We start from the raw sequence: 56,593 nt of genomic DNA on the forward strand, positions 1-56,593 counted from the left end.
CGGCGTACGGACCGTTCTGGTCCTGACAACCGAAGTCCCGCAGCCCGTAGCTGCTGTCGTCGACGCACTTGCCCGTGGCGACGCTCTGCAGCACGACCGAGCCGTTGGGCTCCAGGAACATCGTGAACTGCTGGAAGGCGGCGTACGGACCGTTCTGGTCCTGACAACCGAAGTCCCGCAGCCCGTAGCTGCTGTCGTCGACGCACTTGCCCGTGGCGACGCTCTGCAGCACGTCGGTGCCGTTGGGCTGTCCCATGATGCGGAACTGCTGGAACCCGGCGTACGGACCGTTCTGGTCCTGGCAACCGAAGTCCCGCAGCCCGTAGTTGCTGTCGTCGATGCACTTGCCCGTGGCGACGCTCGTCAGCACCCACGTGCCGTTGGCGGCGTAGGGCTGCATCTGGTGGCCGACGGCCTTCGCCGACACCGTGCTGGCGCTCGCGCTGCTGACGCCCAGGCCGAGCGAGCCGATCAGGGCGACTCCGCCGACGGCGGCGACTGTCAACTTACGCATTTCGCGACCTTCCTTGTCCGATTTTCGGAGACCGACGCACATTCGCGGGAGGTCCTCCGTCGCACGTCAACCATGGTTGCCGAGCGTGCGGCGGGGCTCCATGGCGTTCGCTTTGCGTTTCGCCGCACCCCGCCTGCTCCCCTCCCGGCAGCTGAGGCACGACACATGACGAACCATCACCACAGAGGAGATGCTCGGCTGTGCGGGGCTCGCGCGCGAGCTCGCGGCGGACCGGCAGTCAGCGCCCGGGGCCCCTGACGGTGACGTGATGCCCATTTGCGAGACTCACCGGGTGACCACCTCGAATGACGCTGCTCGCGCGACCCTGCTCCGCCGGGGCTTCGCCCTGGAATACACGACGCTGGCCTGGAACGTGGTCGGCATCGTGGTCCTCGGTGTGGCCGCGATCTCCGCCCGCTCGGTCGCCCTGGCCGGATTCGGCCTCGACTCGCTGATCGAGATCGGCGCCTCCACCGTCGTGGTCTGGGAGTTGAGCGGCACCGGGGAGGAGAGGCAACGTCGCGCGCTTCGCCTGATCGGGATCGGCTTCTCCCTCCTGGCCGCCTACCTGCTGGTGCAGTCCACCCTCGTGCTCGTCGCCGGCTTCCACCCGCACCACTCAGCGCTCGGCATCGTGTGGACCGCGGTGACGGCCGCCGTGATGTTCGCGCTGGCCGCCGGCAAGGCCCGAACCGGCGCCGCCTTGGACAACCCGGTGCTCAAGACCGAGGGCAGAGTGACCCTGATCGACGGGCTGCTCGCCGCAGCGGTCCTGGTGGGCCTCGTGCTGAACAGCACGCTCGGCTGGTGGTGGGCCGACCCGCTCGCCGGCTACGTCCTGGTCTACTACGCCGCCCGCGAGACGAACGAGATCTTCTTCGCCCAGCACTGACCACCGGCTCCCGCAGGGGCAACTGCGGGCTGCCGTCTTGCCGAAGCGGTCAGACGCTGTGGAACGGGAGTCCGGCGTCGGTGACCAGGTCCTCGGAGTCGTCCGGCGGCAGCAGCGTGCCGGTCCCGTCGGTGACCGGCACGATGCCGAGCGCCAGCAACTCCTCCATCGCGGCGCTCCCGGCCAGGTCCCGGACCTGCAACTGGTAGCGGGCGGTGGTGCGGTAGGTACCGCCGGAGTCGTCGGAGGTCTTCTGCAGAAAGCCGGAGTCGACGAGGAAGGAGACGGCCTTGCCCACGATGCCGATGGTCGACCCGGCGAGGCGTCGGGCGTCCTTGGTCGCACCCGTCGCGCTGCGGCGGGCGTAGACCCGCCAGGCCGCCTCCAGGCCGGGCGCGTCGCTGACCGGGTCGGTGTTGTCCCCGGCGACGTCGGCCTGCTCCTCCAGGCGGCGGCAGGCCTGCCGGACGAAGGCGTCCACGCCGTTGACGGTGATCCGGCCGAGGTAGCCGTCGTCGGCGAGGTCCTCAGGGCGCGGGAACGCGAGCGCGGCGACGGCGAGGTGCGCCAGCCCGTGCAGGAAGCGGTCGGTGGCCTCGGACGCGGCGCGGCGCGAGTAGTCGCCCATCCGCACGGCGAAGACGCTGTCCTCGGCGGCTGCGACGGCCATGCCCGCCCGAGCGGAGACCTCCAGCACAATCAGGCCGAGCCCGGCCGCGACCGCGTCGGCGAGCCGCGCGAAGGCCGGGTCGTCCCGGTAACGCCGGATCAGCTCGGCGTACTCGGTGTCCCGGGACGGCAGCAGCTTCGGCTGCACGCCCAAGGAGACGAGCCGCGCGGCGTCGGCGACGTCGGCGGGGGTGATCGGTGCGGGACGGGAAGGACCTTCGGTGGAAGGCGCGTAGTAGATTTCGTCAGTCATCACTTCGGTCCTTCAAGGTATGCAGATGAAGCCGTTGCAACTCCCTCAGGGGCGCGGGGATCCGCGCGACAAGCCACCCCATGTGGTGAGTCATTGAACGTGCCGGGCCATCCGCCCAGGGTGGTTGATCGCGCGGTTCCCCGCGCCCCCAGGTACGGCATCAGCTCGCCTCCGTACGGTCCGCCGCCATGCCCACGGCATCCAGCAGCGCGCTGCCGACGATCAGGTCGGCTCCGCCGAACTCCTCGTCCTGCAGGCGCGTCCCGTCGTCGACGGCGAAGAGCAGCCGCTCCTCGCCCTGGCGGTACGCCGTGCCGACGGAGGGGCTTGCCGCGTGGACGGCCAGGAGGGTGACCAGGTACGGGAGTTCCGGGTCCGCCCGGCGCGCCTCGGCCAACAGGCCGGAGAGCCGACGGGGGGCGTCCGGGGGAAGGTCGAGCAGGGCGAGGGCGTGCTCCAACTGCTCGTCGGAGAAACGGCTGTCGTCCGGCGTGGAGATCAGGTCGGGCTCCGGGAGCTCCGCCCCCAGATGCTCGCGCTCGACCGGCGGGGTCAGCAGGACGTCGATCAGGTCGGTGAGGCGCACCGCGCCGGGCGTGCGCAGCCCCATGCCCTTGCGGAAGAACGCCGTGGTGACCGCCGAGGCCTGGTCCAGTGGCAGCGGGAGCACGGGGGCGAGCAACTGGCCATAGAGGTCGAGCCCGCTGCGCACGGTGAGCGTGGCGAAGGCCTGGCGGTCCTGCTCGGCGCGGAAGAGCGGACCGGCCTCCAGCAGGCGGGTCTGCAACTGGGTGTGCCGGCGGATGCAGTCCTTGACGATGTCGACCAGCTCGGCCGCACGCCGCCGGTGCTCGGGGTCCTCCGCCTCGTCGCGTGCCCTGCGGATATTGGTGAGGATCGCGTTCTCGTGGCGGTAGCGGTCGGCGATGTGCTCCAGCGCCTCGGCGATGAGGTCGGGGACGGTCTCCATCCAGTCGACCGCCCGGACGTTGCGGCGGGTCGCCTCCAGTGCGCGACGCAGCAACTCGCTGAACTGGACCGTGCGGTAGCGGGCCTGCTCGGCGGCCAGCTGCGCGTCGGCCAGGCGCCCGCGCCGGATCAGCACCTCCAGCTTGACCTCGGCGGCGATCTGCGCGGAGGTGACGTCGGTGTCCAGCGCGCCGACCAGGACGTTGACGGCCTCGTCGGTGGTGCGGAGGTAGACCCCGCCGTCGGTGCCAGGGACCTCCTCGATCAGCTTGAAGTCGTAGTCCCGGCGGATGTACGTGCCGTCGGACGCGAAGGTGCCGTAGACGGCGCGGAAGCCGCGGTCGACGCTGCCGACGTTGATCAGCGACTCGAGCACCCATTTGGCGACCCGCTCGTGCTCCCGCCAGGGGCGCTCGGGGGCCTGCGCGGCGACGCGCGGCTGGAGCCGGGCCAGGACCTCGTCCCGGTCGGCGCCGGTGTCGAAGTCCATGTGCAGGGTGACCAGGTCGATCGCGGAGAGCCCGACCTCGGCCATGCCGTAGACCGCGTACTCGCCGGCCAGGTTGGCCTTGCGGCTGTCGAGGTCGTGCAGCGGCGCGGTGCACGCCAAGGCGCGCAGCCGACGGGCGAGGCCCTCGTCGGCCGCCGGGCCCGGCGCTGGGCGTGCTGCTTCGGCGGTGGTGGTCACGGGGGCCTAGCGTAGAGGCTCGGACGGACAACGTCCCAAACGGCACGGATCATCCCGGTCTGTTCCGCATCATCACGAACGCGGTGGCGTGACCGACTTCCTCGCACTCTTCCTCACGCAGGCCCCCGTGTCCCGGATTTCCGTAGGGTCGTCCTAGTCTCCCCCGGCCGAGGCAGTGGCCAGTTCCGAGTCGGCGGTGACGGCCGCGGCCGTCTGCGCCTGCCCGAGGGCGAGCCAGCCGAGGCCGGCGAGTGCGCCGCCGACCAGCGGGAAGACGAGGAAGACCCAGAGCTGACTCAGCGCCCAACCGTGCTGGAAGATCGCCGTTGCCAGTGAACGCACCGGGTTCACCGAGGTGTTGCTGACCGGGATGGTCACCAGGTGCACCAGCACCAGCCCGACGCCCGCGACCAGTCCGCCCATCGGCACCGGGAAACCCTTGGCCGTCGTGCCGAGCACGACCACGGCGAAGACCGCGGTGGCAACGATCTCGGCCAGGATGACCGCACCGAGGTTGTAGTGGTCCGGCGAGTGGATGCCGTAACCGTTCGAGGCGAAACCGGCCTCGCTCACGGAGACGACGGTCGGTTTGCCGTCGACGCCTACCGCTGTGAAGCCGGGGCGGCCCTGGGCTACGGCCCAGATCAGCAGGGCACCGAAGAGGCCGCCGACGATCTGACCGCCGAGGTAGTACGGCACCAGTCGGCCGGGCGTCTTGCGGACCACGGCCATGGCCGCCGTGATCGCCGGATTGATGTGGCAGCCGGAGATCGGCCCGATCAGGTATGCGGCGACCGCCAGGCTGATGCCGAAGGCGAGGGCCACGCCGAGCACCCCGGCCCGGTCGGCGTCGAACACGGCGGTTCCCACGCCGCCGATGATCAGAATCGCCGTACCGAGAGCCTCGGCGAGGAAGATGCGTGTGTTTCCCATCGGTGCCTCCTTGTGGGAATGCCTTCGGGAAAGGTCTGGGTCACTACGGGTCTGGTCACTTCGGGTCTGGGTCGCTGGGGCCGTGCGTGGGACACGGCATACATCGGGAGCGTAGATCGACTGTTCGCACACGGCTGTTGGAGATCGTCCGCGCGGGTGATCTTTGCCGGATGGACCCGCCTCACTCGGCGAACCGCCGCGACAGCGGGGATGATGCCGCCGACCCACGGCCGTGTCGCCATGTCGATGTCTCTGTCTTCTCTGTCTTCTCTGTCGACATGTCACCGGCCACCGCGCCGCCGTTGCACCGCCTCCACGGCGCCGCTGCTCCGGAGCTGCCCCGAAGCGGCGGCGGAGCGGCATACGATCGCCGCAGGAGGTGCGCTGATCATGGATCTCAACGCCGACCTGGGCGAGGGTTTCGGCCGCTGGACGCTGACCGACGACGAGGCGCTACTACGGGTGGTGACCAGCGCCAACGTCGCCTGTGGCTTTCATGCGGGCGACCCGGTCACCATGCGCCGGGTCTGCGAGCAGGCCGCCGAGCGGGGGGTGCGGATCGGGGCGCAGGTCTCCTACCGGGACCTGGCGGGCTTCGGGCGGCGCGCGATGGACGTGCCGCGAGCCGAGCTGGCGGACGAACTGCTGTACCAGATCGGCGCGTTGGAGGTCTTCGCCCGGCAGGCCGGGGCGGCTGTCGCCTACGTGAAGCCGCACGGCGCGCTCTACAACCGCGCCGTGCACGACGTGGCGCAGGCGGGCGCCGTGGCGGACGCGGTCACCGGCTTCGCCCGGGCCTTCGGGCGCGAGCTGCCGCTGCTGGGCCTGCCGGATTCGGCGTTGCTCCGCGCCGCGGCCGACGCGGGCCTGCCGACGGTGGCCGAGGCCTTCGCCGACCGCGCCTACACACCCGAGGGCACACTGGTGCCGCGCGGCGAGCCCGGCGCGGTGCTGCAGGGAGCGGACGCCGTAGTCGCCCAGGCGCTGTCGATCGCTTCAGGCGGTGAAGTCGTCGCGCTCGACGGGACGCGACTGTCAGTGGCGGCTGCTTCACTGTGCCTGCACGGTGACACCCCGGGCGCGGCGGCGCTCGCGGTGCGGGTCCGTGCGGCTTTGGAGGCTGCGGGCGTGCGGATCCAGGCCTTTGCGTGAACCCGTCAGTGAGGCGAGGAGGCCGGATATCGGGGACGGAGTGCAGAGGATGGCGGTGACGGTCCGCCCGATGGGACTGCGGGCGCTGCTCGCCGAGGTGGGTTCGGACGAGCAGGTCGCCGCGCTGTTGGCTGATCTGACGGAACGTCAGCAGGCAGGCAGCCTGAACGCAGGTGCCGAGTTGGTCCCTGCGGCACGGACGGTGCTCGTCGACGGTCTGGCCGACGCGGGGCAGGTGCGCGCCCTGGCCCGGTGGCTGGGCGGCTGGCAGCCGCATGCGCTGCCGGTCGGCGAGGGGCCGCTGGTGGAGGTCCCGACCGTCTACGACGGCGAGGACCTGACCGACGTCGCGGCGCTGTGGGGCGTGCCGACCGGGGAGGCGACGCGCCTGCATGCGGCGTGCGAGTTCCGGGTGGCCTTCTGCGGGTTCGCACCCGGGTTCGCGTATCTGACGGGGCTGCCGGAACGGCTGGCGGTGCCCCGTCGGGCCACGCCGCGGACGCGGGTTCCGGCGGGTTCGGTGGCACTGGGCGGCGCGTACACCGGGGTGTACCCGGGGCCTTCGCCGGGCGGATGGCAGCTGATCGGACGGACGACGCTGCCGCTGTGGGACCCGTCGCGTGATCCGGCCGCGCTGCTGGCGCCGGGAACGCGCGTGCGGTTCACGGCGGTCCGGGCGAGCGCCGAGTCGGCCGGATCCATGGCCGGAGGGTCGGCTGCTAAGTCGCCCGAAGCGGTCGTTCCGGGCTCGGCCCGCGCGGTCACCGTCGTGCGGCCGGGGCCGTTGGCGACGGTGCAGGACGAGGGCCGCCCCGGAGTGGCGGCGCTCGGCGTGCCGCACGCGGGTGCGCTGGACCGGCCGGCGGCGGCGCGGGCGAACGCGCTGGTGGGCAACCCTGCGGACGCGGCCGTGGTCGAGGCGACGCTGGGCGGGATCGCCTTGCGGGCCGAGGCCGACGCCTGGGTCGCGGTCACGGGCGCGCCCGCGCCGGTCCGGGTCGGCGGTCGGACGGCGGCGTGGGGCGCGGCGGCCCGGGTCCGCGCCGGGGAGCTGATCGAGGTGCGCACGGTGACGACCGGGTTGCGGTGCTACCTCGCGATGGACGGCGGTTTCGCCGTGGCCCCGGTGCTGGGGAGCCGGTCCACGGACCTGCTCTCCGGGCTCGGCCCGGAGCCGCTCGCCGCCGGTGCGGTCCTGCCGCTCGGCCCGGCCGCCCCGGCCGGGGACGGGCCGCCGTCCGTGGACTGGCTGCCGCTCTCCGCGCCGACCGACCGGGACGAGGTGGTGCTGCGGCTCTCGCCGGGCCCGCGCCGGGACTGGTTCGACGCGGACGCGCTGCGCGTGCTGGCCGCTGCCCGGTACCGGGTGTCGCCGCAGAGCAACCGGGTCGGGCTCCGGCTGACGGACGGGCCCGCCCTGGTCAGGCGGCACGCGCCAGGGCAGGGTCTGAGCGAGTTGCCGAGCGAGGGCATGGTGCTGGGCGCGGTGCAGGTGCCGCCGGACGGGATGCCGGTGGTGTTCCTCGCCGACCACCCCACCACGGGCGGCTATCCGGTGATCGGCGTGGTCCCGGAGGCCGATCTGGCTGCCGCGGCCCAGGCCGTTCCGGGCGCGCCGGTCCGCTTCGTCCCGGTCTCCGGCCCGCTGCGCTGAGGGGCTACCAGCGCGCGGCAGGATACGCGCGCTCACTCGTTCGTGGGTTCGATTTGTGTTGCGCGGGACTTCGGGCCGTAACGGGTCCAGACTGCAACCGTCCGAAGAAATCAGCATGAGTTCAGCCTCAGTACGGAGGTGGTCGGCATGGTTGGCGGTACGGCCGGAACGCTGCTCGCCGTGGGCACGGCGAAGGGCCTTTTCCTGGCCCGGAGCAAGGACCGTCGGTCGTGGGAGTGGACGGGCCCCCACTTCCTGATGGAGGGCGTCTACTCAGTCGCCTTCGATCTGCGCGGCGACACACCACGGATCCTGGTCGGCGCCGACTCCAGCCACTGGGGCCCGTCCGTCTTCACCTCCGACGACTTCGGCGCCACCTGGCAGGAGCCGGCCAGGCCGGCCATCGGGTTCCCCGAGAGCACAGGAGCCTCGCTGGTCCGGGCCTGGCAGCTGCAGCCCGCCGGGCCGGACGAGCCGGGCGTCGTCTACGCGGGCACGGAGCCCGCCGCGCTGTTCCGCTCCGAGGACGGCGGCACGTCGTTCGCCCTGGTCGAGGCCCTGTGGCGGCATCCGCAGCGGGAGCAGTGGGGCGCGGGCTTCGGCGGCCAGGGCCTGCACACGATCATCCTCGATCCGCGCGACCCGGCACGGTTGACGATCGCGGTCTCCTCCGGCGGTGTCTACCGCTCCGCCGACACGGGCGCGAGCTGGGAGCCCGCGAACACCGGGATCGAGGCACGCTTCTTCCCGGAGGAGAACCGGCTGCCCGAGTTCGGCCAGTGCGTGCACAAGATCTCGACGGACGCGGTCGACCCGGACCGGCTCTACCTGCAGAACCACGGCGGCGTCTACCGCAGCGACGACGGCGGCGCGCTGTGGAAACGCATCGACGCGGGCCTGCCCGCCGACTTCGGCTTCCCCGTGGTCGCCCACCCGCACCGGGGCGACACCGCGTACGTGTTCCCGCTGGTGGCGGACTACGAGCGGCTCGCCCCCGAGCACCGCTGCCGGGTCTACCGCACCGACGACGCGGGCGAGACCTGGCAGGCGCTGGAGAAGGGCCTGCCGCAGGGCGAGCACTTCGGCATCGTGCTGCGCGACGCGCTCACCACCGACCAGGGCGAGCCGGCCGGCATCTACTTCGGCAACAAGAACGGCGAGGTCTACGGCAGCGCCGACGAGGGCGAGACCTGGGCGCTGCTCCACGAGCATCTGCCCACCGTGCTCTGCGTCCGCGCGGCCACGCTGGGCTGAACGCCGATGGACTCGACGGCGATGGGCTGAACGGTGGTCGGCAGAACGGCGACGGGCTGACGCTGCGTCGAGTACGGCGTCGGGTAGAGCATCGGGCAGGGCAGGGCGCGCAGTGCTGCGGCGGTCTGCTCGGCGGCGTCGTGGTCGAGCAGGTCGCCGCCACGGCTGTCGCGGCGCTCGGCCGCGGCGAGCCGGAGCAGGTCGGGCAGCAGATCGGTGCAGCGGTCGAGCACCCAACGCGTGCCCATGGTCGCCATCCAGAGGATCTGGGCGGTCCGGCTCGGGGCGATGCCGTCCGTGTCGAGGTCGGGGGCGGGTCCAACGGGCACGCCGCGCTCGGCGAGTTCGTGGTGGAACGCCCGGGCCAGAGCCCGGTGCCCGCTCTCGCTCGGGTGCAGCCGGTCCACGGACCACATGGCCGGGTCGTGGATCCAGTCGTGGTCGGCCACGCACACGTGGACGGCCTCGTAGCGGTCCGACAGCGCATGGACGACGGTGTTCACGCTCGCCATCCGCCGACCGAGCGGGCGGGCCAGTGCGGTGGGCAGCCCGAGCATGCGTCCGGGGTCGGGCAGGCAGGCGGTCAGCAGCACCGTCCCGTCCTCGACCAGGCTGCCGAAGGCGGTGTCGAGGTGCCGGGCGACGGCATGGATGTCATAGGTGGCCCGTAGCGTGTCGTTCACGCCGACCAGCACGGCGGCGAGGTGCGGCCGTCGGGCCCGGGCCTCGGGGAGCTGACGGCGCAGCACGTCGGCGGTCTGCGCGCCGCTGGTGGCGTGGTTGACGAAGGCGACGCCGTCGGGGCCCTCCGGCTCGGCGGTGAGGCTGTCGGCCAGCAGTGCCGCCCAGCCGCGCCAGCCGCCGGGGACGGGATCGCCGAGCCCCTCGGTGAGGGAGTCGCCGAGTGCGGAGACACGAAGTGGGGTCATCGCGGGGCTCCTTCCGGAGGTGCGCAGGGTGGGACTGCGGGTGGTGGGACGAGATCGGCGGCGAAGGGCGCGGCCGTCGCAGCCAGGCTCGTGGGCGCCGGTGCAGGCTCACTGGAGGGGACCTCGTGAGCAGCGAGGAAGGCGTCGACCGCGGTCGACCAGCCGAACTGCTCGGCCCGCGCCCGAGCAACGGCACGGCGTCGGTTCTCCGGTCGGTCCAGCAGCCGCTGGACGGCATCGGCGAAGGCTGCGCCGGTGTCCGCCGCCGGGAGGCCCGCCGGGCCGAGGATGGGAGGCAGGGCGGAGGAGGCACTGGCCACGACCGGGGTGCCGGAGGCCAGGGCTTCGAGTGCGGCGAGGCCGAAGGTCTCGACCGGCCCCGGGGCGAGGGCGACGTCGGCGGTGGCGAGGACGGCGGAGAGGCGTTCGGCAGAGGCGACATGGCCGAGCATTCGGGCGGGCAGCCCGTCCCGTTCGATGCGGGCGGCCATCCGGGCCCGCAGCGGCCCGTCGCCCGCCACGACCAGGACGGCGGGCACGCCTCGACTGCGCAGCTCGGCCAGGGCGTCGAGCGCCCGCTCGGGGCGCTTCTCCGGGGAGAGACGGGAGCAGAGGACCAGCAGGATCTCCCCGGGCCGCGCCCATGAGGCGCGCAGCGCCGGGTCGTGGCAGCCGGGGTGACGTATCGTCAGATCGACGCCGAGCGGCGCCAGGACGAGGTTGGGTGTACCGATGCGACGGAACTCGGCCGCGGCCCAGTCCGTGGTGCAGATGATCCGGGTATAGGCGCGGGCGCTGCGTGCGTTGAGTCGGTCCGCGGCGCGGCTCGCCACCGGGCCGGGCACGCCCCAGACCCGCAGCACGCCGTCGAGACTCTCGTGGGAGACCATCGCGGAGGGGACGCCGTGGTCGTGTGCCCAACGGCCGGTCCAGCGCAGCGTGGTCCGGTCGGAGACCTCCAGCCGGTCCGGGCGGAGCCGGGCCAGGAGGTCTGCCACCCGGGCGCGGTCCCGCAGCACCCGGTAGCCGCCCATACCGGGGACGAGCGGGGCGGGCAACGTGATCACCCGGCCCTGCTCGGTCTCCTGATCGGACGCCTCCGGGCCGGGAACGACCAGGACGGGTCGGTGTCCGGCCGCCAGGAAGCCCTCCCCCAGGCGGCGCAGCGCGGTGCGCAGGCCGCCCGAGGTGGGGGTGACGAAGTTGGCGACGCGGACGATGCGGAGTCCCATGGCCGCGCCCCCTACGCCGCCGCAGGAGCGGCAGGCGTGGGCGGGGCGGGCGTGGGCTCCAGTGTCGTGGGCTCCGCGGTCGTGTCCGCGTCCGCCGCAGGACCGACCGCGCCGACATAGGACACGGGCCGCGACGTTCCCGCAGTGCGCGCCGCACCCGTCGTGTCCGTCGTGCCCGACGTGCCCGACGTGTCCGCAGTGCCGATGACGTGCCGGTAGTGCTCGATCAGCTCGTCACCGACGGACTGCCAGGTACGCGACTCGACCTCGGCCCGGCCTGCCGTGCCGAAGCGGGCGCGCAACTCCGGATCGGCCGCCAGCTGTTCGACCGCCCGGGCCACCGCCGTTCCGTCACGCGGCGGTACCAGGAAGCCGGTGCGCTGATGGGCGATCAGGTCCAGCGGTCCGCCGACCGCCGGGCCGACGACCGGGATGCCACTGGCCATGGCCTCCTGGATGGTCTGGCAGAAGGTCTCCATCGGTCCGGTGTGCGCGAAGACGTCGAACGAGGCGTAGAGCGCGGCCAGTTCGTCGCCGGTGCGGCGGCCGAGGAAGACGGCTCCCGGCAGACTCTGCCGCAGGGCCTGCTCGCTCGGTCCGTCGCCGACGACGACGACCCGGACGCCGGGCAGTGCCACGGTCTGCGCCAGCAGGTCGACACGCTTCTCGGGGGCCAGTCGGCCGACGTAGCCGACCAGCACCTCGCCGCCGGGGGCGAGTTCCCGTCGCAGCGCCTCGTCGCGGTGGCGCGGGTGGAACCGCACCGAGTCGACGCCGCGCCGCCACAGGTGCACCCGGGGGATGCCGTGTGCGGTGAGGTCCTGCGCGGCGGGGGTGGACGGGGCCAGGGTCCGGTCAGCGGCGCAGTGGACGGTGCGCAGCCGCCGCCAGGCCGCCGCCTCGCCGAGCGTGCTGCCCGCCCGGTAGGCGCGCGCGTACCCGGCGATGTCGGTCTGGTAGACCGCGACCGTCGGCAGACCGAGGCGCTCGGCCGCCGCCATGCCGCGCGCACCGAGCAGGAACGGGCTGGCCAGGTGGACCACGTCCGGCCGGTGCCCGGCGATCAGCTGCTCCAGCTTGCGGCTGGGCAGGGCGATACGGACCTGTGGGTACCCGGGCAGCGGGATCGCCGGGACCCGGACGACCGGGCAGGGGTCGGGCGCCCCGACCGGACCGGCCGGGGCGGGAGTGATGACGAGGGGTTCGTGGCCGCGCCGGATCAGGTGTTCCGCGGTGCGGAGCACGGAGTGGGCGACGCCGTTGATGTCGGGCGGGAAGGACTCGGTGACGAGGACGACACGCATGACTGCGTTATTCCGAGCCGCGGCGTGCAGGGGGGCACGTCGATCTGACCGACCGGCGAACGCCGCGCGAATCCTCTCTCGCTGCGCGTACGCACCGCCACGAGCTGCGGGATTGCTGGGGCCCGGGTGGCGCGACCGACACCGGGGACGGTCCGGCACGCCGCCGCGTGCCCACTACCGCTCGCCACGCTCCGTCCGCTGCTGGCCACCCGCCGGCCACCACCCGCTGCACGCCGCAACCAGCGTCCGGCCCCGCGGCCCCCGGCCCAGCCGTCAGCCAGAGCTGAGGCGGCCCCGGACGGCGGCGTGGACCTCGGCCTTCTCGCCGGGATCGGCGGCGAGGCGGCGCAGGCGGTCGAGGACCCGGCCGTCGCCCTTGGTGAGCACGTGCCGCGCGGCCAGCTCGCGGGTGGCCTCCTCGCAGTCCCAGAGGCACTCGACAGCCGCGCCGGTCGCGAAGTAGGGGTCGATCACGGCGAGTCCGCGTGCCGCGCTCAGGCGAAGCTGGGAACAGACCGTCTCCGCGTAGATGTGCCGGAGCACCGACACCGCCTGACCGGCCTCCAGCCGGCCGACGCCCTCGACGAGGGCGCACAGGTCGTCGCCGTCCGCGCCCGTGTCCGAGACCCGCTGGTGCAGGGCGTTGACCACGAGTGGCGCGTCCTCGGGGCCGCCCACACACGCGAGGAGTTTGGCAGCGGTCCGGGCGAGACGACCACCGGCAGGTCGCGCGGCCCAGGCACGGGCGTGGACGAGGATGCGCGCGCCGCGCATCCGACCCAGGGTGTCCAGGGCGAAGTCGGCGATCGGCTCCGACAGGTCCTCGGCGGCGAGCTCGATCAGTTCGGGAGCGCACACGTCGTCGTTCTCGGCCAGGTGGCGCAGGGCCGCGCAGCGTGCACCGGTCGCAGCGGTCCGCGCGGTGTCGCGGAGCAGCGGCGCGTCGGCCGGCCCGGCCACGGCGGCGAGCAGCCGGGCGCCCGCGGCGGCGCGGCGGACTGCGGCCCGGGCCTCGGCGCGGTCATCAGCGCCGCGGCCGGCGTCGGCCCTCTGGCTCGGAACGCCGCTGCCCGCGTCCGCCCAGGCGAGGACGGCGGCGGTGCTCCACTCCGGCGTCTCCGGGCGGTCCAGCTGGCGCTGCCACAGGTCGAAGGGGGCCCGCTCGGTGGCCGCGGCGACGCGGGGATGGTCGGCCGCCCACAGGTGCCAGGGCCTGGGCTCGTAGGCATCACGGACGGCCGCGCGCAGAGCGGCGTCGCCCTCGGGGTCCTCGGGGAAGCGGTCCAGCACGGCGGCGGCGAGGGCGCGCAGGCCGTCGTCAGTCTCCCGCACGGCCAGTTCGTCCAGGGCCCAGGCCCAGTTGCTGCCGTGCGCGGCGTAGCGGTGCAGCAGCTGCAGCGCGTCGCGGCGGCCGTAGCCGACCAGGCGTCCCAGCACGGCGAGGGTCAAACCGGTGCGTGACTCGCACTCGTCGAGGGTGTCCCAGGCGCAGAAGAGGTGCTCCTCCAGGCCGGTCAGCGGCGCCTCCAGCTCCATGTAGAGGCGTGCGTAGTACAGGGAGCGGTTCTCGACCTGCCAGTCGCGGCGGGGGTCTCTGGTGACGCACTCGTCCAGGGCGGCGAGCGCTTCGTGACGCTCGGCCGCCAGAGCGTGCAGGGTGCCGTCCCCGCGGCCCCGCTGAAGCAGGCCGAGAAGGGAGGCGCTGGGCGCTATCGCGGGCTCGAACATGAGGTCAGCATCCGTTGCGGCGGTCCTGGTGGCAATGGAATTTCGTGCACCCGGCGGTGGCCGGGTCGGTTCGGGTCCGCGACGGTGGCCGCGGGTGGATTGTGTCACCGGCCGTCGGGCTCGTCAGCCGGAAGCACGGAATCTTACCGTCCGTGTGCACTCTCCGCACACACGGACAAGGTCACCCAGATCGTTCGTGGACGCTCACCGGTGGACTCGAGGCCTGCGTGTCCACGGTGGCACGATCTTGCGGCATATGCCAAAGGCAAAACTTGGTCCTACTTCCCGGAAAGCCACCCCCCGTCGCAACGCGCTGTGCGAGAGTCGTGACGGTCAGCGGGTCACCCCAAGCAACCGTGGGACGCCATGCACCCCCAACTCCCTCCCCCGTCGCTTCCGCAGCAGCTGGCTGCGGTCCGCGCACAGCTGGAGGCCTCGATCGCCGACTGCCGGGACCGCTCCGAGCGGGCACTGCTCGCGCACGCCTGTTCGCACCTGGCTGAACTGGAGCGGTGCACCGCCGCGCTCACCCTCGACGCGCCCGTGGCCCGGCCCGCGAGTGGGCACGGGGGCGGGCCGGGGGCTGCCGAGGGTGGCGCGCTGCTGGGCGACGCGGAGTGGGACCTGGTCCACGACGCGGTGGACTGGTCCGCCGAGATGTACCGGATCTTCGCCCGGGCACCGCACGAGGGCCCGCTGACCCTCGATCAACTCCCGGGCGCGCTGCACCCCGAGGACCGCCGGACGGTCTCCGGGCTGCTCACCGCCGCGCTGGTCGACGGCAAGCCGATAGACGCCGAGTTCCGGCTCCAACTCGGCGACGGCACGGTGCGGTCGGTCCACTGCGTGGGCGCGCCCCAACTCGCCGCGGACGGTTATGTCGAGGCCGTCTGGCTGGCGCTACGCGACCTCGGCCGCACACCAGCGTGAACGGCACCGCAGCCTGAACGGCCGGATCGGCATCCGGCCGAGCCGTTCCCGCTGCGGCTAGACGATCTGCGGCTTGACCGGGCGAGGCATGACCTGGGAGATCTCCGTCCGCAACTCGGAGACCGCGGGCAGCTTCTCGTAGCGCGCGGTCAGCCGGTACATCTGGCGCAGCCGGTCCCAGGTGCGGTGCGAGGACATCTCGCTGGTGGCGCTGAGCGCGAGCTGCGCGTAACGCTGTGCCTCGTCGGGCTTGTTCGCCAGGTAGCAGGCGGATGCCATGGAGATGTTGTCGAAGAGCATCGACCGCTCGTGCCCGCCCGAACGCAGTTGGAGAGCCAGGTGCGCGTGGCGCTGCGCCAGCGGGGATGCGGTGGGGTCGTGGTCGGCCAGCGTGCGATAGGTGAGCGCCTGCATGCCGTGCAGATCGGCAAGGTCGAAGAACTGCAGCCAACTGGGGCCAGGATCGCCCTTGTCCTGCGCGAACAGGTCCTCGGCCTCCCCCAGCGTGCGACGCGTCGCCTGGCTGTGGCCCAAAGACGCGTGCGCCCAGGCCTCGACGGTGCGCAGCATGGCGCGGGTGCGCGGCAGAGTCTCCCTGTCCGTCCCGGCGTCCGCCACCCGCATCAGGTCCAGTGCGTCGCCGGGGCGGCCCAGGTGGACCATCTGACGCGCCGCGCGCGCCAGGGCCTCGCTGGCCCGCGGCCGGTCCTCGGACTCGCGGGAGGCGTGGACGGCCATGACGAAGTACTTCTGCGCCGTCGGCTCCAGACCGACGTCGTGCGACATCCACCCGGCCAGTACGGCCAGGTTGGCTGCGACGCTCCACAACCGGCGTCGCAGGTAGTCGGGGTGATCGTAGGTCAGCATGCCGCCGACCTCGTTCAACTGGCCGACCACCGCCTTGCGCTGCAACCCGCCGCCACGTGAGGCGTCCCACTGGCGGAACACCTCGACGGAGGCCTCCAGTGCCTTGACCTCCTCCTCGCCGACAGGCCCCGCCTCGTAGAAGTCGAGCGCGGGCAGCGCCGAGGGGCTGCGCACCACCGTGGCGGAGTCACCCGGTGGCGGCGTGGCGGCCGGCGAGCGCATCCAGTCGTACATGGGGTTGGCGATCACGGCGCCCGCGGCGAGCGCGGTGCTCGCTCCCATCAGTCCGCGTCGATTGAGCATGAGGTCCATTCCCGTGAACTCGGTGAGGACCGCGGCCGTCTGCCCTGGTGACGGTCTCGAGCTGTCGGGCGTGCCTCCTCGCACGCCCGGCCCGTTGTTCCGCTCCCGTGCTAAGCCGAGGTCCTCCGGCGTGACAACTCGACCGAGCTGCTCACTGAACAGAGCCGCGAGAATGCGTGGCACCGGATCACGCGGGATCTCCCCGCGCTCGATCCAGCGGCGCACCCGTGAGGTGTCGGTCGACAGCTGCTGCTGACCGGCCGCCGCCCCACGGCGGTTGACCATCCGCGCCAACTCGCCCTTGGACCAACCCGTGAGGGCGAAAAGGTCGGCGAGTCGGGTGTTCGGCCCTCTGTTCACGTCAAGCCCCCAGGTTCCTCGGCGCTTTCGAGGCTAGCCACCCGTCATGTGCCAGGCGAGCATTCGCCAGGGTTCGCCAGGGTTCGCTAGCTGCCACGCTCCCGGTGACTCGGTGTGTTGTAGAGACGCGCCACCTCGACCTGGTCGGTTCGCCGGCCGGACCTCCGGGTTACGGGTGTGGCGTATGGGGTGGCGCGCAGTCGCCACGCGCCAGGGCTGGCCCGGGAGACGCAACTCCCCAGGGTGCGCCGACCGGGTTCCGGCCCGTTCGGCGGCAGCGCGCCACCCCACCAGCGGTCGACCCACCCCCGGCCGACCGGCGGCAGCCCGCCACCGGCACACGAAGGGACCAGGACCCACCTCATGTACTCACAGGCTCTCTCTCCCGCCCCGGTGTCCCGCCCCCAGCAGCCCTCCGTCCCGGGCCCACTGCGGCGTCGGCCCGCCATCGGGCTGGACCCCCGCGGCCGTGAGCAGGGCAGCGGTCAACTCCAGGCCCGTCCGGCCCACCCGGCCCAGCAACTCCGTCGCCCCGTTCCGGCGCAGGCCCGGCCCGCCGCCGCGCCGCGCACGGAGAACCCGGCCGATCGCTCGCCGCAGGTCCGCGCCGCGCTGGCCCACATCGCGCGGATATCGCCCTCCTTCGTCCCGCGCCAGCTGATTCGCGACGGACGACACGTGCTGATCGCCGGTACCGCCGGCCGCACCCCGGTGGTGGCGAAGTGCCTGGCGCGGCCTGGCGATGACGTCGAGGGCACGATCCAGTTCCAGCGTGAGATCGCCACCTACCGAGCCTTCGTGCGTCACCGTCCGCCGGCGCGCCAGCCCAAGCTGGTCGCCGCCGACAGCGAGCGCTGCGTGCTGCTGATGGAGCGTGTCCCCGGCCGACCGGCCGCGCGGGAGCGCCACCCCTCCAACGCACCGACGCCGGGCGAGGTCCGGGCGATCGTCGGCGCGGTCCGCGCGCTCAACCTGTGGCGCCCGCCGACGGACGTCTTCGACCGTCCGCTGGACTACGGGCGTGAGGTGGCCCGCTATCACGCGCTGGGCCTGCTGACCGACCGTGACGCCAGCGACCTGCAGCAGCTGCTGCACGGACTGGCCCACCAGCCCTGGCAGTTCTGCCATGGCGACGCGCTGCTGACCAACGTGCTGCTGGCCCCGTCCGGCCCGGTCCTGGTCGACTGGGAGCAGTCCGGGTGGTACCTGCCCGGTTACGACCTGGCCGTGCTCTGGACGGTCATGTCAGGCGATACGGGCGCGCGGCGTCAGCTGAGCCAGGTCGCCCAGGCCGGTGGCACGCTGCCGCGCGACGCGTTCCTGGTCAACCTGATCCTGCTGCTGATGCGGGAGCTGCGCCGCCACGACGTGCCGGGCGCGAGCGAGGAGCAGCGCATCCTGATCCGACGCCTGCACGAGGACGCCGCGTTGGCACGGCGTGCGGTCCGCGCCGCGGTCGGAACGCGCTGAACGGGTCGGTCGGCAGCTCCCGGGCCGACCGGCCGCCGCAACGCGGCCGACGAGGTCAGCTGAGTGACCGACCCGCTTCGGCGAGGAGGACGTCCTCCCGGGGCAGCAACGCGCGCAGACTCACCGCATCCCGGAGCTGGCGCTCCAAGGGCCAGCCACGGGTCAGGCCCTGCGTGCCGGAAAGATCGACGCAGTGGCGCACGATTCCCAGCGCCCTCTCCGCCACCCGTGGCGCCAGCAGGGCCGCACGACGCGTCGCGTCGGGGGTGCCGACGTTCCGGCCCCCGTTCGGGTCCTCGGCGTCGACAGACCGGGTGTCGAGAGACAAGGCGTCGAGAGAGCGGGCGAGAGCGGTCAACAGCTCCTCGGACTCGGCCAGTTCGACCTCCAGCCGGCCGAGCTCCGCCAGCGGCAACTCCTTGATGCTCCGCCGCAGCCAGGCTCGCGCGGAGGAGGCGACACCCACGGCGACGGCCGCCACCGCAAGGCGACGCGCGGCCTCGTCCCGCCGACCCGGTGCGGCCAGTCGGGCTTCCTCATCGAGCATGACGTCCTCGAATCCGACGTCCTGGACGGCCCGCGCGCGAAGTCCGAACTGCTCGGTGCCCGGTTCGACGATCAGCCCTGGCGCATCGCCGGGCAGTAGAAACGTTGCAGCGCCCTCGCCCCGGTCGTCGCCGGTGGCGTCGCCATCGGCTTCGGTGACGAATGCGTCGACCGTCATCCAGTGCAACGCCTCGGCCCCGGGGACGGACGGCTCGTGGCCCGTCAGCTGCCAACCGTCCGCCGTCCGCTCCGCACGCACGCCGGAGCGGCTGCGCAGCGTCCCGGCGAGCGCCGGGCCGCGCTTCGACTCCGCCAGCAGCGCCTGGTACGCGCCGGACGGCCAGCGCGGCGACCGGTCCTCGGCTGCGTGGACGAGCAGGGTTTCCGCTGCCAGCAGCGCCACCGACGGGTCGCCGCTGCCAAGCGCGGCAAGCAGGCCGACCGTCTGCGCCAGGCCGGCCGCCGGTCCGCCGTGGCGTTGCGCCACCGTCACGGTCAGCAGTCCGGCCGCATGCAGGGTCTCGATCCCCTGGTAGGGGAAGTCGGCCTCGCGGTCCTGCTCCTCGGCTCGCGCGGCGAGCAGGTCGACGACACGCGGAAGCGCCGCCATCACCCGGGCCAGCATCTCTGCCTGCGCCGCGCCGGAGCTCGACGGAGCACGCCGGGCCGAGGAGGGTGACGGGGTCGCGGGGGACGACGCGTTCGAGGGGGTGCGGTTCGGGGTCACGGTCTCGGTCCGACTCGGCTCAGACCTGGAACATGTCCGCGGGCAGCGGCTTGAGCAGCTTGTAGAGGTCCTCGCTGATCGGCCGGTCCCAGGTGACCACGGTGACCTGGATGTCGTCGCTCCGCCCGAACTGCACGCAGGCGAGACGGCCCTCGGTCAGCTTGACCTTCTTCACGATCAGCAGCGCGTCGTCCAGCATCACCGGGAAGTCCTCGGTGTCGAGCACCCCGACCGGCTCGTCGTTGCCGACGGCCGCCAGCATCTGCCGCACCTCGAACGGGACCCCGTCCTCCGGCTCGCGGGCGGGGGAACCCGGCCGCAGGTTGCCGATCAGCATCGACGGGCCACGGCCGCCCATCAGGTCGTAGCGCAGCACCACGCCCTGGCAGGTGCCGTCCTCCGGGTCACTGAGCAGGACGGCGCCGAGGTCTCCAGGCCAGTCGCCCGGGTCCATCGCGAGAACGTCGAAATCCGGGCCTGCGGGGGTGCCGGAGCGGCGGCGAAGGAAAGCCATGGGGCAATCGTACGTGTCCGTGAACGTCGAGAACGCGTGGCCTGGCCCGGGATTCCCTTCTGGCCCCGTTCCGGCTCCGTTCCGATCCCTGGGACCACGTTCCGGGAGACGAGATTCCGGGTTGACGAGCCGATCACGTTCCGATTACGGTCGGCGACATGCAGAGACGTTCGCGTTTGGTGAGCAGGGGTCATATCGACCTGCTTCGCGTGGCGTCGGCCGCCTGTCGGTGCTGCATCCCGAGCCGTTGACGCCTCGCAGACATCGAAGTCCAGAGAAGTCCGGCAGCTCCGGCGATCACTCCAAGGATTCACCCAAGGATCAGCCCCGGATCGACCGTGCGCCTGAAGACGGCCCTCCTCGTCCACCAATCTTGCTTCGACCCGGAACCATCAAAAAACCGTGGGACTCGCCTGCCGTGCCATGACCGGCAGGGGCAGGCGGGCCCGCCTCGCACCGCGTGGGGGCGTGTGCTGGCGGGCTGGGCGCCGCGTCGACCCCGGGGGGGTGGTCGACGCGGCGCCCGCATCAGATCGGATGACCACTCAGGTCGGGCAGATGACCAGGTCGGGCGGCTGCTCAGACCGGGTGGCCGTTCAGGTCAGGTCGAACTCGCCGTCGCGTGCGCCGAGGACGAAGGCGTTCCACTCGGCCGGCGTGAAGATCAGCGACGGCCCCTCCGGGCTGCGGCGGTCGCGCATCGCGATGAAGCCGTCGACGAAGGCGATCTGGACGTCCCCTATGCCCTGACTGCTCGACATCCACTCGGCACCGCTCAGGTCCAGGTGGGGTTTTACCTCAACGCCTGCCCCGAATGGGCCCCGCTGAGTGAGAACGCCGGCCCTCGCAGTGCCGTCGAAGAATGCGTCGCTTGCCACGTCGTGCTCCTCCCGCCGTCAGTTGATCCCACTGTAATCTCCACGACACCCCTGGGTGGAGTGCTTGGACGCGATCCGCCCGTGAGGGTGACACGGGACGGATCGCGGTGGTATCGCGTGCGGGTCGCAACGCCCTCCGCACGGTGTACGGATGACGTCGTCGCGATGTCGAGCAGGTGTCAGAAGCGGTGTCAGTGCTGCGGTTTGTCGCTGCCGACCAACCACATCGAGAAGAACTGCGCGCCGCCGCCGTAGGCGTGGCCCATCGCGCGCCGGGCGCCGTCGATCTGGTGCTCGCCGGCCCGGCCGCTCACCTGGAGCGCCGCCTCGGCGAAGCGGAGCATGCCGGACGCGCCGATGGGGTTGGAGGAGAGCACCCCGCCCGAAGGGTTGACCGGCAGATCGCCGTCCATCTCGGTGACTCCGGCTTCGACCAGCTTCCAGCCCTCCCCGGGCTCGGCGAAGCCGAGGTTCTCCAGCCACATCGGCTCGTACCAAGAGAACGGCACGTACATCTCCACCACGTCGATCTGCCGTCGCGGGTCAGCGATCCCGGCCTGACGGTAGACGTCGGCGGCGCAGTCACGTCCGGCCTGCGGGCTGACGTAGTCCTTGCCCGCGAAGATGGTCGGCTCGCTGCGCATCGCGCCACCGTGGAGCCAGGCGGGCGCATGCGGCGCACGGGCCGCACCGCGCTCCCCGGTGAGCACCAACGCGCATGCCCCGTCCGAGGAGGGACAGGTCTCGGAGTAGCGGATCGGATCCCAGAGCATCGGCGACGTCTGCACCTTCTCCAGCGTCAGATCACGTTCGTGCAGGTGCGCGTAGGGGTTCTTCAGCGCGTTCCTGCGGTCCTTGTACGCGACCAGCGAGCCGACGGTGTCCGGCGCGCCGGTCCGGCGCATGTAGGCGCGCACGTGGGGCGCGAAGAAGCCGCCCGCGCCGGCGGTCAACGGCTGCTGGAACGGGACCGGCAGCGAGAGGCCCCACATCGCGTTGGACTCGGACTGCTTCTCGAACGCCACCGTGAGCACCGTGCCGTGCACCCCTGCGGCAACCAGGTTGGCGGCGACCAGTGCGGTCGAACCGCCGACCGAGCCCGCGGTGTGCACCCGCATCATGGGCTTGCCCACCGCGCCGAGCGCCTCGGCGAGGTAGAGCTCGGGCATCATCACGCCCTCGAAGAAGTCCGGGGCCTTGCCGACGACCACCGCGTCGATGTCGGACCAGCCCAACTCGGCGTCGGTCAGGGCGCGGGCGGCGGCCTCTCGGACCAACCCCGCGATGGAGACGTCCTGACGCGCCGCCACGTGCTTGGTCTGGCCGACACCGACGACGGCGACCGGTTGCTTGCTCATGCCACTCCACCTCGCGCTCCACGTGCGGTCGTCATCGCGTTCCCTCCAGGACGGCCACCAGGTTCTGCTGCAGGCAGGGGCCGGAGGTGGCGTGCGCCAGCATCCGATGGGCCTCGCCGCGGTGGATCCGGGCGGCGGCCTCACCGATCCGGATCAGTCCGGCCGCCATCATCGGGTTGGCGGCCAGCGGTCCGCCCGACGCGTTGACCGGGACGCCGTCGCCGAGGTCCAACGCCCGCCGCAGGATCACCTCCTGGGAGGTGAACGGCGCATGGAGCTCGGCGCCGTCGAGCGGGGCGTCGAAGGCCCCGGCGGCGACGGCGGCGGTCCTGGTGGACGGCGACTCGGTCAGGTCGCGCACGCCGGGCTGATGCGCCTCGATCCGGTGGTCGATGCCGCGGATCCAGGCGGGACGGGCATGCAGGGCACGGGCGGTGTCGCCCGCGGCCAGGATCACCGCCGCCGCGCCGTCGCTGATCGGCGGACAGTCGTGCCGGCGCAGCGGCTCCACCTCGTAGGGGCGGCCGAGCAGTTCGGCTTCGTCGGCGCTGTCGCGCAGCTGCGCGTGCGGGTTGCTCGCGGCGGCGCGGCGGCTACGGACCGCTGTCGTGGCCAGTTCGCGCTCGTCGGTGAGACCCGCGTCCAGCAACGCCTGGGCCTGGAGTGCGGCGAGCGCGACCGTGTCGGGCCAGAGCGGCGCGAGGGTGTAGGGGTCGAGCTGACGGGTCAGCACGTCTCGGACGCTGCCGGGGCTGGACTTGCCGTAGGAGTAGACGAGTGCGGTGTCGGCCTCGCCGGTCTGGAGTTTCACCCAGGCCTCGTAGAGGGCCCAGGCGCCGTCCATCTCCACGTGCGACTCGGAGATCGGCGGCCAGGCGCCGACGCCGTCGAGCGTCATGGTGAAGGAGAAGGCGCGGCCGGCGAGGTAGTCGCTACTGCCGGAGCAGGTGAAGCCGATCTGGTTGGCTGTCAGTCCCGTCTGCTTGAGTACGTCGTGGAGGACGGGCATTACCAGCTCGACCTCGGACAGCTGGTCGGTGCGACGCGTGTGGTTGCTCTGGGCGAAGGCGACGAGGGCGACGTCGCGCCGCGCCGTACGGGAGAAGCGGGAGGAGCGGGAAGTCTCGGAGCTGCTGGCGCTGCTCACATCCACCTCCGGTAGCTCTCGGGGTCGGCGTCCGGTTCGCCCGTGGGACGGAAGTGGCTGATGCTGGCGAGGCTGGGCCCGAGTCGGTCGCGCCAGACCGCCTCGACGCGCTGTCCGATGCGGACCTCGGCGTAGGGGGTGTCGCCGATGCGCGCGTGCAGGCCGACGTGGGCGCCGTCGAGCAGCACGTAGGCGTAGCAGTAGGGCACCTCGACGTCGAGGCCCTTCGCCGCGATGTTGACGATGCAGAAGGTGGTGACGGTGCCGGTGTGCGGCAGTTCGAGCTGCTCGGAGGTGGCGATGCCGCAGGTCGGGCAGGCTCCTCGGGGCGGCACGTAGACGCGGGTGCACCGCGGGCAGCGTTCGGCCAGCAGGCGCTTCTCCCGCAGGGCGTTGAGGAACCGGGTCTGCGCGGTGCCGGGGCTGTAGGTGTACTCCAGGCGGGCGGGGAGCGTCACCCGGGTCACCGGCTCGGCACCGGCCAGTTCGGGTATGCCCGCGAGGAGTTCGACGACTGAGGTCATATGGCGGAGCCCTCCGGTTCCGTCGCGGCGCCGTCCGTGTCCGGAGCCGACGGTGTCTCGACCGCGGTCTCGGCCGCGGTCGCGGTCCCGGTCTCGGCCGCGGTCACGGTCTCGGCCGCGGTCTCGGCCGCGGTCTCGGCCGCGGGCACGAAGCAGGCGATGTCGGTGATGGCCCCGGTGCGCTCCTCGGCCCAACGGACGGCCACGCGCATACCGGTACGCACGCTCTCGCGCGGGGCGTCCAGCGCGTGCAGCAGGGCGGTGTCGGCGCCGTCCAGGCGGACGAGCACCCAGGCGAACGGGGTGTCCAGCGGCTGGTAGGGGCGCGGACTGGCGTTCCAGGCCCAGGTGGTGACGGTGCCGACCTGGCCCAGCGGCACCAGCTGGGTCAGCTCTTCGGCGGTCACCGGGTCGTACTCGGCGGGCGGGCAGATCACCCTGCCGTCACTGCCGCGTACGCCCAGGACGACGCGCTCGCGCAGCCCGGTGAGGAAGGCTCCAAGCACAGGGCCGGTGGAGCGGGTGAACGGGAACTCGACGATCAGCGGTGCGCTGAGCACCTCGGGCGGCATGGCGGTTCCTCTTCCGGGGGTCGGGGGTGGGTTGGTACCGGGTTCCGAGGGTCTGCGTCACCGGCGGCGGTAGACGGGGGCGCGCTTCTCGGCGAAGGCGCGGGGGCCCTCCTTCGCGTCCTCGGTCGCGAAGATCGGCCAGCCGAGCTCCAACTCCCGTTTCAGGCCCTCTTCTTCACTCATCGGAGCGGTCTCGTAGACGGATCGCTTGACCGCCTCGACGGCGAGCGGCGCGGCCTCGTTGACGGCCTCGGCCAGCTCCAGCGCGCGTTTGAGCGCCGTACCGTCCGGGACGACGCTGCCGACCAGGCCGATGTCGCGCGCCTCGGCGGCGCTGTAGCGGCGGCCGGTCAGCAGCATCTCCAGCGCGTGGGTGTGCGGGATCTGCCGGGCCAGCCGGACTGTGGACCCGCCGACCGGGAAGAGCCCGCGCCGGACCTCGAAGAGCCCGAAGCTCGCGGACTCCGCCGCCACCCGGATGTCGGTCGCCTGCAGCACTTCGGTCCCGCCCGCGACGCAGACGCCCTCGACGGCGGCGATGACCGGCTTGCGCGGACGGTGGTGGCGCAGCATCGCCTTCCAGTGCAGATCGGGATCGGCGGCGAGCCGCGCGCGGTACGGCTCGTCCTCGGCGAAGCCGCCGCCGGCAAGCGCTTTGAGGTCCATTCCGGCGCAGAAAGCGCCGCCCGCACCGGTCAACACAATTGATCGGATCGCGTCGTCCGCGTCCGCCTCGATCCACGCGTCGTGGAGTCCCACCAGCATCGGAAGCGAGAACGCGTTCTTGGCTTCGGGACGATTCAGCGTCACCACCAGCGTCGCGCCGTGCTGCTCGATGATCAGATGTTCCGTGCCCGTCATGGCACCGCCTCCGCCGTGGCTGCCAACCTTGTCCGGTTCAGATCTAGAACAGGTTGCAGTCTTGCTGACGGGTTTTCAAGTACAGTTCCAAGAACAAGTTCACGACGCCGGAAGCCTGGAGTTCTGAACGTCCCGCTCCTACTCTCCGGCCATGGAATTCAACCTGGCCGATCTGTTCGAGCAAGCGGTTGACCACTTCCCCCGGCGTGAGGCGATCAGCTGCGCCACCGTCGAGGGCCGGGCCGTGCAGCGGCGCACCTTCGCGGAGCTGGACGAGCGCGCCAACCGCCTCGCCCACCACCTGTCGGAGGCCGGGCTCGGTCCGGGCGACCGGATCGCCGTCTACGCGCTGAACTGCGCGGAGTGGGTCGAGTCGCTGCTGGCGATCTGCAAGGTGCGCGCGGTCTGCGTCAACGTGAACTACCGCTACGTCACGGACGAGTTGACGTACCTGCTCGGCATGGCAGAGCCCAAGGCGATGATCTACCAGGAACGCTTCGCCAGCCGGGTTGCCGAGGTCCGGCCCGGGCTGCCCGCTCTCCGGCACCTGATCGTGATCGAGGAGCCGGGGAGCGGCGGTCCGGACGTGGCCGCCGACTCGGCCGCCAACCTGCCCGACGTCAACCTGTCCGACGTCAACCTGCTCGCTGTCCCCTACGAGAAGGCGATCGCCGCCGGTAGCCCGCAGCGTGACTTCGCACCGCGCTCGGCCGACGACCACTACCTGCTCTTCACCGGCGGGACGACCGGCCTGCCGAAGGGCGTCGTCTGGCGGCAGGAGGATGTCTTCTTCGCCCTCGGCGGCGGCATCGACGTCACCAACGGCCACCGGATGGCGACCCCCGAGGAGATCGTCACGACCGGCTACGCCAACCCGGTCACCTTCCTCCCGATCGCCCCGCTGATGCACGGCGCGACCCAGTGGGCGCTGATGCAGCAGCTGTTCCGTGGCAACCGCGCGGTGCTGGTCGACCGCTTCGACGCGGACCGGGTCTGGCAGCTGGTCGGCAGCGAGAAGGTGCACGTGGTGATGATCACCGGCGACGCGATGGGCCGACCCCTGGTCGAGGCCCTCGGCGCTGCCGTCGAGGCGGGCGGGGACGGTGAGGCCGGCGGGGACGGTGGGGGCGGCGAGGACGGCGGGGACAGCAGCGGCGACCGCTACGACGTGACGTCGCTGTTCGGGCTGGTCAGCAGCGCCGCGTTGTTCTCCGCGCCGGTGAAGAACCGCTTCCTCGACCTGCTGCCGAACCTCTACCTGAGCGATGCGATCGGCTCCAGCGAGGGCGGCGCGGGCGGCGTCAGCCAGTGGAGCGCCGCCGACCGGGCGGGCGGCGGACAGGGCTCGGTGACCACCCGGCCGATCGGCGACTCCGACGTGGTCGACGACGACCTCAACCCGCTCCCGGCGGGCGTCGTCGGCCGGCTCGCCCGGCGCGGCAACATACCGCTCTGCTACCTGGGCGACCCGGCCGAGAGCGCGGAGGTCTTCCGCACCGCGCCTGACGGCACCCGTTACGCCGTGCCCGGCGACTGGGCGCGGAGGGAGGAGGACGGCCGGATCACCCTGCTCGGGCGTGGGTCGTCGTGCATCAACTCCGGCGGGGAGAAGGTCTTCCCCGAGGAGGTCGAGTCGGCGATCAAGGCCCACCCGGCGGTCTACGACACGGTTGTGGTCGGCGCACCGGACGAGCGGTGGGGCGAGACCGTGGTGGCGCTGGTCCACCAGCGGGAGGGGCAGCCCGAGCTCACCCTGGAGGCACTGCAGGCGCACTGTCGGGCCCATGTCGCTGGCTACAAGGTCCCGCGCCGCCTCCACCTGGTCCCGTCGATCGAGCGCACCCCAGCCGGCAAGCCGGACATGCGGTGGGCGAAGCAGGTGGCCACCGTCTGACCGCGCCGACCTGCACCTCTGGCTGTCACGGGCCCCCTCCGGACCTGCTCCGGACCTACTCCGACGGACCGGCATCAGGGTCCGCTCAGGGGTCGCCCTCGGGGTTCTCCCCCAGAGTTCCCCGAGCTCCCCCTGATCACCGGCGACGCCGTCACCGCGAGAGGTTACGGTGGATTCGTGCGGACAGGGGCGTCAGCGAGAAGGGCAGGTCGGCCATGGAGGTTGCAGGAGTGCTGAGCGCCTTGTTCGCCCTCGTGGGCATCAGCGTGATCGTCCTGGTGGTCCTCGGGATGGTCCGAGCCGCCCGCGCGGTGGGGGCCAAGGCGGAGGACCTCACACTCAAAACCAAGGCGTACACCAATCTCGGACCCCAGGGCCGGATCGCCACCACCCGGCTCCGGCTACGCGGAGCCTTGGAGGGCACCCGGGACGCGCTGAACGCCGCCGCCTCGCAGGACGCGCAGGTCGGTGAGTCGATGGCGCTGCTCAGGCGGCTCAGCGAGCACGCGGCCGAGCTCGACGGCCAGCTGCGCGTGCTGGAGCGCGAGCCCGACGCCGCGCGCGTCGACGCCAAGCTCCCGGAGCTGCGGCGGCGCGCCGAGCGGATCATGCACGCCGCGGAGGAGCTGCGCTGGGCCGTACAGGACCGCCAACACCGCTTCTCCGAGGACGAGCTCGGTCGGCTCACCGACGAGTGCACGCAGGAGGCCGACGCGCTCCGTCACTGGGACCGCCCCGGACAGGCGGAGGCAGACGCGACCACGGGGCAGGCCGCCACTGCCACCGGCGCCCGAGGCCCCGCCGGCCAGGGGCCGAAGCGGCTGAACGCCGCCCGCTGGCCCACGGCCGACGAGATGATCGGCTTCGTCGACCGGATACGTCGGCCAAGCGGCGAGGCCAACTCCCGCTGACGGGCGGCCACATCGCCTGCATCGCTCACATTGCCCAAGCGGGCAGCCCGTGCGGGTAGGCCTCGGCCAGCAGGATCCGATCCCGCCTGCCGATGCGCACCGACGCGCGGAAGGGGAAGCTGCTGCCGACCCGCTCGGGCTCGAAGGAGACGTGGGCGAACGGCGCGTCCGGGCTGCTCTCGTCGGCGAGCCGGGCCAGTTGGTCGTTGACCTCGGCCCATTCCGGCGCCGGGACGTACTGCTTCATGATCGAGTGCCAGACCACCGTCAACGTCCCGTCCTGGACCTGCGCGCGCTTCAGGAACTCCGCTGCTCCCAGCCGCTGCACCTGGGCCGGGTACCGGGCGGCCAGCTCCAACGCGCCGTGCAGTCGAGCGGAGCGGGCGGGCTGGTCGGGCCAGACGTAGGCGCGTAGGGCCAAGGCCCCGGTCTCGGTGAGTGGGTCGATGGGGGTCAGGTCACAGCCGTGGCGCTCGACCACGTCAAGGATGGGCCGCGACTCGGCCGCCTCGGCCAGCCAGGTCGGCACTGCGCCCTGCCAGGCGTCATCCAGGTGGACCGGCGAGTCCGGGTTGCCCCACGCGTACCCGGGAGCGGTGTAGCGGAAGAGCTCGGGACGGAGGTTCAGCCCGGCGCTGGAGCCGAGTTCGATGAGGCGGATCGGCAGCGGGTACTCCACGGCGGCACGCAGCAGACCGGCGATCAACAGGTTGGCGCGACCCACCTCGTTGGTCTGCGGTGGCCGGCTCATCCAGTCGCGGATCCACGGCAGCTCGTCGGCGACGACCTGGCGGAACTCCCGCCAGCACGCGTCCGCTCGGGAGGGGTCGGCGGTGCCGCCGGCGCTCGGGTAGTACGGCGCGAGGCGGGGCGCCCGACCGGTGAGGACGAGCGCGTGGACGCCGCCCAGGACGCGCAGGGCGATGGCGTCCGGTCCGGGCGCCTGCTCGTACCCGGCGACCGCATCGGCGCACGGGCCACCGGCGCGGATGTCCTCGGCGGCCCGGCGCAGCAGCCCAGCGTAGAACGGTGAGCCGAGTTCCTCGCAGCCGACGGCTTGCCGCTCGAACAAGGCGGCGGTGCGCTCCACGCCGGAGGCGGCGTCCGGCACGGTCTCGGCGACGAAGGCACCGCCCGAAGGCTGGCCCTCCGCAGCCGCGCCGGCCTGCGACCGGTCCGACTCAGACCGGTTCGGCTCAGACCGGTCTGTCGCACCGCTCGTGACCTCGCCCGATACCTCGCTCACGTGCATCCTCCGCTCTGCGTTCACACTGGTGCTGATCATGCACCAGGCGGTGCCTTCCCACACCGACGCGGAGGGTGAGCCCCATCACGGACCCGAACGGCGAACCGCGAACGGCGAACGCCAACAATTCGGTCGCCCCGCCGCGCGGGCGAGGAATAGCCTCCCGGGCATGCCTGATCTGTCGCTGCTCGCACCGCTCGCCTCCGCCCTCGCCGACCGGGACCGGCTGCACGCCTATGCCACCGCCGTCCTGGCCGGAGCCGAGGGCGTGGCTCCCGCAGAGCTCGGGCGTCACGCCGCCCGGTTGCAGTCGGCGGGCCTGCTCCGGTTGCGGTCGGAGGACGGCCGGCTGGTCGCCGACGCAGAGACGTTCGCTACGGCTCTGCGCGGCCCGGCCAAGCACCAGGACGCGACCGGCACACCCGGCGCGGATGTGGCGCAGTTCTTCCGAGACGGGCGGCTGACCGAGATTCCGGTCCGACCGGCACGACGACTCGCACTGCTGGCCCACCTCACGGGGCGGATCTTCGAGCCGGGCGTCCGCTACACCGAGCCCGAGGTCAACATCGCGCTGAAGCAGTACTGGGACGACTGTGCGGCGCTGCGCCGCTACCTGGTCGAGAACGGCTTCCTGACCCGCTCCGCCGACGGCACCTCCTACCGCGTCGCGGACTGACCCATGATCAGGCGGGGCGTGTGCCACCGAGCAGCACGCGGAGTTCGTCCGCAGTGACGCTCCCGGGCGGGAGACCCTCCAGGGCCAGCCGGGTCACCTCGTGGCGCAGCAGGTCGTTGAGCGGGGTCGGCACACCGTGCGTCCGCCCCAACAGGGCGATCTCACCGTTGAGGTAGTCCGCCTCGACGCTGCCGCCGCGGGTCAGGCTCTGCCAGGTCGATCCGCCGGCCCGGTCGACGTCGGGGATGTCCGTGACCCGCATCCGCTCGCCCTGCACCACGGCGCGTTCCTTCTCGGAACTGTAGGCGATCCCGGCCGCATCGAGCGCGGCCACGCCCTCGGCCCTGACCTGCGCCAGCAGGTCCTCGGCTCCGACCTCCAGCGCGGAACGGCCGAGCAGCGCCTCCAGCGCATTGGCAAGGTTGTTGAGCAGTTTGCCGTACTTCCACCGCATCACGTCCGGCACCACCGGGGCCGCGAAGTACGACTCCTCCAGGTCGGCGGAGAGGTCCTGCAGCAGCGGGCTCGGGGCGTCCGTCTGCCGGGCAGGGTAGTGACCGAGCGTCAGGATCCCGGTGAGCGGGGAACAGTGCGCCACCACGGTGCCCGGCTCCAGATGGGTCGCGGGCAGCCAGACGGTCATGCCCACCACGGTGCGGAAGTGCCGCAGCGCTGCCCGCTCGTTGGCGACGCCGTTCTGCGCGCAGACGATCGGCAGTACCTCGCCCGCCGTGCCGCCACCCCTGACGGGCGCGGCCGACCACTGTCGCAACAGCCCCTCGCTGTCCTGCGACTTGACCGCGAGCACCAGCACGTCGTCCGCGCCGAGCGGGCCCATGTCCTCGTGGTGCGCATAGGCGGGGATACGCAACCGTTCCTCGCCCTGCGGCGTCACCAACCGCAGCCCCCAGGTGCGCAGCGCGTCCAGATGCGCGCCGCGCGCGACCAGGGCGACCTCGCGCCCGCTCTGGGCCAACCGCCCACCGACAGCGCCGCCGACGGCGCCCGCCCCGACGATGATGTAGCGCATGCGGACGACTCTAGCGTCCGCATCGCCGCCAGCGACGTTCCTTGCGGCGCGCACCCCTCGGGTCGGTGCGGCGTCAGCCGTCGTGGCCGAAGATCTGCTGCCGCACGCAGTGGCCTGCGGCGGTGGGGCCCGTGACGGGCGAGAGGACGAGGTCCGGCAGGCAGGTGACGGCGGCCTTGAAGCCGTTGGACTGGGGCGAGTTCGCGCCGTCGTCGGCGTGCGCGGGAGCGGCGAGGGCGAGTCCTGCGGTGGTGAGTACGGCGAGCGCGATGACCTTCTTCATGCACTGGCAACGACGAGGCCCGGAACTGGTCACTCCCCGACCCTCGCCTGGCGGCGGGTCGGTCGCCGTAGCGCAGCACCGCGGCGCAACAGTCCTCGACCAGGGCGCGGGGCAGCACCTCGCCGATGTCAGTGCAGCCCGCCCGCACCGATGACGTGGCCGAAGACGAAGACGAGCAGCGCCGCACCGCCGCCGACCAGGAGTTGCCGAAAGCCGGAGCGCAGCACCGGTCGGCCGTTGACCAGGCCGAGCGCGCCGCCGACCGTGAACAGCGCCAGCCCGGTCAGGCCCACGGCCGTGGCCAGGGCAGCGCCGCCGCCCCCGAAGAGGTACGGGAGGATGACGACTACCGCACCGAGGGCGAAAGCGAGCAGGCTGGACAGAGCGGCGGCCCACGGCGAGCCCAACTCGTCGGGATCGAGACCGAGTTCCTCTCGGGCCATGGTCTCCAGGGCGCTGTCGGGGTTCTTCATGATGGTGGCGGCGACCTGCTGGGCCTCCTCCGCGCTCAGGCCCTTGGCCCGGTAGATCAGGGCCAGCTCCTCAGCCTCCGCCTCGGGATCCTCCTGCAGTTCGGCCGCCTCCAGGGAGAGTTCACGCTCGTAGGACTCGCGCTGGCTGCGCATGGAGATGTACTCCCCCGCCGCCATCGAGAAGGCTCCGGCGAGCAGACCGGCGACGCCGGCGAAGAGGACGGTCGCCGGCGCGGCGCCGGAGCCGGCGAAGCCCAGCACCAGCGAGCCGTTGGAGACCAGTCCGTCGTTGACCCCGAAGACCCCCGCGCGCAGCGCGCCGGACCGGTCGCTGCGGTGCCAGCGTTCGCGGCGCAGGATGCCGCGACCGCCCGCCTCCCCCTGTGGACCCGCGGACGCGGCGCCGTCCTCACGCAGCCGCGTCAGCACGCGGGCGTGGGAGCGCTCGTCGGCGGCCATGCCGGGGGCGGCGTCGGGATCGCCCAGATAGAGGCCCGAGTCCGCCCGCTCCGCGCGCTCCACGAAGGGCAGGGCCAGATCGACCGAGTACCGACGCGCCAGCCAGGACAGCACCCGGACCCGGGGCCCGACGCGGCCCGGCTGCGGCACGGACTCGCCGAGTTCGGTCAGCTTGTGCTCCCAGTGCGCGGCGTGCCGGTCCTCGATGGCGGCGAGCTCCAGCAGGATCTGCCGCCGCTCGCCCTCCGCACCGTCCGCGAGCGCGCGGTAGAGCACGGCGCTCTGCCGCTCGGCGTCCAGGGCCGCCCGGAAGCGGGCACGCGCCGCGCGCTGGTCGGCGGGGCTGTGGAGCTGGGGGGAGATGCTCGTGGTGCCCATGGCTTCGATCCCTTCTGTCGAACGCGTCCAGTTTAGATAAAGTCTAATCTTCAATCTACTCGGACTTTAGCCCTAGTCCTACCGCTGCGGCCACAACCCCCGCCCCTGCCCGGCGTCACCACTTCGGGCGGAGACGCGTCTCAAAGTGCTGGTCAGAGGCCTGGGCCGGGGTGAGACGGCCGGTAGGGCGCACCGGACACCTGGCACATCCCGGTCGCATCGCGAAAGATCACTCACGGCGGCGGTGAACCGTCACGGACAGGGACACCTGGGGCGCTGCCCGCCCGCACCTGCCAACGGCCCGTGCCCTACGAGGGGAGGGCACGGACCTGGACCGATGAGGCAACCGCCGCGCGCGCCGACGCGGCGGTTGCCTCTCCGCGTCGGCGCGCCGCATCCCCGGCCGACCCTCGAACGCACGCCGCGCCACGTCGTGCGGGTGCGGGTGCGGCTGGATCACACGGGCCAACTTGCGCACCGGAGATGACGAGTGGTCACATGCCCCCTCCGGACCAACCTGGGGAGCGCGTGTGAGTGATGTCGGCGATACGGAAACCGGACTGCCCGCGCAGCCCGTCACGATTGCCGACGAGCGGGTGGGCGTCAACGGCGCGATCGCCGCGGCGCTGACCCAGGGCGTGGGGTCCATGCCCGCGCTCTACTTCACCCTGGTCTTCTGCGGCATCTGGATGATTCTGGCCACCTTGGGCCCGCTGCACCGGATCGACCCCTACCCGTTCGGGTTCCTGCTCTTCCTCAACAACGTCGTGCAGCTGGTGCTCTGCGCGGTGATCCTGGTCGGCCAGCGGGTGCTCGGGAAGGCCGCCGACCGGCGGGCCGTACAGACCTACAGCAACGCGGAGGCGATCTTCGCGCAGGTCGCGGACCTGCAGGCGCATCTCGACCGGCACGACCGCGCGCTCGGACGCGGCGCCAGCCTGCTGGAGTCCAGCCCGCACCCGTGGATCCGGGGCCACCGGGTCCAACCGCCGCCGCAGGCCGTGGACCACGCCGTCGGCGTCAACGGCAGGATCGCCGCCTGGTTGACCGGGCGGCTGGGCAGCATGGGGGCGTTCTACATCGCCGCAGGCACGCAGGTCGTCTGGATCGGGGCGGCCGAGCTGGGACTGCAGACCTTCGACCCCTACCCGTTCGCGTTCATGTCCTTCCTGTCCACCTTCGCGCAGCTGGTCTTCATGATCGTGATCATGGTCGGGCAGAAGGTGCTCAGCCTCTCCGGCGACCGGCGCTCCGAGCAGACCTTCCTCGACGCCGAGGCGATCCTGCACGAGTGCCGCCGGATGAAGGCGCGTCTGGCCGCGCAGGACCGCGTGATCGACAGTCTCGCCGACTACACCTCGGCCCAGGTCGCCGAACACCTGGCACAGGCCCTGCACCAGAGCCGGATGCAGGCCACCAGCGACGCCACGGCTCAACCGCCCTCCCGCGGGGCCGGGCTGCCGCCCTGGCACGCGCTGCCGGACGACTCGCGCGAGGCCGGTCGGGAGCACGCGCGCCGCGTCGGCGAGAGCCTGGCCGCGATCGGCTGCCTGACGTTCCCCGCCGCCCACACCGTCCACGGCCCCGAGCCGATCACCGCCTTCGACGACCACGAGGCGGAGGTGCTGGCCCGGCTGGAGCACGAGTACCGGCTGAGCGAGGAGGCGAGCCAGGACGGCGCCCGCCAGGGCGAGTTGGCGTCCTGGGGCGAACTGTCCGAGCCCGCACGCGCACAGGCCGTCGACGCCGTGCGGTATCTGCCCACCGTGCTGGCCGACATCGGCTTCCAGGTGCTGCGCACCGGTCCCGAAGCGGACGGGGTGGGTGAGATCGACTTCACGACAGAGGAGTGGGCGACGCTGCACCAGGCCCTGATGGCCTCGGGAGTCCTGGTCGCCCTCGCCGAGGGCGAGATCGACGCGGAGGAGATCTTCGCCATGGTCCAGCTGCTGCGCGAGGCCGGACTGACCCATCCCCAGCGCCTGATCCGCGAGTTGGCCGCGACCTCGACCTTCGACACCGGACTGCGGGCGGGAATCCGTTACGCCGACTACGAGAAGACGGCGCTGGACGCCATCCATGCGGCCTGCATGCTCCTCACCCGTCGGGCGGTCGACGAACTGGCAGGCTTCCTCAGCTTCCTGACGGAGATCGCGGGAGCGGTCGCCGACGCCAACAACGAAGGCGGCTTCTTCGGCCTGGGCGCCCGAGGCCGGACGCCGCGCGAGACCGCGGCGATGGAGGCGGTGGCACTGGCCGCCCAACTCGTGCCGCATCCGCGTGAGGTCAGGTGACTGAGTTCACGCAGGTTCAGGGTGGTTCAGGGTGGTTCAGGGTGAGCTCAACGGCACCCAAGGTGCCGGTCGAGGAAGGCGTGCCGGAGGTCCGGTGCGTGCGGCGGGGTGTGGCCGTGGGCGCCGGGGAAGGCGTGGAGCTCCTTGTCCGGGCTCGCGAAGGCGTCGAACAGGTCGAGCTGGCCCTGGCGCGGGAAGAGTCCGTCGTCCCGCTGGAGATGGAACAGGACGGGCGCGGTGATGCGGGCGGCGTCCTGCAACGCGCGGTCCGGGGCCTGGAGTCCCGGGTCGAGGTCGGGCGAGGCCTGGACGCCGAACTTCCCGAAGACGGCGCACTTCAGGGACCCGCCGAGTCCGACTGCGGCGGCCAGACCGAACCGGGTGGCCATGGACAGCCCGACGTACGCCTGTCGTCCCGGATCGGCCAGTCCCGTGCGCACCAGCAGGTCGCGGGCCGCGACCCAGTCGTCGGCCATCCGGTCCAGCACGCGTTCGACGCCCTCGGCGGCGATCAGCGCCTGGTACTCGGCGGCTACGAGGGGTGAGGGGACGCGGTCGCCGTGGTGCGGGCCGTCGATGGCGACCGCCGCGTGCCCGGACCGGGTGACCCGCTCCGCCGTCGTCAGGATGCGCTCGCTGCGCCGGTGCCCGCTGCCGCCGTGTCCCAGCAGGACCAGCGGCACCGGTCCCGAGTGCCCGACCGGCGTCCACACCGTGCCGGGGACGGGCGAGGAACCGCGACGGATCACGAACGAGCGTTCCGTGGCGTGTTCGGATGTGCGGTGCTCCTCGCCCCAGTCCACCTGATGGCTCATCCGGAAACTCATCCGGCCATCCAAGCACGGGTGGTGGCCCGCGACTCGTCGGTCGTCCCGCCCGCCACCGGGGCGGCGTTCACGCCGGAACCGGCGACCGGCACCGGCACCGGCGGTTCGGCGCTCGACGGCCGTGCCGTGCGCGACTCTGCGATCCGGGCCCACAGCGCGATCGCCGCGCCGGCCAGGCAGAGCAGGGCTGCGACCAGCACCGCGTGGTTCGCGCCCGTCGCCGTGGCCACCGCGGGCCCGCGCGCCGACCGGCTCTGGCTTACGACGGTGATCATCACCGCCACGCCCAGTGCCGAACCGAGGTACCGGGCCGTGTTGTTGGCGCCCGACCCCATCGCGGCGCGGTCGGCGGGCACGCTGCTGACGGCGAGTCGGGCCAGCCCGGCGTTCAGCACCCCGCTGCCGACGCCCGCGACGACCAGACCGGGCACCAAGTGGGTCCACGACCCGTGCGCGTGCAGCCCGTACAGCGCGGCCTCGCCGATCCCGCAGAGTAGCAGCGCGCCAGCGAGCTGGGTGGTGGCCGCGACCCTGGTGGCCAGGCGGCGGGCCTGGAGCGCGGAGACCACGGAGAGCCCGGACCAGATCGCCAGCACCCAGGCCGCGGTCGCCGGCGTCTCGCCCAGCGCCTTCTGCAGCACGATCGGCAGGTAGCTGAACAAGCCAACGATGGAGAGTCCGGTGAAGAACGCGCCGCTTCCGGCCGCGACGAAACCCGGGCTGCGGAACAGGGCCAGGTCGAGCATCGGCTCCCGGACCCGCGACTCGACCAGGACGAACACAGCCAGCAGCAGGACGCCGAGGACCAGCAGCAGGACCACCTCCGGTCGGCCCCAGCCACTGCGGCCCTCGGCCAGTCCGGCGATCAGGCAGGAGGTTCCGCCGGCCAGTGCGAGCACGCCGAGCAGGTCGAGCCTGCGCCCGCGCTGGTTACGCGACTCGGTCAGCCCGAACGCGCTGAGCAGGAGCAGCAGCGCGGCAAGGGCAGCAAGCACCCAGTAGACACTGCGCCACCCGGCGGACCGCTCGACCAGCGCCGCGTAGACCGGACCGACGGCGATGCCGAGTCCGACCGACGCGCCCCAGTGACCCAGCGCCTTCACCCGTGCGGGACCGGCGGGGTAGGCGTGGCCGATCAGCCCGAGGCTCGGGGCGAGGATCGCCGCCGCCGCACAGCCCTGGAGCAGTCGTCCGGCGAGGAAGACCGCCGGGCCCGACGCGAGCGCCGACAGGCCGGTGGAGAGCAGCAGGAGCAGCGCTCCCGCGCCGAAGACGCGCTTGCGACCGAAGTCGTCGGCCAGGCTGCCCGCGGTCAGCAGGAGCGCGGCGAGGCCGACGAGCGTGCCGGTCAGCACCCAGGTCTGGGCCGTGGTGCCGAGGCGCAGGGCGGAGGCGGTGGGACCGAGCGTGGTCAGCGGCGCGGTGTAGTCGATCAGCACCAGGAGGGTGCCGAAGCAGGCGGTCAGCAGCGTGGATCCGGGCCGATGCGGCGGCGCGGCGGAGGGCTGGTCGGACGGCATGACACTCCCCGGCAAGAAGGTCTGGTGAATGAACCTACGGACGGCAATCTACCACCTAGGTTCGATGAATGAACCTTCAGCTATCCTGGAGCCCATGGCGCTCGGTATCGACTACGAACTGCAGGACTGCTCGCTGGCCCGCGCCCTGGAGGTGGTCGGCGAGCGCTGGAGCATGCTGATCCTCCGCGACGCCTTCTACGGCGTGCAGCGCTTCAACGACTTCCTCGCCCACCTCGACATCCCGCGCGCCGTGCTCACCGCACGGCTCCAGTCCCTGGTGGCAGCGGGCGTGCTGCGCAAGGAGCCGTACCAGCAGTCCCCCGTTCGCTACCGCTATCTGCTCACCGACTCCGGACGCGAACTGTGGCTGCCGGTCTACTCGTTGGCCATGTGGGGGGAACGGCACTCCTCGCCCGACGGGTCCCGGATGGTCTTCAGCCACGCGACCTGCGGCACCGTACTGGACCCGCTCTCCGGCTGCCCGTCCTGCGGCGTCCCGGTCCCGCCCGAGGACATCGAGGTGCGCCGCGGACCGGGGGCAAGGCCACACGCGCGCGAGGACGCGGTCTCCCGAGCGCTGACCGCACGCCCCCACCGCCTGCTCACCCTGCTCCCGCCCGCCAAGCTGCCCCCGGCCTGAGCCGCGGAACAGGCGCTACCTCTCCCCGGACGTCCGGCGCAGGTAGCCGGCTGCGAGTTCACGCAGGCGCGTCCCGTCGAAGCTGCGCCCGTGGCCCGGGTGGACGAGCGCCACGTCCAGCTCGGCGAGCAGCTCCATGCTGCGCCGGTAGGCGGGCACGTCCGAGTCGGGGAGGTCGTCGATCAAATATCCGTCGTAGACCGCGTCGCCGGAGTACAACACCCCGGTGCGCTCCTCCAGCAGGCCGATGCTGTCGGCGGTGTGGCCCGGCAGGTGAAGGGCCGTCAGCGTCCGTCCGCCCAGGTCCACGCGGTCACCCGCCCGGAGTTCACGCGTCAGCCGGACCGGTTCGACTCGATAGCCGCGCGGGTCGTAACCCGGGTGCGGCAGCGCGTCGAGCAGCAGCTCGGGAACGGGCTCCCCGGCGTCGTCGATGCCGAGCTTCTCGCGGAGCTCCGCGCCGAACAGGCTGGCGGGGACACCTTCCGCGAGACTCCGGGCCGCAGTGGGATGGGCGGCACGCTCGCGGAACTCGTGCGCGCCGCCGACGTGGTCCAGATGCGCGTGGGTCAGAACCACCAGCGGGTCGCGCGCGAAGAGCTCCGGCAGCTCCTGACGCAGCGGCACCACGCCCAACCCCGCGTCGACGACGACATCGCGGTCGGTGCCGCGCAGCCACCACAGATTCGCCCGGACCAACGGGTCCACGTGCGGTTCGCTGATCCGGACGACGCCGTCGCCCGCCTCGCGCTGCTCGAACCAGTCCCCCATGGCGGCCCAGTCTGCCGCAGATCGCGCGTCCCGTGGAGTGGATCAGTAGACGAGGGGGATGAGCCGCTTCGTCCGGTCGCGGAGCGCCGGTCAGACCTGACGGGTGCGGCCCTCCCAGTAGGGGTCGCGCAGGCGGCGCTTGTAGAGCTTGCCGTTGGGGTCGCGGGGAAGTTCGGCGACGAAGTCGACGGAGCGGGGGCGCTTGTACTTCGCCAACACCCGCTCGCAGTGGGCCAGGATGTCCTGCGCCAGTTGCTCGCCGGGCTCGTGGCCGACGGCGGGTTCGACGACGGCCTTGACCTCCTCGCCCCAGTCGTCGTGCGGGATGCCGAAGGCCGCCGCGTCGGCGACGGCGGGGTGTTGGAGCAGGGCGGACTCGATCTCGGCCGGATAGATGTTGACGCCGCCGGAGATGATCATGTCGATCTTGCGGTCGCGCAGGAAGAGGTAGCCGTCGGCGTCCAGCATCCCCAGGTCGCCCACGGTGAAGGAGTCACCGACCCGGTTGGCCTGTGTCTTCGCCTCGTCCTTGTGGTACGTGAACCCGCCGGTGTTCATCTTCAGGTAGACGGTGCCCAGTTCACCGGACGGCACCGGCTTGCCCTCGTCGTCGAGGACGGCGATCTCGCTGATCGGCCACGCCTTGCCGACCGTGCCCGGGCGAGCCAGCCACTCGGTGGCGGTGGCGTAGGTGCCGCCGCCCTCGCTGGCGGCGTAGTACTCCTCGACACACTCGCCCCACCACTCGATCATCGACCGCTTCACATGGTCCGGGCAGGGCGCGGCGCCGTGGATGGCGTGGCGCATCGAGGAGACGTCGTAGCGCGCCCGCGTGGCCTCCGGGAGTGCGAGCAGGCGGTGGAACTGGGTCGGCACCATGTGCGTGTGGGTGACCCGGTGACGGTCGATCAGCCGCAGCATGTCCTCCGGTGTCCAACGGTCCATCAGCACCACCTCGTGGCCCAGATGCAGGGACGCGGCGGCGAACTGGAGCACGGCGGTGTGGTACAGCGGCGAGCAGACCAGGTGCACGTTGCCATCGCCGGGCCGGATGCCGAAGATGCCGAGGAACCCACCGAGCGGCGTCTGCTCCGGCGGCCTGCCGATCAGCGGACGGCGGATGCCGCGCGGGCGGCCGGTGGTGCCGGAGGTGTAGTTCATCACCCAGCCGGTGGTGCGCTCGCTCGGGGTCGTTGCGCTGTGGCCGTCCAACAGGTCGTCGTACGGGCGGAATCCGGGCAGGTCGCCGACGGCGTAGCGACGCTCCTTCGGCAGGCCCGCCTCGTCGGCCGCGCCGGTCGCCGCCTCGGCGAAGCGCTCGTGCGCGACCAGCACCTTGGCGCCGCTGTCGGAGACGATCCAGGCGATCTCCGGCCCGACCAGATGGTGGTTGACCGGGACCAGGTAGAAGCCGGCCTGCGAGGCGGCCAGGTAGGCGGTGAAGAGCTCGACGCCGTTGGGCAGCACGACGGCGAAGGCGTCGCCGACGCCCAGGCCCGCCTCGCGCAGGCCGTGGACCAGCCGGTTGGCGGCGGCCAGCAGGCGTCCGGCGGTCCAGGCGGTGCCGTCGGGCGCGTGCATCACGACCCGCTCGGGGTCGGCTGCGGCCTGTGCCCAGAAGCCGTTCGCGTTCGCGTTCGCGTTGGCGTTGGCGTTGGCGTTGGCGTCGGTCATCCCTGGTCACCCTCCTCGGCGGTGCTCTCCACGTTCCGGCCCACGTTCCGGTCCGCGATGCGGTCCACGTTTCGGTCCGCGATGCGGTTCAGCCGGGCGACGGCCTGCTCGAAGCCGCGCGTCAGCTCGTCCATGACGGCCACGACCGGCCGTACCTCGTTCATCTGGCCGACGATCTGGCCCACCGGCGTGCCGATCAGCTCGGGCGTCTCGTACGTCTGGATCCGGCTCAACGCGTCGGCGACCAGCAGGCCCTGGAGCGGCATCGGCAGGGTGCCGGGGCTCTCCGTCCCGTCCCAGGCCTCCGTCCACTGCGTGCGCAGCTGGCGCGCGGGCTTGCCGGTCAGCGAGCGGGAGCGGACGGTGTCGCCGCTGCCCGCCGCGAGCAGCTTCTGCCGCAGCACCGGCGAGGTCAGCTCCGACTCGGCGACCGTCAGCCAGACCGAGCCGAGCCAGACGCCCTGCGCGCCGAGCGCCAGACCGGCGGCGGTCTGCGCGCCGGTGCCGATGCCTCCGGCAGCCAGCACCGGCAACGGGTCGACGGCGGCGGCGACTTCGGGGACCAGCACCATGGTGCCGATCTCGCCGGTGTGCCCGCCCGCCTCGTGCCCCTGGGCGACGACGATGTCGATCCCGGCTGCGGCATGCCGCTGTGCGTGCCGGGCGCTCCCGGCCAGTGCGGCGACCAACACGCCCGCGTCGTGGGCGCGTTGGATCACGTCCGGGGGCGGCGAACCGAGCGCGCTGGCGAGCAGCTTGATCGGGTGCCCCAGCGCGACGTCGACGTGCGAACGCGCGACCTCCTCCATCCACCCGGTGATCCGCCATCCGCCGCGCTGCCCCGCCGGCAGCTCCGGAACGCCGTGCCGTGCCAACTGCTCGCGGACGAAGGCGCGGTGGCCCTCCGGGATCATCGCCTCGACCTGCTCGACGGTGACGCCCTCGACCTTCTTGGCGGGCATCACCACGTCGACGCCGTAGGGCAGACCGCCGCACTGGGCGTCCATCCAGTCGAGGTCCTTGGCCAGCGTCTCGGCCTCGCCGTACCGGACCGCACCGAGCACGCCGAGACCACCGGCCCGCGTGATCGCGGCGGCCACGGCGGGGAACGGCGTGAAGCCGAACACGGCGTGCTCGATGCCGAGTTGTTCGCTGAGTCGGGTCCTCATCGGCGGCTCTCCATCGCATCCGGCGTCACCCTGGTGGAGGCAGCATGGCGCACGGCGTCGGAGAGCGGAAGAGATTTTCTGACGCTGCGTCAGATCGGCGTCAGATCGGCGCCGGATCCGCGTCGGATCCGCGTCGGATTTGTTCGGCAGCAGCAGCACCCTCGCCAGGACGTGGTCAGCGCCGCCAGCGCCGCGTCAACGCGGCCACCGCCGGGGGCTCGGGCACGACGCGGACCAGCGAGACCGGGACCGGGCCGATCCCCCGCGCCCAGTCGGGGAGCGCGCCGCGCGCTCCCGGTGCGGCCTCGGCCGCCGCGTCCAGGCGGGCCAACACCGCGTGGGCGTCGGCGGGACGGTCCGCGGGGTCCTTAGCGAGCAGGTCGAGGACCAGGCGCTCCAGCGCGTCGGGGATCTCCGGCCGCTCCGCGCGCGGCGGCGGCACCGGGCTGTCGCGGTGGTCCAGCAGGATGACCAGCGGATCACCCGTGTGGAACGGCGGGTGACCGAGCAGCAGTTCGTACAGCAGGCAGCCGAACGAGTAGAGGTCGCTGCGCTCGTCGACGGCGGTGCCCTCGATCTGCTCGGGCGACATGTAGAACGGCGTGCCGATGGCGAAGGAGCTGCCGCCCATGCGAGCGGTGAAGCCCAGGTCGGTACCGAGCCGGGCGATGCCGAAGTCACAGATCTTGACGGTGCCGTCGACCGTGCGGATCAGGTTGGCGGGTTTGAGGTCGCGGTGGATCACACCGCGTTCGTGGGTGTAGGCGAGCGCGGTGGCTATCTGACGGCCGATCCCGATCGCCTCGACGGGCCGCAGCCGGCGTCCCCGGGCGGCGTTCAACAGCGCGCCGAGGTCCTCGCCGTGGAGCAACTCCATGACGAGGAAGAGGATGCCGGACCACTCGCCGGAATCGTGCACCACGGTGATCCCGGGGTGCTGCAACTGCGCCGCCAGGCGCGCCTCGCGCCGGAAACGCTCCTTGACCAGCTCGTCCGACGCTCCCCCGCGCCGTCCGGCCGTCTCGGGCATCAGGCACTTCACGGCGACCTGCCGCCCGAGGAACTCGTCCTCCGCCTTCCAGACCTCCCCCATTCCCCCTCGGCCGATCCGCCGCAGCAGTCGGTACCGTCCCTGGACCAGCGTGTTCTCGTCCACCCGAACAGTATGCGGGGCGACCCTCGTGCGCCCGCAGCCGCCCGCCTGAAAGATCGGCCGAAAGGTCGGCGGAAGGTCGGTGGAAAGGTCGGTGGAAAGGTCGGTGGAACACGCCGAAACGTGTCTGCAACACTGCTCTCAAGATCCGGACGGAAGTTGGCCCGGCGTCTCCTCCGCGTGCTAGCTTCCGGCCATGCAGCAGCGACGAATCGCCTTGACCACGCGGGGTCACATCGACCTCCTGCGGGTCTGTTCCGCTGCCTGTCGCGCCTGCTGAGCACCGCACGCGACCTCAGGTCGCCGGTTGAGCGCCGGCCGCGCCGACTCTGACTCCTGATCACTTCATCCGCACCGCAGGGGCCTTGTGCCGCCCCCGCGCTGTGCGGCGTCCATTCATGTCTGCCTGCCCACAGGACGAGGTTTCCCATGCCCAAGAACCGTCGGAATGCAAGCATCCTGACTGCCGCCGTCGCAGCAGTCGTCGCCGCCCTCCTGCCCGCCTCCGCCTCCGCCTCCACCGGCGCAGCCGGACACGCGCTGCCCCTCCCTCCCCTCAAGGTGCTGACCGACAAGCCCGGTACGGGAGGCGGAGATCTCTTCGTCGCGCCCTCGTCCGCCAACTCCGCCTACGCGAGCGGCGTGGAGATCCTCAGCCCCGACGGCCGCAAGGTCGTCTGGTCCCACACCGTGCCGACCGGCCAGGAGGCGGCGGACTTCCGCAAGCAGACCTACCAGGGGCGCCCGGTGCTCACCTGGTGGCAGGGCACCGGGCTCGGCGGGCTCACCCAGGGCGTCGACTACGTCTACAACGACCGCTACCAGAAGGTCGCCGAGGTCCGGGCCGGTAACGGCTACTCCACCGACGGACACGAGTTCCAGATCACCCCGCGCGGCACCGCGCTGATCCTCGCCTACAAGGAAGCCACCGCCGACCTGCGCGCGATCGGCGGCCCGGCGGACCAGAAGGTGCTCGACGGGGTGGTCCAGGAGATCGACATCCGCTCCGGCAAGGTCCTCTTCCAGTGGGACGCCGCCGACCACGTCCCCTACGCGCAGAGCGAGCAGCCGCTGCCCGCCTCGGCCGCCACGCCCTGGGACTGGTTCCACGTCAACGCGGTCAAGGAGGACACCGACGGCAGCCTGCTCGTCGACGCACGCAACACCTGGACCACGTACGACGTCTCCCGCACCTCCGGCGTGGTCCGCTGGCAGCTCGGCGGCAAGGACAGCTCGTTCACCCTGACCGCCGCCCACGGCCAGCGCCTGAACACGGCCCGGACGCTGTTCGCATGGCAGCACGACCCGGAGCCGCTCGGGCACGGGCTGTACACCTTCTTCGACAACGAGTCGGCGGGCGTCGCCAACACCGGCACCGGCGCGGTCTCCGAGCTCCCCTACAGCCGCGTGGACACCGTCCGGCTGGACCTGCGCACGCACACCGCCACGCTCGTCCGCTCGGTGGCGCAGCCGTCCGGGCTGAGCGCCTGGTCGCAGGGGAACGCGCAGACGCTGCGCAACGGGGATCTGACCGTCGGCTGGGGGTCGCTGCCGTACGTGTCGGAGTTCGGCCCGAGCGGCAAGCTGCTCTTCAACGCCGAGTTCCCGGCGGGGGTGAACACCTACCGCGCCTACCGCTTCGCCTGGGCGTGAGCCACCCGCCTGCCGAAGTGAAGCCTGGCGATGCGGATGCGGGAGCGCGGCGGGGAGGTGTGTAGTGGAAGACGACGCACCGTCGACGCGCAAGGAAGGCGGCCGGATGAAAGCGCTCCAGTACCGCAGCATCGGCGCAGCACCGGAGGTCGTGACCGTCCCGGATCCGGAACCGGGTCCGGGGCAGGTGCTGTTGCAGGTGACGGCAGCCGGGGTGTGCCACTCCGACATCGCCGTGATGAGCTGGCCCGCCGAGGCGCTTCCCTTCCCGCTGCCGCTCACGCTCGGCCACGAGGGCACGGGGACCGTCGCCGCGCTGGGCGAGGGCGTCGGCGGCGTGTCGGTCGGCGATTCCGTGGCCGTCTACGGTCCATGGGGCTGCGGCATCTGCGTGAAGTGCGCCGAGGGCAAGGAGAACTACTGCCTGCGCGCGGCCGAGCTCGGCATCCGGCCGCCGGGACTGGGCGCGCCCGGGGCCATCGCCGAGTACCTGCTGGTCGACAGCGCCCGTCACCTGGTCCCGCTGGGCGATCTGGATCCGGTGAAGACCGTCCCGCTGACGGACGCCGGTCTCACGCCGTACCACGCGATCAAGGAGTCGCTGCCCAAACTCGTCCCCGGCAGTACGGCCGTGGTCATCGGCACCGGCGGGCTCGGGCACGTGGCGATCCAGCTGTTGCGGGCGATGACGGCCGCGCACGTGGTGGCGCTGGACGTGAGCGACGAGAAGCTGGCCCTGGCCCGACAGGTCGGCGCGCACGAGACGGTGCTCAGCGACGAGCGCGCGGCCGACGCGGTGCGCGCGCTGACCGGCGGCGTCGGCGCGGAGGCGGTCTTCGACTTCGTCGGCGCGCCCCCGACGGTCAAGACCGCCGGGGCGATGGTCGGCGTCGAGGGCGACGTCACCATCGTCGGCATCGGCGGCGGCGCCCTGCCGGTCGGCTTCGGTGTCCTCCCCTACGACGCGGCGGTCCGCGCGCCGTACTGGGGGTCGCGCTCCGAGCTGATCGAGGTCCTCGACCTGGCCCGCGCGGGCGCGGTGGACGTCCATGTGGAGACCTACGGCATGGACGAGGCGCCGCTGGCCTACGAGCGCCTGCACGAAGGCAGGATCACCGGCCGCGCGGTCATCCTGCCGAACGGCTGATCGCTCGCATCCCGCGGTGGGCGCCGCTCGTCCGGTGCCCATCGCGGTATGGCGTCCAGATATGAGTCATTGACGGAAATGCTCCTGACTGAGAGGCTTCCAGACGTGAGCCAGTCCGAGGTTCTCTCCGCACGCCTGCACGTCGATCTGCGACGACAGGCCAGTGCCATCTGTGCCGCCGGCCGCTGATTCCGCCGCGCCCGGCTCTTCCGGACTGCCGCTCCGCCCCTCCGCTCTCCCGGTCCGACGTCCCGACGCCTCCGCGTTCTGACGTCTCCACGTCCTGACGTCGGCATGTCCTGACGTCCTGAGGACGTACACGGAGCGCTTTCCCGGCGCTCTGCCCTGACCTTCCCGCCCCGGGTCCGCCTGCCCTGACGGTCGCAGCGTCGCTCCGTCCGCAGCCGGGCTCCGGCCTGCTCCGGAGACCATCCATGTCCGCTCTGCTCGTCCTGTCCGGCAGCCCCTCCGCCTCCTCCCGCACCGCGCTCGTCGGTGAACGTCTGGCGCAACAGCTCTCCCTGACCGGCTTCGACGTCCACCATCTCGACCTGCGCTCCCTGCCGCCGGACGCACTGCTCGCGGGCGAGACGGACCATCCCGAACTGCGCCGCGCCCTCGCCGAAGTGGAGCGCGCCGACGGGGTCGTGGTGGCCACACCGGTCTACAAGTCCGCCTACACCGGCCTGTTGAAGGCCTTCCTCGACCTGCTGCCGCAGGACGGACTGGCCGGCAAGACCGTTCTCCCGCTGGCGACCGGCGGCACCGTCGCCCATGTGCTCAGCATCGACTACGCGCTCCGACCGGTACTGGCCGCGCTGACGGCACGTCATGTCGTGGCCGGTTGCTTCCTCCTGGACCGGTCGATCGACACCTCCCAGCCCCACGGCACGCTGCTGGAACCCGAGTCGGAGCAGCGGTTGCGGCGCGCCGTCGACGAGTTCATCGGCGCCCTCCCCTCCGGTCCGGCGTTGCGCGCCGCCTGACGTCCCCTCAATCTCCCTTGCCTCACCTCCTGAAAGGCAGTTCTGTGACCTCCGGACAGTCCCATCCGCGACCGCGCCTGCATCTGGCCGTAGCCCTCGCCGACGCGGGCGCGCACCCCGCCGCCTGGCGAGAGCCCGGCGCCCGCCCCACCGAGCTCTTCACCGCCCGCTACTGGGCCGACCAGGTCGCCGAGGCCGAGCGCGGTCTGCTCGACCTGGTGACCTTCGAAGACGGCCTGGGTCTGCAGTCCTCGCTGCCGGACCGGCCCGACGACCGGACGGACCGGGTACGCGGGCGACTCGACGCCGGGCTGCTCGCCGCCCGCGTCGCACCGCTGACCCGGCGGATCGGCCTGGTGCCGACCGCCGTCGCCACCCACACCGAACCGTTCCACCTCTCCAAGGCCGTCGCCACGCTGGACCACATCAGCGCGGGTCGCGCCGGTCTCCAGGTCACCGTGTCGCCGCGCCCGGACGTCGCCGACCACTTCGGGCGACGCAGCCTCAGTGATTCCCCGCCGAACTCCGTGCTGCTGGACGAGGCGGCCGACTACGTCGAGGCGGTGCGGCGCCTCTGGGACAGCTGGGAGGACGACGCGGAGATCCGCGACGCCGCCACCGGCCGCTTCGTGGACCGCGAGAAGCTGCACTACATCGACTTCGAGAGCCCGCACTTCAGCGTCCGCGGCCCGTCGATCACGCCACGGCCTCCGCAGGGACAGCCCCTGGTCGCCGTCCCCGCACCCGGCCCGGAGGGCTGGACACTGGCGGGCCGCGCCGCCGACCTCGCCTTCGTCGCCCCGCGCAGCGACGCGGAGGCGGCAACTGCCGTGGCAGGCGTGCGGGACGCGCAGCAGCAGGCCGGACGGGGTGGCGAACCACTGCACGTGCTGGCGGATCTGACGGTCTTTCTGGACGACTCGCACGCCGCCGCCGTCGAGCGCCTCGCACGGCTGGACGAGACGGCCGGCGTCCCCGGCGTCGACGCCGAGGGACCCGGCAGTCCCAGCAGTCCCGGCGGTCCCGGCGGTCCCGGCGCGGTCGAGGTCTTCGCCGGGACCCCAGCGGACCTCGCCGACCTGCTGCTCGCCTGGCAGCACGCCGGGCTGAGCGGCTTCCGTCTCCACCCGGGCGTCCTGGCCCACGACCTGCCGGCGATCGTCGACGGACTGGTGCCCGAGCTCCAGCGTCGCGGGGTGTACCGCCACGCCTACGAGGACGGCTCGCTGCGCGCCCGGTTCGGGCTGGTCCGGCCCGCCAACCGCTATGCCCTGTCGGGGTCGTGAGTGGTTCGCTCCGCGTAGTCGACCGACCGAGGATCCTTGACACCACAGACGTGAGGAACCGTCACCCCATGAGCAAGCCACTCAAGCAGGTCCATCTCGCCGCGCACTTCCCGGGCGTCAACAACACCACCGTGTGGAGCGACCCCGGCGCCGGCAGCCAGATCGCGTTCGAGTCCTTCGTCCACTTCGCCCAGACCGCCGAGCGCGCCCGGTTCGACTTCCTCTTCCTCGCCGAGGGGCTGCGCCTGCGCGAGCAGCACGGGAAGATCTACGACCTGGACGTGGTCGGCCGTCCCGACACCTTCACCGTGCTGGCCGCCCTCGCCGCCGTCACCGAGCGGCTCGGGCTGACCGGCACCATCAACTCGACCTTCAACGAGCCCTACGAGGTGGCCCGTCAGTTCGCCACCCTGGACCACCTCTCCGACGGCCGTGCCGCCTGGAACGTGGTCACCTCGTGGGACGCGTTCACCGGCGAGAACTTCCGGCGCGGCGGATTCCTCGCCCAGTCCGACCGCTACGCGCGGGCCCGCGCCTTCCTGCACACCGCGCAGGAGCTCTTCGACTCCTGGGACTCCGACGCCGTCGCTGCCGACCCCGCGACCGGGCGGTTCCTGCACGACGCGCGCGCGGGCGCGTTCGAGCACCGCGACGCGCACTTCGACATCCACGGACGGTTCAACGTACCGCGCAGCCCGCAGGGGCGGCCGGTGGTCTTCCAGGCCGGGGACTCCGAGGAGGGCCGCGAGTTCGCCGCGGCGGACGCCGACGCCATCTTCAGCCGCCACGGCACGCTGGAGGAGGGCCGCGCCTTCTACGCGGACGTCAAGGGCCGACTCGCCCGCTACGGGCGCTCCCGCGACGAGTTGCTGATCCTCCCCGCTGCCACGTTCGTGCTGGGCGCGACGGACGCGGAGGCGCGCGAGCGGGCCAGGGAGGTCCGGCGCCAGCAGGTCAGCGGACAGACCGCGCTGCGGTTCCTGGAGCAGGTATGGAACCGCGACCTGTCCGGTTACGACCCGGACGGCCCGCTGCCCGAGATCGACCCGAAGGTCGGCGAGCACACGGTCGCCCAGGGCCGGGCCAGCGTCCGGATGTTCCGCGATCCGGTGGCCACCGCGCAGGAGTGGCGGGAGCGGGCGGCGGCGCGGCAGTGGTCGATCCGCGAGTTCGTCATCGAGACCACCGGACGGCAGAGCTTCGTCGGCTCACCTGCCTCCGTGGCCGACCAGATCAACGAGCTGGTGCAGGCCGATGCGAGCGACGGCTTCATCCTCGTTCCGCACCTGGTCCCCGGCGGCCTGGACGAGTTCGCCGACACCGTGGTGCCGCTGCTGCAGGAGCGCGGGGTGCACCGCGCGGAGTACGAGGGCACGACGCTCCGCGACCACCTCGGGCTCGACCTCCCGGGCCAGGGCGGCGCGGAGCGGCGGCGGGTCGCCTCCTGAAGTCCCGGAGTACGAAGCCCGGCCGGCGTACGAAGAAAGGGGCGCGGTGCCTGGCACCGCGCCCCTTCCGTACGCCCTCAGGCCGTTACGAGTTGCTCAGCGGCAGCCCCGGCGGGTTGATCCCGGACGACGGGAGAGCCTCGCTGGTCAGGCCCCAGCGGGCCAGGATCTTGCCGTACGTGCCGTCCGCGATCAGTTGGTCGATCGCGTCGGCCAGCGGCTTGACCAGCCCGCTGTTCTTCTTGGTCGTCGCGCCGATGAGGCCCTGCAACGCCTCTCCCGCACCCGAGAGGACGCCGACGATCTCGGTCTGCCCCGACACCGCCGCGTGGTACTGCGCGGTCGGGTTGGGACCGAGGTAGGCGTCGATCCGGCCGGACTGCAGGGCCAGGTAGGTGTCGGAGTCGGTGCTGTAGTACTTCACCGTGACCGGCTTGAGGCCGGCCGCCGCGTCCTGGTGGCTCCAGTCCAGCAGGATCTTCTCCTGCGTCGTGCCCGAGCTCACCGCGATGGTCCGTCCGGCGACGTCCTTGGGACCGTTGATCCGCCAGGTGGTGCCCTTGCGGGCCTCGAAGGCGATGTTGTCCTTGCGGTAGGTGGCGAAGTCGTACTTCTGCTTGCGCAGTTCGGTGTCGGTGATGTTGGAGAAGCCGACGTCGTACTTGCCGCTGTCCAGGCCGACGAAGATCTGCGCCCAGTCCACCGGGTGGAACTGCACCTTGAGCCCGAGGACGTCCGCGACGGCGGAGGCGAGGTCGGGTTCGACGCCGATGACGGTCCGGTTGTCGGTGGCGAAGAAGCTGAGCGGCGCCGCTCCCTGGGCGGAGTCGACGACGTCGAGCGTCCCTCTGTTCCGGATCGCGGCCGGGACCTCGGCCGCGATCCTCGGGTCCTCGGGTGCCGTATAACGATGCTGATCGGGCGTCAGATTGAAGCTGACACCGTTCGCCTCGGTTACGGACTGCGGGCCGGCGCCCCCCGCGCTCGTCCCCGACGCACTGCACGCGGTGAGGGTGAGCGCGCTGGCGAGGACGGTGGCGGCGGCAGCGGTACGGAAGGGACGCATGGTGATCGTGCTTTCTACGAGAGGGGGATTCGGGGGGTAAGACTCAGAGCACCTTGGACAGGAACGCCTGGGTGCGTGGGTGTTGCGGATCGTCGAGGACCTCGGCGGGCGGGCCCTGTTCGACGATCTGACCGTCGTCCATGAACACGACGCTGTCGGCCACCTCGCGGGCGAAGCCGATCTCGTGGGTGACGACGATCATCGTGGTGCCGCTGCGGGCCAGGTCCTTGACGACGTCGAGCACCTCGCCGACCAACTCCGGGTCGAGCGCGGAGGTGGGCTCGTCGAAGAGCAGCACCTTCGGCTCCAGCGCCAACGCGCGGGCGATGGCGACCCGCTGCTGCTGACCACCCGAGAGCCGACGCGGGTAGGCGTCCGCCTTGTCCTGCAGCCCGACGCGTTCCAGCAGCGTCAGCGCCAGCTCGCGGGCCTGGTCGCGGGACCGGCCGAGCACGGCGACGGGCGCCTCGACCAGGTTCTCCACGACCGTCAGGTGCGGGAAGAGGTTGAACTGCTGGAACACGAAGCCGATCCGGGCCCGCTGGCGCAGCACGTCGCGCTCCCGCAGCTCGTGCAGACGGTCGCCGACCTGCCGGTAGCCGATCAGCTCGTCGTCGATGCGGACGTAGCCGGCGTCGACCTTCTCCAGATGGTTGATGCTGCGCAGCAGTGTCGACTTGCCCGAACCGGACGGCCCGAGCACGACGGTGACCTCACCGGCCCGGACCTGGAGGTCGACGCCGCGCAGCACCTCGTGGCCGCCGAACGACTTGCGCAGGCCGCGGACGTCCACGACTACGGGCGGAGTCGCGGCACTGGCTTCCGTCGTGCCGACTTCTGTCGTGGTGGTGGTGGTCATCGCAGGCTCCCTTCGGCCGCGCGGGCGCGCAGGTCGTCGAACGCGGCGCGCAGCCGCCGCAGCAGGTGGACGGGTCGTTGCCGGGTGGGTCCGCCGTCGCGTCCGGCCCCGCGGGCGAAGCGCCGCTCGACGGCGTACTGGAAGACCGAGAGCACGGTCGTCAACGCGACGTACCAGGCGGTGGCCACCAGCAGCATGGGGACGACGCGTGAGGTGCGTCCGTAGATCACCTGGACCGTGTAGAAGAGCTCCATGATCGCCATCACCGAGACGATCGAGGTGTTCTTGAACAGCGCGATCAGCTGGTTCGCGGCGGCGGGGGCGATGGTGCGCATCGCCTGCGGCATGACGATCCGGCGCAGTTGGCGTCTGCGTGGCAGGCCGAGCGCGGCGGCGGCCTCCAACTGACCGGCGTCCACGGAGAGGACACCCGCCCGGACGATCTCCGCCGCGAAGGCCGCCTCGTTCACGGCGAGTGCCAGTACGGCCGCGCCCATCGCGTTGACGAGACTGTTGGTGGCGATGGAGAAGAAGCCCGGCCCGAACGGCACGCCGATCTGGATGCGCTGGTAGAGGTAGGAGAGGTTGAACCAGAAGAGCACCTGGACCAGCAGCGGCACCGACCGGACCAACCACACGTAGCCGTAGGCGACCACGCGCAGCAGCGGGCTGCGGGACAGCCGCATCAGCGCCAGCACCAGGCCGAGGGCGAATCCGGCCAGCGCGGACAGCACGGTCAACTGGACGGTGAGCCAGACGCCTTGGAGCACGCTCGGATCGAAGAGGTAGGCCCGGAAGGTCGGCCAGTCCAGGCCCGGATTGGTGACCAACGCGTGCGCCAACTGCGCCAGCAGCACCAGCGCCACGGCGACCCCGACCCAACGGCCGGGGTGACGCAGCGGCACGGTCCGCGGCTGCTGAGCCTTGCGGGCCGGGGCGACGACCGCCGTCGGCGGCGATGCGGTGATGTCGGAGGTGGTGATGCTCATGGGAACTCCGTGAGGGGGTGAAGGGTGTGGAGACTCAGCCGGCCGACTCGGGCGGGTTGATCTGCGAGGTGGTGATCGCGGAGTCGGTCGTGCCCCAGGCGGCGAGGATCTTCCGGTAGGTCCCGTCCGCGATCAGCTGCTGGACGGCGGCCTGAAAGGCACGGGTCAGCGGCGAGCCCTTGGGGAAGACGAAACCGACGTCGAGGCGGTGGAAGGGGCCGAGGTAGTGCACGGCACCGCCGGTCTGCTTCTCCTGGTAGCGCAGGCCGTTGATGGTCGACATCAGCACGTCGAACCGGCCTTGCTGCAGGCCGAGTTGCAGCGCCCCGCTGTCGGAGTAGACCTGCACCCGGTAGGCGGGCAGCCCCGCGTCCGTGCAGACGTGGGCGTTCTGCTCCAGCGTCGCCTCGAAGGTCGTTCCGGCTCCCGCGCCGACGGTCAGTCCGCACAGTTGGCGCAGCGAGCCGATTTGCTTGATCGGGCTGCCGGCGCGGACCGCGAAGCCCTGGCCGTCGTCGATGTAGGTGACGAAGTCGACCGTCTTCAAACGCTCGGTCGTCACACCGAAGTTGCCCACGCCCAGTTGGTACTTGCCCGAGCTGAGCCCCGGGAGGATCGTCTCGAAGGCCGCGATCTGCCGGTTCACCCGCAGGCCCAGCACCGCCGCGACCGCGTCGGTGATGTCGATGTCCTGCCCGACCGGGCTGCTGCTCGCGCCGTCGGGGTAGGAGGCGCTCGGCGGGCCGCCGACCGCGGTCGCCACGGTGATCTCGCCCGAGGCACGGACGGCAGCGGGCAGCAGCGCGGCGGCGGCGTCCACCTTCCGCACGGAGGAGACCACGTTGCCGCTCGGGCCGGCCGCAGCCACCGAGTTGGCGACGTCGGACGTGTCGGACGCGCACGCGCTCAACGCGATCAGAGCAACGAGGCTGAGCAGCACAGCGGGCACGCGCAGCGCCGATCGGTCAACGCGCATCGGACCGTCCCTCCTCCGCGATCGCCGCCGCTTCAAGTGACTTGCGGAACGGCAACGGCCCGATCGACTCCGGGTCCGCATGCAGGTCGAAGAGCGGCGTGTAGCCGGTCGCCAGGTACAGGGCCCTGGCCTCCGGCTGACGTGGGCCGGTGGTCAGGTAGACGTCCCGGTAGCCGCGCGCCAACGCCTCCTGCTCCAGCGCACTGACGATGCGTCGGGCCAGACCCCGGCGGCGGTGACGCGAGTGGGTCCAGATCCGCTTGAGCTCGGCGGTCTGCGGTTCGTCCTCGCGATAGCGCCGGAAGGCGCCACCGGCGACGGGCTCGCCCCGCTCCAGGAGGAGCAGCAGCGCGCCGTTCGGCGGAGCGAACTCCGTTGCCGGATAACGCTCCAGCTCGGACCGGCCGACGTCGCGGTGCTCGGGATACCGGGTGCGGTACTCGTCCGCGAGTTCGCGCAGCAGGGGTTCGGCGAGCGGGTCGTCCATCCGGACGGCACGCAACTCGAACTCGGGAGCTTCGGTGGCTGGTTGAGCGGGTGGCTCAGCGGGTGGCTGAAAGCGTGGCTCAACGAAGGTTCCAGGCAAGGCGCGGCCTTTCCGCGGGCATGGGTGACGCCGTGGCCGACCAGCCGCGCACCAGGAAGGCGGGCAGGGTCAGGCCACGGAACAGGGGAGGCAGGCGACAGCAGCGGATGCGCGGCAGCGGCAACGCGTGAAGGAGTCCGGCCCACGGCACGGGGGCGCGAAGGAGGGAAGGGCCGAACGAGCGGCCCGCTACCGAGTCAGCAGGAAGGGGTCAGCGACAACACGCGGCGGACCACACTCGACCGAAGTCGATGTGGCCTCGAATGACCAGAGGCTGCTCGGTACTCACATCGCACAGTTGAGCAGCGGTCATACGTCCGCGTCAACCACCGTCCCGCCCGTCGGACGCGTCCATGCAGGTCTCGGCAGGTCTCCGCGACGGCGAGACGACGGCGTCGACGTCGACGGCGACGGCGGCGGGCACCACGACACCGGGCGGCCTTGACGCGACGCCGACCGGCCGACGTAGTCTTGCGGGAACGCCGTGTTGAGGGACGCGGCGGAGGCGACAGCGATCACGCCGCCGGGGCTCTTCCTGGCCCGGCGCGCCCACCCGGCCTTCGTGCCGCGACGCCGCTGTCCGCGTTCTCCTTCGGAGGCTCCCTCCCGTGACCGTCGCATCCGACGTTCCCCCGCTGCGCCTGCCAGCGGCCGAAACCACTGCCTCAACCACCGCCGAGTCGACTGCCGAAACCGCAGACGCCGGTCCACACCTCCCGACCCGGATCCGCCCCCGGCGACACCCCGGTCGCTGGGCGACCGCCGTGCTGGCCCTGTTCCTGCTCGCCGTCGCGCTTCACTCCGTGCTCTCCAACCACGCCTTCCAATGGGGCGTCGTCGCCCGGTACTTCACCAGCGCCGGGGTGCTGGACGGGCTCGTGCTCACGCTGTGGCTGACGGCTGTGGTCACCGGCCTCGGCTTCGCCATCGGCGCGGGGATCGCCGCGCTGCGGATCTCCGCCAACCCGGTGCTGCGCGGGCTGGCCTGGGGCTATCTCTGGGTCTTCCGGGCCACGCCGGTCCTGGTCCAACTGCTGCTCTGGTACAATATCGGGCTGCTCTACCCGACGCTGAGCATCGGCGTGCCGTTCGGCCCGACGCTGGCCCAGGTGAGCACGGTCAACCTGCTGGGCGGGACCGCCACCGCGGTCATCGGCCTGACCCTGCACGAGGCCGCCTACGCGGCGGAGGTGGTGCGCGGCGGCCTGCTCGCCGTCGACGCGGGCCAGCACGAGGCCGCCGCCGCGCTCGGTCTCGGCCGGCTACGCACGCTGCTCCGGATCGTGCTGCCCCAGGCCATGCGCAGCATCGTCCCGGCTGCGGGCAACATGCTGATCGGCACGCTCAAGAGCACCTCGATCGTCAGCGTGCTGGCCGTCGTCGACCTGCTGTACTCGGTGCAGATCGTCTACAACCGCACCTACCAGGTGATCCCGCTGCTGCTGGTGGCCGCCCTCTGGTACCTGGTCGTCACCAGCGTGCTGACGGTTGGTCAGTTCCTTCTGGAGCGCCGCGTCGGACGGAGCAGCCGATGAGGCAGGCCAGTATCGCCGTCGTCGGCGTCGGACCGCGCGCCACCGGGCTGTTGGACCGGATCCTCGCCAACGCCCCACAACTGCTGTCAGCAGAACCCGACCTGACGATTCATCTGATCGACCCCCATCCTCCCGGTCCCGGCCGGGTGTGGCGGGACGACCAGTCCCCGTTGCTGCGGATGAACTCCATGGCGGAGGACGTCACCATGTTCACCGACTCAGCAACGGTCATGGACGGGCCCGTCCTCCCCGGCCCCTCGCTCGCCGAGTGGGCCGCCGGCCCGGACGTCGACACCGTGGCGGACCCGGCGGTCCGGGCCGAGCTGGAGCAACTGGCGCCCACCGACTTCCCCACCCGACGCGCCCAGAGCGCCTACCTCGACTGGGTGTTCCGGCGGACCACCGCCGCGCTGGCCCCCTTCGCCCGGGTCCACGTCCACCGCGAGGCCGCCGTCGGTCTGCACGGAGGCCCGGACGAACCGCAGCAGGTCGTCCTCGCGTCCGGGCGCACCGTCACCGCGGACCTGGTCGTGCTGACGCTGGGACACCTGGACGCACATCCCGAACCCGACGAACAGCGCTTGGCGCACTTCGCGGCCCGACACGGCCTGCACTACCTGCCACCCGCCTACTCCGCCGACCTCGGACCGGAGTTGGACGAGATCGCAGCGGGCGAGGACGTCGTCCTGCGGGGACTCGGCCTGGCCGCGGTCGATCTGGTCGTGTTGCTCACCGAAGGACGCGGCGGACGCTACCTCCCCCGGCCTGACGGCTCGCTCGTCTACCTGCCGTCAGGCCGCGAACCCGTGCTGCACGCCGGTTCGCGGCGCGGCGTGCCGTACCACGCCAAGACCGGCTACCGCCTCCAGGGCGCGCCGCCGCCGCTGCCGCGCTTCCTCGGGCCCGATGCGGTGGACCTGCTGCTGGTCGGGGACGGCCCGCTCGACTTCCGCGCCGACGTCTGGCCGTCGGTGGCCAAGGAGATCGCGTACGGCCACTACCACGAGCTGTTCCACGGCCATCCGGAACGCACCCGGATGCCGTGGCAGGAGTTCCTCGCCGCCTTCGCCCCGCTGCCCTGGTACGACCCGGCCACGGCCGCGCTGGTGGCCCGCGCCGTGCCCGACCCGGACGACCGGATCGACTTCGAGGCACTGGACCGCCCGCTCGCCGGGGCGTCCTTCGCCTCTCCCGCCGCCCTGCGGGAGGCGCTGCAGCGCCATATCCGCGGCGACGTGGCGCGCCGGGGCAGCCGCGCCCACAGCGCCGATCTCGGCGCGTTCTACGCGCTGCTCTCCGTCTACGGCCAGCTCCCGCGCGTCGCCGCGAGCGGCCAGTTGGACGCGACCTCGCTGGCCCGGGACCTGGACGGCTGGTGGCACGGCTTCTTCAGCTTCCTGGCCAGCGGTCCGCCCGGCCACCGGCTCCGGGAGCTG

Annotated in this window: 50 protein-coding genes and 1 pseudogene (1 of these 51 cut by a window edge); 20 read left to right on the forward strand and 31 right to left on the reverse strand. The window is 72.1% G+C overall.

The features are described from left to right. On the reverse strand, positions 1-514 hold a 514-nt coding region (locus ABH928_RS19180; protein WP_370067978.1), incomplete at its 3' end, for a hypothetical protein. A 292-nt stretch (positions 515-806) separates the two neighbouring features. On the opposite strand from ABH928_RS19180, the gene ABH928_RS19185 reads away from it, so the two are divergent. Next, positions 807-1,406 (forward strand): cation transporter, encoded by a 600-nt coding sequence (locus ABH928_RS19185; protein ID WP_370067980.1) that lies wholly within the window; start codon positions 807-809, stop codon positions 1,404-1,406. 49 nt (positions 1,407-1,455) lie between these two features. Here ABH928_RS19185 and ABH928_RS19190 read toward each other — a convergent pair whose 3' ends face one another. The 3 genes from ABH928_RS19190 to ABH928_RS19200 all read right to left on the reverse strand — a co-directional run bounded on the left by ABH928_RS19190 (position 1,456) and on the right by ABH928_RS19200 (position 4,918). After that, positions 1,456-2,328, reverse strand: a complete 873-nt coding sequence (locus ABH928_RS19190; protein ID WP_370067982.1) for a hypothetical protein — start codon at positions 2,326-2,328, stop codon at positions 1,456-1,458. A 160-nt stretch (positions 2,329-2,488) separates the two neighbouring features. Further along, the gene (locus ABH928_RS19195) at positions 2,489-3,985 is read right to left on the reverse strand and encodes a hypothetical protein (protein ID WP_370067984.1); all 1,497 of its coding nucleotides are present in this window, start codon (positions 3,983-3,985) and stop codon (positions 2,489-2,491) included. A gap of 153 nt (positions 3,986-4,138) precedes the next feature. Beyond that, on the reverse strand, positions 4,139-4,918 hold the full coding sequence (locus tag ABH928_RS19200) for an aquaporin (protein ID WP_370067986.1): 780 nt from the start codon (positions 4,916-4,918) through the stop codon (positions 4,139-4,141). A 390-nt stretch (positions 4,919-5,308) separates the two neighbouring features. Here ABH928_RS19200 and ABH928_RS19205 point away from each other — a divergent pair, with 390 nt between their 5' ends. From ABH928_RS19205 to ABH928_RS19215, 3 genes are all read left to right on the forward strand, one after another. Continuing rightward, on the forward strand, positions 5,309-6,070 hold the full coding sequence (locus ABH928_RS19205) for a LamB/YcsF family protein (RefSeq protein ID WP_370067988.1): 762 nt from the start codon (positions 5,309-5,311) through the stop codon (positions 6,068-6,070). A 70-nt stretch (positions 6,071-6,140) separates the two neighbouring features. Beyond that, positions 6,141-7,724, forward strand: coding sequence for a 5-oxoprolinase/urea amidolyase family protein (locus ABH928_RS19210; RefSeq protein WP_370068325.1), 1,584 nt, complete (start codon positions 6,141-6,143; stop codon positions 7,722-7,724). Positions 7,725-7,871: 147 nt separating this feature from the next. Beyond that, entirely contained in the window at positions 7,872-8,978 is a 1,107-nt protein-coding gene (locus ABH928_RS19215; RefSeq protein WP_370067990.1) for a WD40/YVTN/BNR-like repeat-containing protein, read from the forward strand. Here the strand turns inward: ABH928_RS19215 and ABH928_RS19220 are convergent. The 4 genes from ABH928_RS19220 to ABH928_RS19235 all read right to left on the reverse strand — a co-directional run bounded on the left by ABH928_RS19220 (position 8,888) and on the right by ABH928_RS19235 (position 14,171). Then, positions 8,888-9,907, reverse strand: a complete 1,020-nt coding sequence (locus ABH928_RS19220; RefSeq protein ID WP_370067992.1) for an SGNH/GDSL hydrolase family protein — start codon at positions 9,905-9,907, stop codon at positions 8,888-8,890. The two genes, ABH928_RS19215 and ABH928_RS19220, sit on opposite strands and share 91 nt — an antisense overlap. After that, entirely contained in the window at positions 9,904-11,139 is a 1,236-nt protein-coding gene (locus ABH928_RS19225; protein ID WP_370067994.1) for a glycosyltransferase, read from the reverse strand. Before ABH928_RS19225 ends, ABH928_RS19220 begins: the two co-directional genes overlap by 4 nt. An 11-nt stretch (positions 11,140-11,150) precedes the next feature. Then, complete coding sequence (locus tag ABH928_RS19230; protein ID WP_370067996.1) at positions 11,151-12,443, reverse strand: glycosyltransferase family 4 protein; 1,293 nt, start codon at positions 12,441-12,443, stop codon at positions 11,151-11,153. Positions 12,444-12,716: 273 nt separating this feature from the next. Continuing rightward, positions 12,717-14,171: a HEAT repeat domain-containing protein gene (locus ABH928_RS19235; protein WP_370067998.1), complete on the reverse strand. Its 1,455-nt coding sequence runs from the start codon at positions 14,169-14,171 to the stop codon at positions 12,717-12,719. A 366-nt stretch (positions 14,172-14,537) separates the two neighbouring features. Here ABH928_RS19235 and ABH928_RS19240 point away from each other — a divergent pair, with 366 nt between their 5' ends. Continuing rightward, on the forward strand, positions 14,538-15,101 hold the full coding sequence (locus ABH928_RS19240) for a PAS domain-containing protein (protein ID WP_370068000.1): 564 nt from the start codon (positions 14,538-14,540) through the stop codon (positions 15,099-15,101). A 57-nt stretch (positions 15,102-15,158) separates the two neighbouring features. On the opposite strand, the gene ABH928_RS19245 is transcribed toward ABH928_RS19240, so the two are convergent. Further along, positions 15,159-16,631: a hypothetical protein gene (locus ABH928_RS19245; protein ID WP_370068003.1), complete on the reverse strand. Its 1,473-nt coding sequence runs from the start codon at positions 16,629-16,631 to the stop codon at positions 15,159-15,161. 363 nt (positions 16,632-16,994) lie between these two features. On the opposite strand from ABH928_RS19245, the gene ABH928_RS19250 reads away from it, so the two are divergent. Next, the gene (locus ABH928_RS19250; RefSeq protein ID WP_370068005.1) at positions 16,995-18,101 is read left to right on the forward strand and encodes an aminoglycoside phosphotransferase family protein; all 1,107 of its coding nucleotides are present in this window, start codon (positions 16,995-16,997) and stop codon (positions 18,099-18,101) included. A 55-nt stretch (positions 18,102-18,156) separates the two neighbouring features. On the opposite strand, the gene ABH928_RS19255 is transcribed toward ABH928_RS19250, so the two are convergent. Continuing rightward, positions 18,157-19,374, reverse strand: a complete 1,218-nt coding sequence (locus ABH928_RS19255; RefSeq protein WP_370068007.1) for an acyl-CoA dehydrogenase family protein — start codon at positions 19,372-19,374, stop codon at positions 18,157-18,159. A gap of 19 nt (positions 19,375-19,393) precedes the next feature. After that, positions 19,394-19,888, reverse strand: a complete 495-nt coding sequence (locus ABH928_RS19260; RefSeq protein WP_370068009.1) for a hypothetical protein — start codon at positions 19,886-19,888, stop codon at positions 19,394-19,396. Positions 19,889-20,046: 158 nt separating this feature from the next. Between ABH928_RS19260 and ABH928_RS19265 the strand changes: the two genes are divergently transcribed. Beyond that, entirely contained in the window at positions 20,047-20,139 is a 93-nt protein-coding gene (locus ABH928_RS19265; RefSeq protein WP_370068011.1) for a putative leader peptide, read from the forward strand. Between the two features lie 345 nt (positions 20,140-20,484). On the opposite strand, the gene ABH928_RS19270 is transcribed toward ABH928_RS19265, so the two are convergent. The 5 genes and pseudogenes from ABH928_RS19270 to ABH928_RS19290 all read right to left on the reverse strand — a co-directional run bounded on the left by ABH928_RS19270 (position 20,485) and on the right by ABH928_RS19290 (position 25,228). Beyond that, on the reverse strand, positions 20,485-20,673 hold the full coding sequence (locus tag ABH928_RS19270) for a DUF397 domain-containing protein (protein ID WP_370068327.1): 189 nt from the start codon (positions 20,671-20,673) through the stop codon (positions 20,485-20,487). A gap of 284 nt (positions 20,674-20,957) precedes the next feature. Continuing rightward, positions 20,958-22,124, reverse strand: coding sequence for a thiolase domain-containing protein (locus ABH928_RS19275; protein ID WP_370068013.1), 1,167 nt, complete (start codon positions 22,122-22,124; stop codon positions 20,958-20,960). 31 nt (positions 22,125-22,155) lie between these two features. Beyond that, complete coding sequence (locus ABH928_RS19280; RefSeq protein ID WP_370068015.1) at positions 22,156-23,271, reverse strand: thiolase domain-containing protein; 1,116 nt, start codon at positions 23,269-23,271, stop codon at positions 22,156-22,158. Continuing rightward, a pseudogene (locus ABH928_RS19285) lies at positions 23,268-24,367 on the reverse strand (Zn-ribbon domain-containing OB-fold protein). Before ABH928_RS19285 ends, ABH928_RS19280 begins: the two are co-directional and overlap by 4 nt. 57 nt (positions 24,368-24,424) lie before the next feature. Then, on the reverse strand, positions 24,425-25,228 hold the full coding sequence (locus tag ABH928_RS19290; protein WP_370068017.1) for a crotonase/enoyl-CoA hydratase family protein: 804 nt from the start codon (positions 25,226-25,228) through the stop codon (positions 24,425-24,427). Between the two features lie 151 nt (positions 25,229-25,379). Between ABH928_RS19290 and ABH928_RS19295 the strand changes: the two genes are divergently transcribed. Together ABH928_RS19295 and ABH928_RS19300 are read left to right on the forward strand one after the other, a co-directional pair. Continuing rightward, positions 25,380-27,122 (forward strand): acyl-CoA synthetase, encoded by a 1,743-nt coding sequence (locus ABH928_RS19295; protein ID WP_370068019.1) that lies wholly within the window; start codon positions 25,380-25,382, stop codon positions 27,120-27,122. Between the two features lie 215 nt (positions 27,123-27,337). After that, the gene (locus ABH928_RS19300; RefSeq protein WP_370068021.1) at positions 27,338-28,033 is read left to right on the forward strand and encodes a hypothetical protein; all 696 of its coding nucleotides are present in this window, start codon (positions 27,338-27,340) and stop codon (positions 28,031-28,033) included. A gap of 25 nt (positions 28,034-28,058) precedes the next feature. Here ABH928_RS19300 and ABH928_RS19305 read toward each other — a convergent pair whose 3' ends face one another. Beyond that, entirely contained in the window at positions 28,059-29,279 is a 1,221-nt protein-coding gene (locus ABH928_RS19305) for a DUF2332 domain-containing protein (protein ID WP_370068023.1), read from the reverse strand. A gap of 169 nt (positions 29,280-29,448) precedes the next feature. Between ABH928_RS19305 and ABH928_RS19310 the strand changes: the two genes are divergently transcribed. Next, positions 29,449-29,955, forward strand: a complete 507-nt coding sequence (locus ABH928_RS19310; protein ID WP_370068025.1) for a DUF2087 domain-containing protein — start codon at positions 29,449-29,451, stop codon at positions 29,953-29,955. A gap of 7 nt (positions 29,956-29,962) precedes the next feature. Here the strand turns inward: ABH928_RS19310 and ABH928_RS19315 are convergent, their stop codons facing one another. The 3 genes from ABH928_RS19315 to ABH928_RS19325 form a co-directional block, all read right to left on the reverse strand. Further along, positions 29,963-30,985 (reverse strand): ketopantoate reductase family protein, encoded by a 1,023-nt coding sequence (locus tag ABH928_RS19315; RefSeq protein WP_370068027.1) that lies wholly within the window; start codon positions 30,983-30,985, stop codon positions 29,963-29,965. A gap of 73 nt (positions 30,986-31,058) precedes the next feature. After that, positions 31,059-31,268, reverse strand: coding sequence for a hypothetical protein (locus ABH928_RS19320; protein WP_370068029.1), 210 nt, complete (start codon positions 31,266-31,268; stop codon positions 31,059-31,061). 128 nt (positions 31,269-31,396) lie between these two features. Continuing rightward, positions 31,397-32,578: a VIT1/CCC1 transporter family protein gene (locus ABH928_RS19325; RefSeq protein ID WP_370068031.1), complete on the reverse strand. Its 1,182-nt coding sequence runs from the start codon at positions 32,576-32,578 to the stop codon at positions 31,397-31,399. A 530-nt stretch (positions 32,579-33,108) separates the two neighbouring features. On the opposite strand from ABH928_RS19325, the gene ABH928_RS19330 reads away from it, so the two are divergent. Then, entirely contained in the window at positions 33,109-34,872 is a 1,764-nt protein-coding gene (locus tag ABH928_RS19330) for a DUF1003 domain-containing protein (protein WP_370068033.1), read from the forward strand. A 47-nt stretch (positions 34,873-34,919) separates the two neighbouring features. On the opposite strand, the gene ABH928_RS19335 is transcribed toward ABH928_RS19330, so the two are convergent. Together ABH928_RS19335 and ABH928_RS19340 are read right to left on the reverse strand one after the other, a co-directional pair. Next, on the reverse strand, positions 34,920-35,687 hold the full coding sequence (locus ABH928_RS19335; RefSeq protein WP_370068035.1) for a dienelactone hydrolase family protein: 768 nt from the start codon (positions 35,685-35,687) through the stop codon (positions 34,920-34,922). 8 nt (positions 35,688-35,695) lie between these two features. Continuing rightward, a complete protein-coding gene (locus ABH928_RS19340) occupies positions 35,696-37,219 on the reverse strand; it encodes an MFS transporter (RefSeq protein ID WP_370068037.1) in 1,524 nt (507 codons plus the stop codon). Positions 37,220-37,313: 94 nt separating this feature from the next. Here ABH928_RS19340 and ABH928_RS19345 point away from each other — a divergent pair, with 94 nt between their 5' ends. After that, complete coding sequence (locus tag ABH928_RS19345) at positions 37,314-37,859, forward strand: winged helix-turn-helix transcriptional regulator (RefSeq protein WP_370068039.1); 546 nt, start codon at positions 37,314-37,316, stop codon at positions 37,857-37,859. Between the two features lie 15 nt (positions 37,860-37,874). Here the strand turns inward: ABH928_RS19345 and ABH928_RS19350 are convergent, their stop codons facing one another. The 4 genes from ABH928_RS19350 to ABH928_RS19365 all read right to left on the reverse strand — a co-directional run bounded on the left by ABH928_RS19350 (position 37,875) and on the right by ABH928_RS19365 (position 42,629). Further along, positions 37,875-38,630: an MBL fold metallo-hydrolase gene (locus ABH928_RS19350; protein ID WP_370068041.1), complete on the reverse strand. Its 756-nt coding sequence runs from the start codon at positions 38,628-38,630 to the stop codon at positions 37,875-37,877. A gap of 90 nt (positions 38,631-38,720) precedes the next feature. Beyond that, positions 38,721-40,304, reverse strand: a complete 1,584-nt coding sequence (locus ABH928_RS19355; RefSeq protein ID WP_370068043.1) for an acyl-CoA synthetase — start codon at positions 40,302-40,304, stop codon at positions 38,721-38,723. Next, complete coding sequence (locus ABH928_RS19360; protein ID WP_370068045.1) at positions 40,301-41,473, reverse strand: NAD(P)H-dependent flavin oxidoreductase; 1,173 nt, start codon at positions 41,471-41,473, stop codon at positions 40,301-40,303. Before ABH928_RS19360 ends, ABH928_RS19355 begins: the two co-directional genes overlap by 4 nt. Before the next feature lie 175 nt (positions 41,474-41,648). Then, the gene (locus ABH928_RS19365; protein WP_370068047.1) at positions 41,649-42,629 is read right to left on the reverse strand and encodes a serine/threonine-protein kinase; all 981 of its coding nucleotides are present in this window, start codon (positions 42,627-42,629) and stop codon (positions 41,649-41,651) included. Positions 42,630-43,055: 426 nt separating this feature from the next. On the opposite strand from ABH928_RS19365, the gene ABH928_RS19370 reads away from it, so the two are divergent. The 6 genes from ABH928_RS19370 (at position 43,056) to ABH928_RS19395 (ending at position 49,146) form a co-directional block, all read left to right on the forward strand. Further along, positions 43,056-44,279 carry an arylsulfotransferase family protein gene (locus ABH928_RS19370; protein ID WP_370068049.1) on the forward strand — a complete coding sequence of 408 codons (1,224 nt, stop codon included), beginning with the start codon at positions 43,056-43,058 and terminating at the stop codon, positions 44,277-44,279. A gap of 106 nt (positions 44,280-44,385) precedes the next feature. Continuing rightward, complete coding sequence (locus tag ABH928_RS19375; RefSeq protein ID WP_370068329.1) at positions 44,386-45,426, forward strand: NAD(P)-dependent alcohol dehydrogenase; 1,041 nt, start codon at positions 44,386-44,388, stop codon at positions 45,424-45,426. A 78-nt stretch (positions 45,427-45,504) separates the two neighbouring features. Then, positions 45,505-45,615 carry a putative leader peptide gene (locus ABH928_RS19380; protein ID WP_370068051.1) on the forward strand — a complete coding sequence of 37 codons (111 nt, stop codon included), beginning with the start codon at positions 45,505-45,507 and terminating at the stop codon, positions 45,613-45,615. Positions 45,616-45,860: 245 nt separating this feature from the next. Then, positions 45,861-46,412, forward strand: a complete 552-nt coding sequence (gene ssuE, locus ABH928_RS19385; protein ID WP_370068053.1) for an NADPH-dependent FMN reductase — start codon at positions 45,861-45,863, stop codon at positions 46,410-46,412. A 44-nt stretch (positions 46,413-46,456) separates the two neighbouring features. Continuing rightward, positions 46,457-47,698 carry an LLM class flavin-dependent oxidoreductase gene (locus tag ABH928_RS19390; protein ID WP_370068055.1) on the forward strand — a complete coding sequence of 414 codons (1,242 nt, stop codon included), beginning with the start codon at positions 46,457-46,459 and terminating at the stop codon, positions 47,696-47,698. A 68-nt stretch (positions 47,699-47,766) separates the two neighbouring features. Next, positions 47,767-49,146 carry an NtaA/DmoA family FMN-dependent monooxygenase gene (locus ABH928_RS19395; RefSeq protein WP_370068057.1) on the forward strand — a complete coding sequence of 460 codons (1,380 nt, stop codon included), beginning with the start codon at positions 47,767-47,769 and terminating at the stop codon, positions 49,144-49,146. Positions 49,147-49,231: 85 nt separating this feature from the next. Here the strand turns inward: ABH928_RS19395 and ABH928_RS19400 are convergent, their stop codons facing one another. From ABH928_RS19400 to ABH928_RS19420, 5 genes are read right to left on the reverse strand one after another with little or no spacing between them, the layout of a single operon-like run. Beyond that, positions 49,232-50,212 carry an ABC transporter substrate-binding protein gene (locus ABH928_RS19400; RefSeq protein ID WP_370068059.1) on the reverse strand — a complete coding sequence of 327 codons (981 nt, stop codon included), beginning with the start codon at positions 50,210-50,212 and terminating at the stop codon, positions 49,232-49,234. A 43-nt stretch (positions 50,213-50,255) separates the two neighbouring features. Then, entirely contained in the window at positions 50,256-51,071 is an 816-nt protein-coding gene (locus ABH928_RS19405; RefSeq protein WP_370068061.1) for an amino acid ABC transporter ATP-binding protein, read from the reverse strand. Then, entirely contained in the window at positions 51,068-52,060 is a 993-nt protein-coding gene (locus ABH928_RS19410) for an amino acid ABC transporter permease (RefSeq protein ID WP_370068063.1), read from the reverse strand. Before ABH928_RS19410 ends, ABH928_RS19405 begins: the two co-directional genes overlap by 4 nt. A 34-nt stretch (positions 52,061-52,094) precedes the next feature. Further along, the gene (locus ABH928_RS19415; RefSeq protein WP_370068065.1) at positions 52,095-53,036 is read right to left on the reverse strand and encodes an ABC transporter substrate-binding protein; all 942 of its coding nucleotides are present in this window, start codon (positions 53,034-53,036) and stop codon (positions 52,095-52,097) included. Next, the gene (locus ABH928_RS19420) at positions 53,026-53,523 is read right to left on the reverse strand and encodes a GNAT family N-acetyltransferase (RefSeq protein WP_370068067.1); all 498 of its coding nucleotides are present in this window, start codon (positions 53,521-53,523) and stop codon (positions 53,026-53,028) included. Before ABH928_RS19420 ends, ABH928_RS19415 begins: the two co-directional genes overlap by 11 nt. Positions 53,524-54,230: 707 nt before the next feature. On the opposite strand from ABH928_RS19420, the gene ABH928_RS19425 reads away from it, so the two are divergent. Continuing rightward, on the forward strand, positions 54,231-55,157 hold the full coding sequence (locus ABH928_RS19425; RefSeq protein ID WP_370068069.1) for an amino acid ABC transporter permease: 927 nt from the start codon (positions 54,231-54,233) through the stop codon (positions 55,155-55,157). Then, positions 55,154-56,593, forward strand: the 5' portion of a protein-coding gene (locus tag ABH928_RS19430; RefSeq protein WP_370068071.1) for an FAD/NAD(P)-binding protein. Its footprint extends 459 nt past the window's final position; only the first 1,440 of its 1,899 coding nucleotides appear in the window; the start codon lies at positions 55,154-55,156; its stop codon lies off the right edge, out of view. The genes ABH928_RS19425 and ABH928_RS19430 overlap by 4 nt, the downstream gene beginning before the upstream one ends.

Origin of the sequence: Streptacidiphilus sp. MAP5-3 (assembly GCF_041262505.1) — a bacterium.
Lineage (GTDB): Bacteria > Actinomycetota > Actinomycetes > Streptomycetales > Streptomycetaceae > Streptacidiphilus.

Coding starts and splice junctions, on each gene's coding strand:
- ABH928_RS19400 (WP_370068059.1), bottom strand. CDS start 50,212: ATGCGTCCCTTCCGTACCGCTGCCGCCGCCACCGTCCTCGCCAGCGCG.
- ABH928_RS19360 (WP_370068045.1), bottom strand. CDS start 41,473: ATGAGGACCCGACTCAGCGAACAACTCGGCATCGAGCACGCCGTGTTC.
- ABH928_RS19310 (WP_370068025.1), top strand. CDS start 29,449: ATGCCTGATCTGTCGCTGCTCGCACCGCTCGCCTCCGCCCTCGCCGAC.
- ABH928_RS19420 (WP_370068067.1), bottom strand. CDS start 53,523: ATGGACGACCCGCTCGCCGAACCCCTGCTGCGCGAACTCGCGGACGAG.
- ABH928_RS19275 (WP_370068013.1), bottom strand. CDS start 22,124: ATGAGCAAGCAACCGGTCGCCGTCGTCGGTGTCGGCCAGACCAAGCAC.
- ABH928_RS19215 (WP_370067990.1), top strand. CDS start 7,872: ATGGTTGGCGGTACGGCCGGAACGCTGCTCGCCGTGGGCACGGCGAAG.
- ABH928_RS19240 (WP_370068000.1), top strand. CDS start 14,538: ATGCACCCCCAACTCCCTCCCCCGTCGCTTCCGCAGCAGCTGGCTGCG.
- ABH928_RS19340 (WP_370068037.1), bottom strand. CDS start 37,219: ATGCCGTCCGACCAGCCCTCCGCCGCGCCGCCGCATCGGCCCGGATCC.
- ABH928_RS19200 (WP_370067986.1), bottom strand. CDS start 4,918: ATGGGAAACACACGCATCTTCCTCGCCGAGGCTCTCGGTACGGCGATT.
- ABH928_RS19205 (WP_370067988.1), top strand. CDS start 5,309: ATGGATCTCAACGCCGACCTGGGCGAGGGTTTCGGCCGCTGGACGCTG.
- ABH928_RS19250 (WP_370068005.1), top strand. CDS start 16,995: ATGTACTCACAGGCTCTCTCTCCCGCCCCGGTGTCCCGCCCCCAGCAG.
- ABH928_RS19230 (WP_370067996.1), bottom strand. CDS start 12,443: ATGCGTGTCGTCCTCGTCACCGAGTCCTTCCCGCCCGACATCAACGGC.
- ABH928_RS19345 (WP_370068039.1), top strand. CDS start 37,314: ATGGCGCTCGGTATCGACTACGAACTGCAGGACTGCTCGCTGGCCCGC.
- ABH928_RS19380 (WP_370068051.1), top strand. CDS start 45,505: ATGCTCCTGACTGAGAGGCTTCCAGACGTGAGCCAGTCCGAGGTTCTC.
- ABH928_RS19325 (WP_370068031.1), bottom strand. CDS start 32,578: ATGGGCACCACGAGCATCTCCCCCCAGCTCCACAGCCCCGCCGACCAG.
- ABH928_RS19350 (WP_370068041.1), bottom strand. CDS start 38,630: ATGGGGGACTGGTTCGAGCAGCGCGAGGCGGGCGACGGCGTCGTCCGG.
- ABH928_RS19375 (WP_370068329.1), top strand. CDS start 44,386: ATGAAAGCGCTCCAGTACCGCAGCATCGGCGCAGCACCGGAGGTCGTG.
- ABH928_RS19320 (WP_370068029.1), bottom strand. CDS start 31,268: ATGAAGAAGGTCATCGCGCTCGCCGTACTCACCACCGCAGGACTCGCC.
- ABH928_RS19260 (WP_370068009.1), bottom strand. CDS start 19,888: ATGGCTTTCCTTCGCCGCCGCTCCGGCACCCCCGCAGGCCCGGATTTC.
- ABH928_RS19410 (WP_370068063.1), bottom strand. CDS start 52,060: ATGAGCATCACCACCTCCGACATCACCGCATCGCCGCCGACGGCGGTC.
- ABH928_RS19355 (WP_370068043.1), bottom strand. CDS start 40,304: ATGACCGACGCCAACGCCAACGCCAACGCCAACGCGAACGCGAACGCG.
- ABH928_RS19225 (WP_370067994.1), bottom strand. CDS start 11,139: ATGGGACTCCGCATCGTCCGCGTCGCCAACTTCGTCACCCCCACCTCG.
- ABH928_RS19370 (WP_370068049.1), top strand. CDS start 43,056: ATGCCCAAGAACCGTCGGAATGCAAGCATCCTGACTGCCGCCGTCGCA.
- ABH928_RS19335 (WP_370068035.1), bottom strand. CDS start 35,687: ATGAGCCATCAGGTGGACTGGGGCGAGGAGCACCGCACATCCGAACAC.
- ABH928_RS19220 (WP_370067992.1), bottom strand. CDS start 9,907: ATGACCCCACTTCGTGTCTCCGCACTCGGCGACTCCCTCACCGAGGGG.
- ABH928_RS19405 (WP_370068061.1), bottom strand. CDS start 51,071: ATGACCACCACCACCACGACAGAAGTCGGCACGACGGAAGCCAGTGCC.
- ABH928_RS19235 (WP_370067998.1), bottom strand. CDS start 14,171: ATGTTCGAGCCCGCGATAGCGCCCAGCGCCTCCCTTCTCGGCCTGCTT.
- ABH928_RS19415 (WP_370068065.1), bottom strand. CDS start 53,036: ATGCGCGTTGACCGATCGGCGCTGCGCGTGCCCGCTGTGCTGCTCAGC.
- ABH928_RS19210 (WP_370068325.1), top strand. CDS start 6,141: ATGGGACTGCGGGCGCTGCTCGCCGAGGTGGGTTCGGACGAGCAGGTC.
- ABH928_RS19190 (WP_370067982.1), bottom strand. CDS start 2,328: ATGACTGACGAAATCTACTACGCGCCTTCCACCGAAGGTCCTTCCCGT.
- ABH928_RS19295 (WP_370068019.1), top strand. CDS start 25,380: ATGGAATTCAACCTGGCCGATCTGTTCGAGCAAGCGGTTGACCACTTC.
- ssuE (WP_370068053.1), top strand. CDS start 45,861: ATGTCCGCTCTGCTCGTCCTGTCCGGCAGCCCCTCCGCCTCCTCCCGC.
- ABH928_RS19300 (WP_370068021.1), top strand. CDS start 27,338: ATGGAGGTTGCAGGAGTGCTGAGCGCCTTGTTCGCCCTCGTGGGCATC.
- ABH928_RS19315 (WP_370068027.1), bottom strand. CDS start 30,985: ATGCGCTACATCATCGTCGGGGCGGGCGCCGTCGGCGGCGCTGTCGGT.
- ABH928_RS19265 (WP_370068011.1), top strand. CDS start 20,047: ATGCAGAGACGTTCGCGTTTGGTGAGCAGGGGTCATATCGACCTGCTT.
- ABH928_RS19290 (WP_370068017.1), bottom strand. CDS start 25,228: ATGACGGGCACGGAACATCTGATCATCGAGCAGCACGGCGCGACGCTG.
- ABH928_RS19395 (WP_370068057.1), top strand. CDS start 47,767: ATGAGCAAGCCACTCAAGCAGGTCCATCTCGCCGCGCACTTCCCGGGC.